The 44,294-nt window shown below is 66.7% G+C and carries 42 protein-coding genes (1 of these 42 running past the window's edge); 17 read left to right on the forward strand and 25 right to left on the reverse strand.

Going from position 1 to position 44,294, the window contains the following annotated elements; genetic code table 11:
* On the forward strand, nucleotides 1-2,202 hold the 3' portion of the coding sequence (locus P5F91_RS19500) for a catalase (protein WP_277907997.1). It extends 15 nt beyond the left edge of the window; the window shows 2,202 of its 2,217 coding nt (coding positions 16-2,217); its start codon lies off the left edge, out of view; it ends in the stop codon at nucleotides 2,200-2,202.
* A gap of 5 nt (nucleotides 2,203-2,207) precedes the next feature.
* Here P5F91_RS19500 and P5F91_RS19505 read toward each other — a convergent pair whose 3' ends face one another.
* The 5 genes from P5F91_RS19505 to P5F91_RS19525 form a co-directional block, all read right to left on the reverse strand.
* Entirely contained in the window at nucleotides 2,208-2,435 is a 228-nt protein-coding gene (locus tag P5F91_RS19505; RefSeq protein ID WP_277907998.1) for a hypothetical protein, read from the reverse strand.
* Nucleotides 2,436-2,471: 36 nt separating this feature from the next.
* Complete coding sequence (locus P5F91_RS19510; RefSeq protein ID WP_277907999.1) at nucleotides 2,472-2,891, reverse strand: SRPBCC family protein; 420 nt, start codon at nucleotides 2,889-2,891, stop codon at nucleotides 2,472-2,474.
* On the reverse strand, nucleotides 2,888-3,211 hold the full coding sequence (locus P5F91_RS19515; RefSeq protein ID WP_145613419.1) for an ArsR/SmtB family transcription factor: 324 nt from the start codon (nucleotides 3,209-3,211) through the stop codon (nucleotides 2,888-2,890). Before P5F91_RS19515 ends, P5F91_RS19510 begins: the two co-directional genes overlap by 4 nt.
* 90 nt (nucleotides 3,212-3,301) lie before the next feature.
* Entirely contained in the window at nucleotides 3,302-3,496 is a 195-nt protein-coding gene (locus P5F91_RS19520; protein WP_088875491.1) for a NepR family anti-sigma factor, read from the reverse strand.
* Nucleotides 3,497-3,664: 168 nt separating this feature from the next.
* On the reverse strand, nucleotides 3,665-4,228 hold the full coding sequence (locus tag P5F91_RS19525; RefSeq protein WP_277908000.1) for a sigma factor-like helix-turn-helix DNA-binding protein: 564 nt from the start codon (nucleotides 4,226-4,228) through the stop codon (nucleotides 3,665-3,667).
* Nucleotides 4,229-4,577: 349 nt separating this feature from the next.
* Here P5F91_RS19525 and P5F91_RS19530 point away from each other — a divergent pair, with 349 nt between their 5' ends.
* The 6 genes from P5F91_RS19530 to P5F91_RS19555 all read left to right on the forward strand — a co-directional run bounded on the left by P5F91_RS19530 (nucleotide 4,578) and on the right by P5F91_RS19555 (nucleotide 10,474).
* Nucleotides 4,578-5,210, forward strand: a complete 633-nt coding sequence (locus P5F91_RS19530) for a sigma-70 family RNA polymerase sigma factor (RefSeq protein WP_277908001.1) — start codon at nucleotides 4,578-4,580, stop codon at nucleotides 5,208-5,210.
* A 103-nt stretch (nucleotides 5,211-5,313) separates the two neighbouring features.
* Nucleotides 5,314-5,940, forward strand: coding sequence for a (2Fe-2S)-binding protein (locus tag P5F91_RS19535; protein WP_277908002.1), 627 nt, complete (start codon nucleotides 5,314-5,316; stop codon nucleotides 5,938-5,940).
* A gap of 4 nt (nucleotides 5,941-5,944) precedes the next feature.
* Nucleotides 5,945-6,973 (forward strand): FAD binding domain-containing protein, encoded by a 1,029-nt coding sequence (locus P5F91_RS19540; protein WP_277908003.1) that lies wholly within the window; start codon nucleotides 5,945-5,947, stop codon nucleotides 6,971-6,973.
* A 55-nt stretch (nucleotides 6,974-7,028) separates the two neighbouring features.
* Entirely contained in the window at nucleotides 7,029-9,293 is a 2,265-nt protein-coding gene (locus P5F91_RS19545; RefSeq protein WP_277908004.1) for a xanthine dehydrogenase family protein molybdopterin-binding subunit, read from the forward strand.
* A gap of 78 nt (nucleotides 9,294-9,371) precedes the next feature.
* Nucleotides 9,372-9,875, forward strand: coding sequence for a YciE/YciF ferroxidase family protein (locus tag P5F91_RS19550; protein WP_277908005.1), 504 nt, complete (start codon nucleotides 9,372-9,374; stop codon nucleotides 9,873-9,875).
* 188 nt (nucleotides 9,876-10,063) lie between these two features.
* A complete protein-coding gene (locus P5F91_RS19555; protein ID WP_145613426.1) occupies nucleotides 10,064-10,474 on the forward strand; it encodes a PRC-barrel domain-containing protein in 411 nt (136 codons plus the stop codon).
* 70 nt (nucleotides 10,475-10,544) lie between these two features.
* Here the strand turns inward: P5F91_RS19555 and P5F91_RS19560 are convergent, their stop codons facing one another.
* Nucleotides 10,545-10,781: a hypothetical protein gene (locus tag P5F91_RS19560; RefSeq protein ID WP_277908006.1), complete on the reverse strand. Its 237-nt coding sequence runs from the start codon at nucleotides 10,779-10,781 to the stop codon at nucleotides 10,545-10,547.
* Between the two features lie 197 nt (nucleotides 10,782-10,978).
* Between P5F91_RS19560 and P5F91_RS19565 the strand changes: the two genes are divergently transcribed.
* The 3 genes from P5F91_RS19565 to P5F91_RS19575 are packed head-to-tail and all read left to right on the forward strand — an operon-like array spanning nucleotide 10,979 to nucleotide 14,977.
* Nucleotides 10,979-11,803 carry a gluconate 2-dehydrogenase subunit 3 family protein gene (locus P5F91_RS19565; RefSeq protein WP_277908007.1) on the forward strand — a complete coding sequence of 275 codons (825 nt, stop codon included), beginning with the start codon at nucleotides 10,979-10,981 and terminating at the stop codon, nucleotides 11,801-11,803.
* Nucleotides 11,796-13,562: a GMC family oxidoreductase gene (locus tag P5F91_RS19570; RefSeq protein ID WP_277908008.1), complete on the forward strand. Its 1,767-nt coding sequence runs from the start codon at nucleotides 11,796-11,798 to the stop codon at nucleotides 13,560-13,562. Before P5F91_RS19565 ends, P5F91_RS19570 begins: the two co-directional genes overlap by 8 nt.
* On the forward strand, nucleotides 13,559-14,977 hold the full coding sequence (locus P5F91_RS19575) for a c-type cytochrome (RefSeq protein WP_277908009.1): 1,419 nt from the start codon (nucleotides 13,559-13,561) through the stop codon (nucleotides 14,975-14,977). Before P5F91_RS19570 ends, P5F91_RS19575 begins: the two co-directional genes overlap by 4 nt.
* Here the strand turns inward: P5F91_RS19575 and P5F91_RS19580 are convergent.
* The 5 genes from P5F91_RS19580 to ubiT all read right to left on the reverse strand — a co-directional run bounded on the left by P5F91_RS19580 (nucleotide 14,974) and on the right by ubiT (nucleotide 18,993).
* On the reverse strand, nucleotides 14,974-15,699 hold the full coding sequence (locus P5F91_RS19580) for a tetratricopeptide repeat protein (protein WP_277908010.1): 726 nt from the start codon (nucleotides 15,697-15,699) through the stop codon (nucleotides 14,974-14,976). The two genes, P5F91_RS19575 and P5F91_RS19580, sit on opposite strands and share 4 nt — an antisense overlap.
* Complete coding sequence (locus P5F91_RS19585; RefSeq protein WP_277908011.1) at nucleotides 15,700-16,338, reverse strand: tetratricopeptide repeat protein; 639 nt, start codon at nucleotides 16,336-16,338, stop codon at nucleotides 15,700-15,702. It lies immediately after the preceding gene.
* A 112-nt stretch (nucleotides 16,339-16,450) separates the two neighbouring features.
* On the reverse strand, nucleotides 16,451-17,374 hold the full coding sequence (gene ubiV, locus P5F91_RS19590) for a ubiquinone anaerobic biosynthesis protein UbiV (protein ID WP_277908012.1): 924 nt from the start codon (nucleotides 17,372-17,374) through the stop codon (nucleotides 16,451-16,453).
* 15 nt (nucleotides 17,375-17,389) lie between these two features.
* Nucleotides 17,390-18,385, reverse strand: coding sequence for a ubiquinone anaerobic biosynthesis protein UbiU (gene ubiU / locus P5F91_RS19595; RefSeq protein WP_277908013.1), 996 nt, complete (start codon nucleotides 18,383-18,385; stop codon nucleotides 17,390-17,392).
* Entirely contained in the window at nucleotides 18,382-18,993 is a 612-nt protein-coding gene (ubiT, locus tag P5F91_RS19600) for a ubiquinone anaerobic biosynthesis accessory factor UbiT (protein ID WP_145613434.1), read from the reverse strand. Before ubiT ends, ubiU begins: the two co-directional genes overlap by 4 nt.
* Before the next feature lie 176 nt (nucleotides 18,994-19,169).
* Here ubiT and P5F91_RS19605 point away from each other — a divergent pair, with 176 nt between their 5' ends.
* Nucleotides 19,170-20,150, forward strand: coding sequence for an MBL fold metallo-hydrolase (locus tag P5F91_RS19605; RefSeq protein WP_277908014.1), 981 nt, complete (start codon nucleotides 19,170-19,172; stop codon nucleotides 20,148-20,150).
* Between the two features lie 238 nt (nucleotides 20,151-20,388).
* Nucleotides 20,389-21,129, forward strand: a complete 741-nt coding sequence (locus P5F91_RS19610) for an FkbM family methyltransferase (protein ID WP_145613436.1) — start codon at nucleotides 20,389-20,391, stop codon at nucleotides 21,127-21,129.
* A 421-nt stretch (nucleotides 21,130-21,550) separates the two neighbouring features.
* Here P5F91_RS19610 and P5F91_RS19615 read toward each other — a convergent pair whose 3' ends face one another.
* Nucleotides 21,551-23,500: a serine hydrolase domain-containing protein gene (locus P5F91_RS19615; RefSeq protein WP_246134604.1), complete on the reverse strand. Its 1,950-nt coding sequence runs from the start codon at nucleotides 23,498-23,500 to the stop codon at nucleotides 21,551-21,553.
* A 47-nt stretch (nucleotides 23,501-23,547) separates the two neighbouring features.
* Complete coding sequence (locus P5F91_RS19620) at nucleotides 23,548-25,758, reverse strand: TonB-dependent receptor (RefSeq protein ID WP_277908015.1); 2,211 nt, start codon at nucleotides 25,756-25,758, stop codon at nucleotides 23,548-23,550.
* 215 nt (nucleotides 25,759-25,973) lie between these two features.
* Between P5F91_RS19620 and P5F91_RS19625 the strand changes: the two genes are divergently transcribed.
* From P5F91_RS19625 to P5F91_RS19640, 4 genes are all read left to right on the forward strand, one after another.
* Nucleotides 25,974-26,633, forward strand: coding sequence for a helix-turn-helix domain-containing protein (locus P5F91_RS19625; protein ID WP_145613438.1), 660 nt, complete (start codon nucleotides 25,974-25,976; stop codon nucleotides 26,631-26,633).
* Between the two features lie 165 nt (nucleotides 26,634-26,798).
* Nucleotides 26,799-28,055, forward strand: a complete 1,257-nt coding sequence (locus P5F91_RS19630; protein ID WP_277908016.1) for an MFS transporter — start codon at nucleotides 26,799-26,801, stop codon at nucleotides 28,053-28,055.
* Complete coding sequence (locus P5F91_RS19635; RefSeq protein ID WP_277908017.1) at nucleotides 28,052-29,044, forward strand: dipeptide epimerase; 993 nt, start codon at nucleotides 28,052-28,054, stop codon at nucleotides 29,042-29,044. The genes P5F91_RS19630 and P5F91_RS19635 overlap by 4 nt, the downstream gene beginning before the upstream one ends.
* A 138-nt stretch (nucleotides 29,045-29,182) precedes the next feature.
* The gene (locus P5F91_RS19640) at nucleotides 29,183-31,222 is read left to right on the forward strand and encodes a hypothetical protein (protein WP_277908018.1); all 2,040 of its coding nucleotides are present in this window, start codon (nucleotides 29,183-29,185) and stop codon (nucleotides 31,220-31,222) included.
* Nucleotides 31,223-31,237: 15 nt separating this feature from the next.
* Here P5F91_RS19640 and P5F91_RS19645 read toward each other — a convergent pair whose 3' ends face one another.
* Nucleotides 31,238-31,648 (reverse strand): group II truncated hemoglobin, encoded by a 411-nt coding sequence (locus tag P5F91_RS19645; RefSeq protein ID WP_145613442.1) that lies wholly within the window; start codon nucleotides 31,646-31,648, stop codon nucleotides 31,238-31,240.
* Nucleotides 31,649-31,930: 282 nt separating this feature from the next.
* On the opposite strand from P5F91_RS19645, the gene P5F91_RS19650 reads away from it, so the two are divergent.
* On the forward strand, nucleotides 31,931-34,198 hold the full coding sequence (locus P5F91_RS19650) for a glycoside hydrolase family 3 C-terminal domain-containing protein (protein ID WP_277908019.1): 2,268 nt from the start codon (nucleotides 31,931-31,933) through the stop codon (nucleotides 34,196-34,198).
* Nucleotides 34,199-34,259: 61 nt separating this feature from the next.
* Here P5F91_RS19650 and P5F91_RS19655 read toward each other — a convergent pair whose 3' ends face one another.
* The 11 genes from P5F91_RS19655 to tssI all read right to left on the reverse strand — a co-directional run.
* Complete coding sequence (locus P5F91_RS19655) at nucleotides 34,260-34,637, reverse strand: hypothetical protein (protein WP_145613444.1); 378 nt, start codon at nucleotides 34,635-34,637, stop codon at nucleotides 34,260-34,262.
* Nucleotides 34,638-34,750: 113 nt separating this feature from the next.
* Nucleotides 34,751-35,071: a hypothetical protein gene (locus P5F91_RS19660; RefSeq protein WP_277908020.1), complete on the reverse strand. Its 321-nt coding sequence runs from the start codon at nucleotides 35,069-35,071 to the stop codon at nucleotides 34,751-34,753.
* Nucleotides 35,072-35,081: 10 nt separating this feature from the next.
* Nucleotides 35,082-35,336, reverse strand: a complete 255-nt coding sequence (locus P5F91_RS19665; RefSeq protein ID WP_277908021.1) for an Imm74 family immunity protein — start codon at nucleotides 35,334-35,336, stop codon at nucleotides 35,082-35,084.
* Between the two features lie 35 nt (nucleotides 35,337-35,371).
* Nucleotides 35,372-35,731 (reverse strand): hypothetical protein, encoded by a 360-nt coding sequence (locus tag P5F91_RS19670; protein ID WP_145613447.1) that lies wholly within the window; start codon nucleotides 35,729-35,731, stop codon nucleotides 35,372-35,374.
* A gap of 14 nt (nucleotides 35,732-35,745) precedes the next feature.
* Nucleotides 35,746-36,009, reverse strand: coding sequence for a hypothetical protein (locus P5F91_RS19675; protein WP_277908022.1), 264 nt, complete (start codon nucleotides 36,007-36,009; stop codon nucleotides 35,746-35,748).
* 222 nt (nucleotides 36,010-36,231) lie between these two features.
* Nucleotides 36,232-36,558 carry a hypothetical protein gene (locus P5F91_RS19680; RefSeq protein ID WP_277908023.1) on the reverse strand — a complete coding sequence of 109 codons (327 nt, stop codon included), beginning with the start codon at nucleotides 36,556-36,558 and terminating at the stop codon, nucleotides 36,232-36,234.
* 775 nt (nucleotides 36,559-37,333) lie between these two features.
* Nucleotides 37,334-37,567, reverse strand: coding sequence for a DUF6966 domain-containing protein (locus P5F91_RS19685; RefSeq protein WP_277908024.1), 234 nt, complete (start codon nucleotides 37,565-37,567; stop codon nucleotides 37,334-37,336).
* Between the two features lie 70 nt (nucleotides 37,568-37,637).
* A complete protein-coding gene (locus P5F91_RS19690; protein ID WP_277908025.1) occupies nucleotides 37,638-42,041 on the reverse strand; it encodes an RHS repeat-associated core domain-containing protein in 4,404 nt (1,467 codons plus the stop codon).
* Nucleotides 42,042-42,043: 2 nt separating this feature from the next.
* The gene (locus P5F91_RS19695; protein WP_277908026.1) at nucleotides 42,044-42,493 is read right to left on the reverse strand and encodes a DcrB-related protein; all 450 of its coding nucleotides are present in this window, start codon (nucleotides 42,491-42,493) and stop codon (nucleotides 42,044-42,046) included.
* A 12-nt stretch (nucleotides 42,494-42,505) separates the two neighbouring features.
* The gene (locus P5F91_RS19700) at nucleotides 42,506-43,369 is read right to left on the reverse strand and encodes a hypothetical protein (protein ID WP_277908027.1); all 864 of its coding nucleotides are present in this window, start codon (nucleotides 43,367-43,369) and stop codon (nucleotides 42,506-42,508) included.
* A gap of 54 nt (nucleotides 43,370-43,423) precedes the next feature.
* A partial coding sequence (tssI, locus tag P5F91_RS19705; RefSeq protein WP_277908028.1) for a type VI secretion system tip protein TssI/VgrG occupies nucleotides 43,424-44,294 on the reverse strand: 871 nt, incomplete at its 5' end.

Raw genomic sequence — 44,294 nt, forward strand, 5'->3', positions numbered from 1 at the left:
TACGACGACACGCCCGTGCGCCCGGTGCCGCCGACGCCCAGCCCCACCCCGGACGCGGTGGCCCAGCCGGCGGCCAAACCCGCGATGCCCAGCGTGCCCTTCGTCGGCGGTGACACGGCCAAGCAGCGTGACTTGGCGGCGGATAACCAGGAGGCGGGGTCGGCGCTGACCACCAACCAGGGACTGAAGGTCAGCGACGACCAGAATTCGTTGCGCGCTGGGGCCCGGGGGCCGACGCTGATGGAAGACTTTCATCTGCGGGAGAAGATCACTCACTTCGACCACGAACGCATCCCGGAGCGGGTGGTGCACGCCCGGGGTGCCGCCGCCCACGGCATCTTCCAGGTCTATGAGCCGCTGACCGACCTCACCACCGCCGCGCCCTTCCAGGACCCGGCCAAGGAAACGCCGGTGTTCGTGCGCTTTTCCACCGTGGCGGGGTCGCGCGGGTCGGCCGACACGGTGCGCGACGTGCGCGGCTTCGCCGTCAAGTTCTATACGGAGGAGGGTGTCTGGGACTTGGTGGGCAACAACATGCCCGTCTTCTTCATCCAGGACGCCGTCAAGTTCCCCGACCTGATCCATGCGGTGAAGCCGGAACCGCATAACGAGATTCCGCAGGCCCAGTCGGCGCATGACACCTTCTGGGACTTCGTGTCGCTGACCCCGGAGTCCGCCCACATGCTAATGTGGGTGATGAGCGACCGGGCCATTCCCCGCAGCTACGCCACCATGGAGGGGTTCGGCGTCCACACCTTCCGCCTGGTGAATGCCGCGGGGAAGGCGCGCTTCGTCAAGTTCCACTGGAAACCGCTGAAGGGCGTTTTCAGCCAGGTGTGGGACGAGGCGCAGAAGACCGCCGGCAAAGATCCCGACTTCCATCGCCGCGACCTGTTCGACGCCATCGAGCGCGGCGATTTTCCGCAATGGGAACTGGGCCTGCAGGTCATCGAGGAGGAGGACGAGTTCAAGTACGGCGTCGACGTCCTGGACCCCACCAAGATCATCCCGGAGGAGGAAGTGCCGGTGCGTCGGGTGGGCCTGATGACCCTGACGGCCAACCCTGGCAACTTCTTCGCCGAAACCGAACAGGTGGCCTTTCACGTCGGCCACGTCGTGCCGGGCATCGACTTCACCAACGATCCGCTGCTGCAGGGGCGCCTGTTCTCCTATCTCGATACCCAGCTGCGCCGTGTGGGCCCGAACTTCGCCGAGTTGCCCATCAACCGGCCGCTGCAGCGGGTGGACAACAACCAGCGCGACGGCATGGGCCGCCGGCAGATCAACCGGGGCCGCGTGGCCTATTTCCCCAATGGCCTTGCCCACGGCTGTCCCATGCATTCGCCGGAGGCCGCCGATGCCTTCCGCAGCTATGCCGAAAAGGTGGACGGCGCCAAGATTCGCGTGCGCAGCGACAGCTTCGGTGACCATTTCAGCCAGGCCACCCTGTTCTGGAACAGCATGACGGGGTGGGAGAAAGACCACATCGTCGCCGCCTTCGCTTTCGAGTTGAACCAGTGCACCGACATGGTGGTGCGCCAGCGGGTGATGGATGTGATCCTGAGCAATATCGCGCTGGAGTTGGCGCAGGGCGTGGCCGCGCGGACGGGCATTCCGTTGCCGGAAGCTCGGACGCATTCGGCGGTCGCGGGCCAGACCGGCGCCGATCTTCCCAATGCCGGTCTTAGGGTCGGCCGGTCACCTGCGCTCAGCATGGACCGGTTGGCGGAAGATATCCGGGGTCGCAAGGTGGCGGTGCTGGTGGACAAGGGCGTCAGCGCCGAACAGCTGACCATCATCCAGGAGACGCTGATGGATGAGGAGGCAATCGTGGAGGTGGTGGCCCCCACCGCCGGCACGGTGCAGGGCGCCGACGGCGTCCTCGTGCCCGTCACGCGCGCCGCGCCCAACGCCCCGTCGGTGGTTTATGACGCGGTGATCGTGCCGGGCGGGGCGGACACCAGCGCCCTTCAGGCCAGTGGCTTGTTCCGCCATTTCCTCAACGAGGCCTTTCTGCATGGCAAGCCCATCGCCGCCATCGGCACAGGCGAACAGGTGCTGGCTGCCGCCAACCTGCCCACCGTGCTGAAGGAGGAAGGGGTCATCACCGGCGAGACACTGGAGGACACGCTGACCCTGTTTGTCGAGGCCATGCGCCGCCACCGTTTTCCCCAGCGAAACGTCGCGCCGGTGCCCGCCTGAGGCGCTTAGCCGCTCACGCGCCGCGCATCGTCGCGACCCCGGCGGATATAAGGCAGCGCGAATAGGTAGAGGCCGGAGGCCAGCAGCAGGATCAGCGGGACCAGGGCCAGCAATCCGACCCAGGCGGCCGGTTGCCGGCCCCCGCCCATGACCGCCATATAGATGATGACGCCACCGGTGAAGGCGATGGAAAGCCAGCGATGAAGCTGGCGGATGCTTGTGGCCCAGTTCATTGGAAAAGCCTCCCTAGTTCCTGTCGGGCTGGGATTTCAGACGGGAATGCCGGCCAGGATCTGCTCCAGCTTGGCCAGGAACTGGGTCCAGCCGTATTGGGCGCCGCGATAGGCTTGGTCCTGGTCTGCACGGAAACCGACCTGTTCCATGCGCAGGTGGGTACCTGTAGGCGACGGTGTCAGGGTCCAGGTGACGACGCTGTCCAGCCCCATGGCCGCCCAGCTGTAGGACAGGGTACGCTGCGGTTCCACCTCCAGCACCGTGCAATCCACGGAACCCCAGTCGCCCCTGAAGTCGAAGCGGTGACCCACCGTGGGCTGGAAATCGTTCTTCATCAGCCATTCCGCCAGTAGGTGCGGCTGGGTCAGGGCGCGCCAGATTTTCTCCGGCGGATACGGCACCTCGCGCTCGATGATGACGGAACGTGTTTCGGCGGCGGTCGCAGGGGCGGTCATTGATCCATCCTTTTCAGCAAATCTTCCAGGGCGTCGAAGCGGGCGTCCCAGAAGCTGGCCATCTGCTGGGTCCAGTCGGCCAGCGGGGCCAGGGCCTTGGGTTGTGCGCTGTAATGGGTTTGGCGGCCTTCCGGCCGGTCACGCACCAGGCCGGCCTGTTTCAGCGCGGCCAGATGCTTGGAGACGGCGGGTTGGGAAACGCCGGCATGTGCCGTCAACGCCGCCACGGTCTGTTCCCCCCGCCGGCACAATTGCTCAAAAATTCCCCGGCGGGTCGGGTCGGCCAGCGTCCGGAACAGGAGGTCGGGGTCTCGGGGCATAGATTCATAACCAACCAGTTATGAATTAATCCATAGCTGATCGGCTATGAATGAGTCAAGAGCGAAACGCGGCTTGGCTTGGCCGCCGTGTCAGTGCTTGCGGTTTTTCTGATGCAGCTTGTCGACCAGGTCCAACAGGTGTTGGGGCACGGGTTCCGCCGCCTCATCCTCGAACATCTCGCGCAGGCCCCGGTCAAGCACGGTTTGCGGGCCGGGCGGCATCGGACGGGTGCTGGCCGTCAGCAGCGATCGCTTGCCATTCGGGGCCTTCGGCTGCTTGGTCATGACGGATCCCCTGGATGCGGCCCTTGTGATCGGGCCTTGTTTGGGCGGGCGCGCCCTGGCGCCCACGTGTCCCCCGACAGCTGGAACAACTCTCTCGATCAAAGCGACGCCGCCGGTCCAGCCAGCTTAATGGAGCCGCCGGTGGCCAACCACCCTCTCGAGCATATTTTATTGCAAGCCGACGCCCGAACTGGGGGGCCGGGCACCGCCGGAGTGGTGGACCGCCATTGGGGCTTGCGACGGCATATCGCCTGATTGGGAAAGCCGGATGGTCATGTCGTCCTCAAGCATCAGCACCCCCGACCGCAGGCCGTCCCGGAAGGCCTGGCGGGCCAACTTGATCTGGTGTTCCACCTCGTCCAGCGGCAGGCCCAGGATCCACGCGGTCTCATCGGTGGTGAAGCCTTCCACCGCCGTCAGCAACAACGCCTCGCGCCGTTCGCACGGCAGGGTGCGCAACAGGGCGCCAGGGCCCATGGTTTCGGGCACGGGGCCTTCGTCCCCCAACTCAAGATGCCCGCCGGCATAGATGCAGTGGAACAGACGGAACAGCGTGCCGCGGTCGGCGTCCGGCCCCAGGATGCCCACGCCGTCCTGCACCAGCGTTTCCAATACCATGCGGACGTAGGCGTCGCCGCTGATGGCGCTGCCGGTCAATGCCCGGGCATAGCGGCGCAAACAGGGTAGCTGTTCGGTGATGAGGTCGGCGGGGGCGCTGCTGTATGCCGGCATGATCTGCGTCGCTCCTCTCTATCTGGCAATCTGGTTTCCGAACCTGCCGACCGGCGCGAAAGTTTCCTCGGCCCTGGAAACTTTCGATGCACGTTTTCGCGCTAGGGCGCTTGCCATAATGAATTCGTTTGGTATAGGCGGTTCCGCCTACGACATATACGTGTTCGTGGCACAATAGAGACGTGTAGCCCCTCCCGGAAAATCCGAACACGACTCAGTTTTATGGATCTATGCTTTCACAGCGTGCCGCAGAAAGCGCCGCGATAATCTCGAATCGACCTGAAGACCTCATCCATCCGATTCTCGAGGATCCCGTTTTCCTTGAGAGAATCTTGATACGGGGCACGTTATGCCATCTGATTTACTATCGACGGATCTGCCGGCGGGTGCGCTGAACGCCGACACGCGAAACACGGATGCGCGACAGCCGGAATTTCGTGACGAGGTGTTGCGCCTGTTGCCCGCGCTGCGCGCCTTCGCCCGGTCGCTGACCAGCAACACCGCCGATACCGATGACTTGGTCCAGGACTGTGTGGTGCGTGCCTGGTCGCATGCCGACCAGTTCACGCCCGGTACGAATCTGCGCGCCTGGCTGTTCACCATCCTGCGTAACCGCCACTATTCCATCGCTAAGCGCCGCCAACGCGAGGTAGCCGATCCGGATGGCTTTCACACGGGCCGCCTGATGATGGAGCCGGCGCAGGAGTGGGGCATCACCGGGCGTGAGCTGAAGGTGGCCCTGGCCGCCCTGCCGGACGATCAACGCGAGGCGCTGATCCTGGTGGGGGGGGCCGGCGTCAGCTATGAAGAGGCGGCGGAGATCTGCGGCTGCGCCCTGGGCACCATCAAAAGCCGCGTGAACCGGGCCCGCACCAAGCTGGCCGGCCTGATGGGTCTGCCCAATCGCGTCGTCGCCCTGGGCGCCACCACGTTGCCGGCCGGTGCCGATGCGACCTCCACGACCCAGTGGACGCGGCATTAGAAACCTGCGGCACCGGTGCCGCGGAACCAGGACGCGCCCGCGCCGTTCCCTAGCCGAAGCCGACCCCATCCGAGCCCTTCCATCCCAGCCGGGACGCCGCGCCATGCCTGACCGCTCCCAATCCGGCACTGTGAACCGCCGCCATTTCCTGGCCGCCGTCGGCGGGGCCGCGGCGGGTGGGGCCGCCACCTTGCCAGGCCCCGGGGACGCGGCAACCGCGCTGGCGGCTGAGGCGGCCGAAGCCCGTGATCCCCGCGCGCTCCACACCGTCACCCTCACAGTCAACGGCCAGGATCACCGGTTGAGCCTGGACGCCCGTGCCAGCTTGCTCGACACATTGCGTGACCGGCTGGGCCTGACGGGCACCAAGAAGGGCTGTGATCACGGCCAGTGTGGCGCCTGCACCGTGCTGGTGGATGGTCGTCGGGAATTGTCCTGTCTGCGGCTGGCGGTCATGGCCCAGGGGCACCAGGTGACCACCATCGAGGGCTTGGCGCCGGCGCCCGATACCCTGCACCCCATGCAACAGGCCTTCATCGACCAGGACGCCTTCCAGTGCGGGTATTGCACGCCGGGACAAATCCTGTCGGCCGTCGCCTGCGTCAAGGAGGGGCATGCCAGCGATGACGACCAGATACGGGAATACATGAGCGGCAACATCTGCCGCTGCGCCGCCTATCCCAACATCATCGCCGCCATTCGCCAGGCGAAGACCGAGATGGAGGCGTAGCGACATGCAGCCTTTCCTGTTTGATCGCGCCGACAGCGTGGCCGAGGCCCTGCGCGCCGCTCCCGACGCCACCGTCGTCGCCGGCGGAACCAACCTGGTCGACTACATGCGCCTGGGCGTCGTGTCGCCCAAGCACCTGGTGGACATCAACGGCCTGAGCCAAGAGACGGCGGCGCTGGGCCGTATCACCCTGGATCATCAGGGCTTGCGCCTCGGGGCCCTGGTCCGTATGGCGGAGGCGGAGGATCAACCCGGCATCCGCGCCCGCTATCCCGTGCTGGCCGACAGCTTGGCCTTGGCCGCCAGCCGGCAGATCCGGACCATGGCCAGCCTCGGCGGCAACCTTCTGCAACGCACCCGCTGCGAGTATTTCCGCGAGGCGTCCTGGCCCTGCAACAAACGCCGGCCCGGGTCCGGCTGCGCCGCGCTGGACGGCCTGAACCGCCAGCACGCCGTGCTGGGCACCAGCGACGCCTGCATCGCGACATATCCGGGTGACATGGCCCAGGCCCTGCTGGTCCTGGATGCCCAGGTGGAGCTGACGGGCCCGCGCGGCGTCCGCCTGGTGCCGGTGGCCAAGGTCCATCGCCAGCCGGGAACCACACCCTATCTTGAAACGACGCTGGCCCCGGATGAGCTGATCACCGCTTTGGTGGTGCCTGCCAGCCCCTGGTCTTGGCGGTCGCGCTACGTCAAGGTGCGCGACCGGCGCTCCTACGCCTTCGCCTTGGCATCGGCGGCCGTGGCGCTGGACCTGGAAGGTGGCCGCGTGAAACAGGCGCGCATCGCGCTGGGCGGTGTCGCCACCGTGCCATGGCGGGCCGAGGCGGCGGAGGCCGCTCTGGTGGGCAAACCCTTGGATGAGGGTGCTGCCCGCGTCGCCGCCGATGCCGCTTTCGCCGGCGCCCGCACCCGTGCGCACAATGCCTTCAAGGTGCCCCTGGGCCAGGAGGTGCTGGTGCAGGCGCTGCTGCAGGCCGGCGCGCTTCAACCGCCACCGCCGACAACGCGAAACGGGGTGACCCATGCCTGACGCCGTGCCGCCGCCCCCTGGGAAGCCGTCCCCCGGGGAACCGTCCCGGGAGAACATGGGGGCACCCGTCGCCCGCATCGATGGCCGGCTGAAGGTGACGGGCCAGGCCCGCTATCCGGCCGACACCCCCCTGCATAACCTGGCCCACGCCGTGATGGTGACCAGCACCATCGCCCGCGGCCGTGTGCGCGGCCTGGACACCACAGCCGCCGCCGCCGTTCCCGGCGTGCTGCTGGTGCTGACGCGGGACCGGGCCAAAGGCCAGCTGACTGCGCCCAAGTTCGGCACCGGCGGCAGCACCTCCATCCAGCCGCTGAATGAGGAGCGGATTTGGCACGATGGCCAGATGCTGGCCATCGTCGTGGCCGAGACGCAGGAGGCTGCGCAGGAGGCGGCGGATCTGGTGGCTGTCACCTACGATCACGACACGCCCAGCGCCGGCTTCGACACCAGCGGCGTGGAGATCGTGGCTGGCGGAGGCGCCAGCCCGATGTATCCGGAGGACCCCAAGGCGGGCGATTTCGATACGGCATTCAAGGCGGCGCCGGTGGTGCTGGACGCGACCTACAACACCGCCGCGCAGCATCACAATCCCATGGAATTGTTCTCGACCACGGCGGAATGGAACAATGGGCGGCTGACGGTGTACGAGCCCAGCCAGTTCGTGGCGGGATGGCGGGCGCAACTGGCCAAGCAGCTGGGCATGGATGCGGCCAACATCCGCGTGGTCAGCGAATACATCGGCGGTGCCTTCGGCTCCAAGGGGCCCATGACGCCGCGCACCGCCGCCGTGGCCCTGGCGGCCAAGCTGGTGCAGCGGCCGGTGCGGTGCGTCTGCACCCGTGCCCAGGGCTACACCACCGCCACCTTCCGGGCGGAGACGCGCCAGCGCATCCGGATGGGTGCCGGCCGCGACGGCAAGATCCGCGCCTTCAGCCATGAGGGCTGGGAGCTGACGTCGCGCCCCGACGATTATGTCGTGGGCGGTACCGAGACCACGGCGCGCCTGTACGCCTATGGCGCCGTGCGCACCAAGGTGCAGTTGGTGAAGGCCGACCGCAACACTCCGGGCTACATGCGTTCCCCGCCGGAGACGCCCTACGTCTTCGGGCTGGAGTGCGCCATGGACGAGATGGCGGAGAAGCTGGGACTGGACCCGGTGGAATTCCGGCGCGTCAACGATACCCAGGCCGACCCGGTCAGCGGCAAGCGCTACACCAGCCGGTCCCTGATGCGGTGCTATGACGAGGCGGCCGCCGCCTTCGGATGGCAGCGCCGCCTGGATGCCGGCGCATGGAAGACGGGCGCGATGCGGGATGGCGATTGGCTGGTGGGCCTGGGTTGCGCCACCGCCGTCTATCCCACCCAGGTGGCGCCCTGCGCCGCGCGGGTGCGCCTGACGGCCGACGGCAAGGCGCTGGTACAAACGTCGGCGCACGAAATCGGCACGGGCGTGCGGACTGTCGCCGCCCAGACCGTCGCGCAGGCGCTGGGCCTGAGCGTCGAGGACGTGACGGTGGAAATGGGCGACAGCGCCCTGCCGGCGGGCCCCGTCGCCGGCGGGTCGGTCAGCACGGCCAGCGTCTGCTCCGCCGTGCTGAAAGCCTGCGGCGCCATTCGCGACAAGCTCTACCGGGCCGCGACCGTCAACAGCGGCCCTCCGGCCACGCCGGAAAGCTTCACCCTGCGCGATGGCATGGCCGTGCTGGACAGCGGCCGGTCGGCACCGCTGAGCGCCCTGCTTCAGAAGCTGGGCACGACACAGCTGGAGGACTATGCCGAGTTCGCGCCCGAAGGCTCAGCCCCCGGGGCGGTTGAACAGCTGCGGCAGGGCAATCCCGGCATCATGGGCGGGGCCAAGGGCCCGGTGCTGATGTACGCCTTCGGGGCGGAGTTCGTGGAGGTGCGGGTGCACGCCCGCACGGGCGAGATCCGGGTGCCGCGCATGGTGGGCGCCTTCGCCGCTGGCCGCATCATGAACCCGCGCACCGCCCGCAGCCAGCTGATGGGCGGCATGATCTGGGGTCTGAGCGCCGCGCTGCATGAGATGACGGAAATCGATCCGCGCCATGCCCGCACCGTCAATCGGGACCTGCAGGATTACCTGGTGCCGGTGAATGCGGATGTGGAGGGGGTGGAGGTCATCCTGGTGCCGGAAACCGATACCGAGGTGAATCCGGCCGGCGTGAAGGGCCTGGGTGAATTGGGCAATGTCGGTACCTCCTCCGCCATCGCCAGCGCGATCTACCATGCCACGGGCCGGCGTTTGCGCGACATCCCCGTGCGCCTGGACAAGCTGCTTCAGTTGCAGCAGGCATGAACTTTCGGAACAAAAACGTGCAGGTCCGTGTTCAAGGCGGTGGACGGGGAATCCCGCCCGCATGCGGAGGATACGGCCATGGGCATGTTCACCAAGGACATCGAAACGCTGCACGATTTGTTCGTGTACCAGTTGAAGGACATTTACTACGCCGAGCGTCGCATCGCGAAGGCGCTGCCCAAGATGGCCGCGCGCGCGGCAGACCTTGAGCTGCGGCACGGTTTCGAGACGCACGCGCGTGAAACCCAGGAGCAGATCGCCAGGCTGGAACAGGTTTTCCAGATGCATGGCGCGGTACCGGAGATCGCCAAGTGTCCCTCCATCGACTGTATCATCGATGAGACCGACGACGTGGTGGGGGAGGTGGCGGACAAGGGTGTCCTGGACGCCGCCCTTGTCGCCGCCGCCCAATCGGTCGAGCATTACGAGATCGCGCGGTATGGCACCTTGGTCGCCTGGGCCCAGATGCTGGGCCGGGCGGACAGCGCCGAGCTGTTGCGCCTCAGCCTGGATGAAGAAAAGGCCACGGACGAGTGGCTGACCATGCTGGCCAAGACGCGGCTGAACCGCGCCGCCGCTTGATGCCCTATCAGTGCTTAGCCGTTAACGCCTGGGGCATTTATGGGGCGGACGATCCCCACCGGGAACCACGGGCAGCTTTCAATTGTTGTTCAAATGGTTAGCAAAACCGCCTTGCAACAACCGGGCGGCCCGCCCAGGCGCCCTGCGCCCTCTGGGAAAAGCGGCCCGCCCCAATTGGAGGAGTTACCATGAAACGCGCCAATCTGTTCCTGGCTGCCGCCCTGGGTGTGTCGGCGCTGGGCACCGCTGTTGTCCTACCCGCCGCCCCGACCCTGGCGCAGGGCACCACCCAGCGCATCGCCACCACCAAGGTGGATGTGGCGACCGTGGCCACCGGCCACCGTTCGTCCAAGATCGTGGGCGCCAAGGTGGTGAACGACCAGAACGACACCGTCGGTACGGTCGATGACCTGATCATCTCGCCCAAGGACAGCGTGCCCTACGCCATCCTGTCAGTGGGCGGTTTCCTGGGTGTGGGCGACCGTCTGGTGGCCATCCCTTACAGCGCCCTGCAGATCACCGATGACAAGATCGAACTGCCGGGCGGCAACAAGGATGCGCTGAAGAACCAGCCGGCGTTCCACTACGCCAAGAGCTGAGGACGCCTGCTGTCCTAGGCCGAGAAGACCCGCGGGGAGGGGGCGTCCCTTCCCGCGGGTCTTTTCCTGTTCAGCGCCGGCGGCTGGCAAAGATGAAGCCCAGCACCACGCCAAAGGCGGTGTAGGCCACGGGCGCGCTGGTCAGCAGATCGGTCAGCCTCGTACCCGACGGGCGCTGGGCCTGCTTGGGTGGGGGTGGGGCCTCGCCCGTGCCGTGATAGGCGCCGTGGGCCAGCTGCTCCAGTTTGGTGCGGGGGCGGGGACGGGGTGGTTCAGGAGAGGGTGGCGGCGGCACAAAAGAAGCCATGGGGTTCCTCCTCGGTCACTGATCGAAGGGCGTTTTCCGCCCGTCTTGAATTAAGGGAACCGCTGCCCCATCCGCCCTGTTCCGTGCCGCCCGCATTTCGACGGGAACCAATACGGGGCTGGAGCATTGGCTTGGCGACCGGCTACAGGCCCGCCCGCCCCGACTTAACGATGCCGGCCAACTGGTGGAGAGAGTTGATGGAAACCAAACTCAGCCGGCGCGGCCTGTTGGGCGCCGGTCTGGCCGCCGGCGCGGCCGGCGCCCTACCGTTGGCCGCGCCCGGCGCCCCGGAGCAGTCCGCCCGGGGCGGTGGCGCAGGTCCCGACATCCGGGGCGACATGCCGTGGCAGGAAGGGGCGGCGAATGCGCCGTTTCCGGCTGACCGCCGGGCCGGCTATATCTATTTCACGGCGGCGGAGGCCGCGTTCATCGAGGCGGCCGTGGGGCGCCTGATCCCCGCCGATGAATTGGGTGGTGGGGCCATCGAGGCGGCTGTGCCGCTGTTCATCGATCGCCAGCTGGATGGCGAATACGGGCATGCCAGCCGCTGGTACATGCAGGGGCCCTGGGCGCCGCCGCTGAAGACCCAGGGTTATCAAAGCCGCATGACGCCGGCGGAGGTGTACCGCTCCGCCATCCGCGCCATCGACGATATGGTGGCCAAGCAGCATGGCGGCACCTCCTTCGCCAAGCTGCCGCCCGACCAGCAGGACGAAGTGCTTAAGGGCCTGGAATCGAACGAGCTGGCCATCGAGGGCGTGGACACCAAGGTGTTCTTCACCCTGCTGCTGCAGAACACCATCGAGGGCTTTTTCAGCGACCCCGTCTATGGCGGGAACAAGGACATGATCGGCTGGCGCCTGATCGGCTTTCCCGGCGCCCGCTACGACCATGGGCCCTTCGTCGACCGTCACAACCAACCCTATCCCCTGCCGCCCGTCGGTATCACCGGCCGGCCCGGCTGGACCCCGCGCGACCAGGACGGCCAGCCCAAGGAAGTGGGGACCAAGACCCATGTCTGAGAAACTGCCCTCCGTCGACGTGCTGGTGGTGGGGTTCGGCTGGACCGGCGCCATCGTGGCCCAGGAACTGACCGATGCCGGCCTGAATGTCCTGGCGTTGGAGCGGGGAAGATGGCGGGACACCCCCACCGATTTCGCCCCCACCTTCGCCCAGGATGAGCTGCGCTACATGTGGCGGCACGCGCTGTTCGAGAACCTGGCGCACAACACGCTGACCATCCGCAACAACATCAGCCAGACGGCGCTGCCCATGCGCGTCATGGGCTCATTTCTGCCGGGCACGGGGGTGGGGGGTTCCGGCGTGCACTGGAACGGGCAGACATGGCGCTTCCTGCCCAGCGACCTGGAGGTGCGCAGCCATGTTACGCGGCGCTATGGCGCCAGGGCCATTCCCGCCGACATGACCATCCAGGACTTCGGCGTCACCTATGACGACCTGGAACCGCACTACGACCGTTTCGAATACCTCTGCGGCACCTCGGGCACGGCGGGCAATCTGAACGGCCAGATCCAGGCAGGCGGCAACCCGTTCGAAGGTGCCCGCAAGCGGGGCTATCCCACCCCCGCCATGCGCCAGGCCTACGCCCCCACGCTGTTCGCGGAGGCCGCCGCCAAGCTGGGCTACCACCCTTTCCCGCAGCCGTCGTCCAATTTGTCGGAAGCCTATACCAACCCGCTGGGCGTGCAGCTGGGGCCCTGCACCTATTGCGGCTTCTGCGAGAAGTTCGGTTGCGGCAACTATTCCAAGGCCTCGGCGCAGACGACCATCTTGCCCGTGCTGATGCGCAAGCCCAACTTCACCCTGCGCACGGAGGCAGAGGCGCTGACGATCAACCGGGACAGCACGGGCAAGCGGGCAGTCAGCGTCACCTATGTCGATGCCCAGGGGCGGGAGTTCGAACAGCCGGCCGACCTGATTTTCCTGGGCACCTACGCCCTCAACAACGTCCGCCTTCTGTTGCTGTCGGGCATCGGCACGCCGTATGTCCCGCGGACCGGGGAGGGGGTGGTGGGACGTAACTACGCCTACCAGCGCACCTCCTTCGTGAACGCCTTCTTCGATGACAAGATCCTGAACCCCTTCATCGGGGCGGGCGCCCATGGGATGCACATCGACGACTTCAACGGCGATAATTTCGACCATGGCGGCCTGGGTTTCCTGGGCGGTGGCTACCTCGGGGTGTTGCAGACGGGCGCCCGGCCCATCGAGACCCACCCGGTGCCGGAGGGCACGCCCACCTGGGGCGGGGCCTGGAAGAAAGCGGTGGCCGCCAACTACCTCAAGACCACCACCATCTCCACCCACGGCGGGGTGATGAGCCATCGCGGCAACTACCTGGACCTGGACCCGACATACCGGGACGTCTACGGCCGGCCGCTGCTGCGCATGACCTTCGACTACACCGACAACGAACAGAAGATGGCCCATTACATCACCGACCGCGCGGCCGACGTCGCCCGCGCCATGGGCCCGCGCGAGATCAAGGTGGTGTATCGCGACGGCTCCTGGGACGTGGTGCCCTACCAGACCACCCACAACACCGGCGGCGCCATCATGGGCGCCGACCCCAAGACCAGCGTGGTCAATCGCTATCTGCAAAGCTGGGACGTCAGCAACCTGTTTGTCATGGGGGCCAGCGCCTTTCCCCAGAACCCGGGCTACAACCCCACCGGCACCGTGGCGGCGCTGGCCTATTGGTCGCTGAAGGCGGTGCGCGAACAGTATCTGAAATCCCCCGGCCCCCTGGTGCACACGTGAGGGCCCCCCTGCAGCGCGCGCTTGTGACCGGGCTGCTGAGCCTGGGCATCCTGGTGGCCACCCTGTCGCTGGTGGCCATCGGCCTCAGCGGCATCGCCAACGGCCAGCCGCCCTCCGGTACGTCCGGGCCTTATCCGCCGGTGAAGGATGCGGATGTGGCGAAGGGGTACTATGTGGCGGTGCAGGGGGATTGCGTCGGCTGCCACACCGTGCCGGGCGGCCTGCCATTCGCCGGCGGGCGCCCCCTGGTGACACCCTTCGGCACCATCTATTCCGCCAACATCACGCCGGACAAGGACGCCGGCATCGGGCGTTGGTCGGCGGACGACTTCTACCGCGCCCTGCACGAGGGCAAGGCACCAGATGGCCATCTTTACCCGGCCTTCCCCTACAACTATTACACCCGCATTGGCCGGGCGGATTCCGACGCGCTGTTCGCCTATCTGCGCAGCCTGCCGCCCTCGCCCAAGCGGTCGCCGCGCAACGATCTGCCGTTTCCGTTCAACGTCCGCGCCCTGATGGTGGGCTGGAACCTTCTGTTCCTGGACAAGGGGGAGTACAGGCCCGATCCCGCCAAGTCCGCGGCCTGGAACCGGGGCGCCTATCTGGTGGAGGGGCCGGGCCACTGCGCCGCCTGCCACACGCCCAAGAACCTCTTCGGCGCCCCGCGCACCAGCCGCGACTATCACGGTGGGGATATCGGCAACGGCTGGTACGCGCCGGACATCACCCCCAACAAGCGCACCGGCATCGGGGGGTGGAGCGACGAGGAGCTGTTCCAATACCTGAAGACGGGCCGTAACGCCCACGCCAACGCGTCCGCCGACATGGGCGAGGTGGTGGCCTACTCCACCTCGCGCATGACCGACGACGACGTGCGCGCCATCATCGCCTATTTGCGTGACCGCCCGGCGCGCGCCGACGACAGCCCTAAAAAGCCAGACCCCGCTGTCATGAAGGCGGGGGAGGCCGTTTATGTCGATACCTGCGCCGCCTGCCACCGCATGGACGGCGCCGGCTCCATGGCCATGTTCCCCCGCCTGCCCGGCAACCCGAACCTGCAGCAACCCAATCCCGGCACGCTCATCCGTGTCCTGCTGGTGGGCAGCCGCAGCCTGCCGACCGACGCGCGGCCGACACCGGCCACCATGCCGGCCTTCAACTGGAAACTCAGGGACGAACAGATCGCCGCCGTGGCCACCTATGTCCGCAACAGCTGGGGCAACGCGGCGGCGCCGGTGGATGTCGACACGGTGACCAAGATGCGCAAGGCCTTGGGCGCCGACCGCCGCACCTTACCGGATGGCTACCCCACCGACATGCATCATCCCAACCCGGAAACCGTGTCCAGCCCCCACACCGACAGCCGGCAGAACGGGACGGACCAGGCGGGGACGGCGGCGGTTCAGCCCTAGGGTGTTATGCCGTACCGGGCGAAATCCTCAGCGGCCCTGTAGTAAAAATGCATCCCTTGAGCTAAGTCGGCTTCGCCGCCCGCCCGGTCACCCATTCGCATTCGGGCCACGCCCCGACCATAGAGTGGCATGCCCGAGATCGGATTGATTTTCAGCGCGTTATCATAGCTGGCGATGGCCTCCTGATAACGTCCAAGGCGCAAAAGGATGAAGCCCCGGCTGTTCCAGGTGACAGACCGCGAGGATTCTAGCCAGGGCATGGTGAAGGACGCGTCACACTCCGCGAGCGCGGTTTCCAGGTCCACGCCGCCCGTGGCCTTGGTCCAGCAGAGATGATTAAGCTGATCCCAGGTGGTGGGCTGGGCGCGAACTGCGGCGAAGTCTCTGGCGGCAAGGTCCGTCTTGCCAAGCTTCATCAGCAGGATGCCGCGTCGCACCAGCGCATCGGGAAGGTCTTTTTGAGATTCCAACGCAGCGGAATAAACGGTGACTGCGGTCTCAAGGTCGCCGGCATCGACCGCTTCTTCGGCGCGCTCCCGGTAGGCCGGATAGAAGCCGGCATCCAGCGACAGCGCCGCCGCCAAATCCGACTCCTTTCCCTTCCTGTCGGATTTGGGCCTGTCATGCGCTCGCATCACATACGTTCGCGCCGATGGCTCCAGCCGCAATTCTGCGGTGAAGGCGCGGACAGCATCATCATAGCGCGACAGTTCCTCATACAACTAGCCGGCAATGTCGTAAGCATCTGACTTATCGGGGAAATTGGCCATAACTCGCGCCGCCGTGGCGGCGATGTCTTCCTTATCGCCCCCCATTTCCTCATGAACGCGAGCGCGCCAGCCGTACCCCTCGATCCAATCCGGTTGCAGGCGCAATGCCGCGTTGATATCCGCCATCGCGTGGTCGAAGTCGTTGATTGACCAGTAGGCTTGGGCGCGATGGGTAAGGGCTGAGTGATTGTCGGCCTCAATTTCCAGGGATCTGGTGAAGTCCTTTATGGCTGCGTCTAATTCCAGATTGTCGAATTCCACCAAAGCCAGTCCGCGCCAAGCCATGGCGTTGCGGGGGTTAATCTTACTCGCCAGGGTGTAATCGGACCTTGCTTCTTGATTTTCTTCCAGACGATAGTGAGCGAAGGCGCGGTAGACGACGGCTTCGTCTGACTGTGCATCCAAGGTAGCCGCCTGAGTAAAATCAGCCAGGGCTTGCCTGTAGTCCTCTTCATCTAGTTCCAGCTTGCCACGTCGAATGTATTCCATCGGTGACATCGGCGACATCCAAGAGCTTAGGAAACCGAGCCCTGATTTGTCGATGGCATGAACCAGTCCAGCGACAACGGCTACAAGGAGGATCAGTTCCATTCCTCGCGCTTGCCACCACCGCATTCATGCCCCCTTAGCCCAAGCTGCGCGCGGGAGACTAGCAGCCCGAGAAATATTTGCAATTCATCGCCAGAAGGGCGATGCCAGAGCATCAAGCGATGTTGCCCGCCGCCCGGTAGGCCATGCCCTCCACCCCGTGCAGGAAACCGTTGCTGAAGCGCCGGCCGGGGCAGAGGTCGCGCAGGCGGTCGCGGGCCGGGGCCATTGGAAGGATGCCGTCCAGCACCGCGCGGAACGTTTCCGCCACCGCCACCATGTCGCAATCCTGCGGTGACAGGCGGAAGCGGCTGACACCCAGGGCGCGCAGTCGGCCCAAATCACCCAGCAGGTCCAGATAGCTGCCCGACAGGGTCTGCACCCCGTTCACCGTCAGGAAGGGGGCGCCGTCCAGGGTGTCCAGGTCCATGCCGTCGGGGTGCTTCTCGCACACGTAACGGCAGCCGTCCTTGTGCAGGCCATGGGCGCGGGCGTGGTAGCAGCGGGCGGAGATGGCCAGCGGCAGGCGGCCGAAGGCCTGCACCTCAAGCTGGGTGCCCGTCGCCATGGCGGCCCCCGCCAACGCCCCGATGGCGTCGGCCGTCAGCTCCCCCGGCAGGCACATCCGCGTGGCGCCCTGGCGGGCCATCAGTTCCAGGGTGCTGGGGTTGTAGACGGCGACCAGAGGGCCGATGGCGTGCGGCTGGCCGGCGCAGGCGGCCACGGCGGTCAGGTCGTTGGCCTCAACCAGGAAGTCGTCGCTAGCGGCCAGATCCATGACGCTCTGGCGCTCCCGTGCCTGCATGACCAGCGCCAGGCTGCCCAGCACCACTTCCTTGCCGCCCCGCCGCAGGCGTTCCGCCACCTCGGGGATATGGCTGTCGAAGAAAGGTGCGCGCTTGGAGCACACCACCTCACCCAGGACCACGGTGTCCACCGGCGCCTCATCGGCGACGCGGGCGTAAAAGTCGCGCCGCCGTGCAGCCGGCCAGTGGAAGTGCAAGGGGCCCAGGGTCAGCTTGGGATGTTCGAGGGTCATGATCATCCTCCCCGCTCAGCGCCAGCGCCGGTCGTAGGCGCCGGCGGTGGCGCGGCCGCCTTCCATCTCGCTGGTCAAATCCGGCACAGTGAAGCCGCCGGTCACGGCCGCGTCGATGGCGCGGCGGAACTCACCCACCACACGGGCGACGTAGGCGCGGCCCCGCTGCCGCCCTTCGATCTTCAACGCCCGCACCCCGGCCCTGATCAGGCCGGGAATGTGCTCGGCGGCGTTCAGCGACGTCGGCTCCTCGAACAGATAGCCGGTGGTGGCGTTGGCGCGGAACCGGCCCTTGCACAGGGTGGGATAGCCGGCGGGCGCACCTGCCGGGTGGCGGTCGATGGTGACATCCCCCAGCCGGGCGGTGACGTCGCCGCCGGGCTCGCGTCGGAACTGCACCGCGCCGGCGGGCGAACAGACGCCGTGGGTGTTGGGCGACTGGCCGGTGACATAGCTGGACAGCTGGCAGCGCCCTTCCGCCATCACGCACATGCCGCCGAAGGCGAACACCTCCGTTTCCACCGGCGCCACCGCCGCCGTCAGTTCCGTCACCTCCGCCAGGGTCAGCACGCGGGGCAGCACCACGCGCTGCACGCCGAAGGTCTGGGCCAGATAGCGAATGGCCTCGGGCGTGGAGGCGGCGGCCTGGACCGACAGGTGCAGGCGCAGGGAGGGGTGCGTCGCCTGCGCATAGGCCAGTAGACCCAGGTCGGCCAGGATGACCGCGTCGGCCCCGGCCTCGGCCGCGCTGTCCACGGCGCGGTGCCAGGTGGCCTCCTCCCCCGCCCGGGGGAAGGTGTTGATGGCGATGTAGAGCGACCGGCCGGCTCTGTGGGTGCGGGCGACGGCGGCGCGCATCTCCACCGGGCTGAAATTCAGGCCGGGGAAGTTGCGGGCGTTGGTGGCGTCGGCGAAACCGCAATAGACGGCATCGGCGCCAGCCTCCACGGCCGCGTCCAATGCCGCCGGCGTTCCGGCGGGGCAGACGAGGGAAAGGGAGGCGGTCGTCATGGCTGAACCTCCGCCACCGCCAGGGCGGCGGGCTGCCACGCGGCACGCGCCACCAGGTGCAGCAGGCCGTCGATATCGCCGTACCAACGCCGCGCCATGGTGAGAACGCGCCGGGGCAGGCGGGCCGCCAAATCGCGCTCCAGGGTGATGTCCGCGCCGTCCACGGCATTGCGCAGGACCAGCACCGCCTCCATGTCGCCCTCGATCATCAGCTGCCGGCTGAAGAACAGGGAGTCGCCGTCGGCACGACCCTCCAGCAAGGCCAGCAGTGCCGCCAGGGGCGCCCGCAGCGTGGCAGCCGCCGGGGGCGGGGCGTCCCCATCGGCGATGGGCCACAGGCCGGGCCGCACGCCCGCCGGCCGCAGCAGGAAGCGCACCGGCAGGTCACTCGGATCAACCAGGAAGGCCCGCTCCCCCAATACCGCCAAGCGCTGGAACAGTGCTTCATGGCGCCGTTGCAGGCGATCAAAGGCCATCTGTGACAGGCGCGCAGCCACGGGCCCGGCCAGCGGACGGCCCAAAAGCGGCAGAGGTGGCAGGACACGCGCCGCCAGCCCGGCCAGCAGCACGGGCGACAAGGGGGGCGGATCGGTCGGGTCGAGACTCACGGGAGGCACATCCAGTTAGGGCGGCGGCCAGTAGGCGGCTTGTCGCGTGACTGTGGGCGTCGCGGGCCAGGGATGTCGTTGACATGGCACAATAATGAAAGGGCGCCGCCTTGAAACGGTGCCTTCCCGTGCCGATACAAGGGAAGGTTCTTGCCACGCAACGATGCGGACGCCGAATGCCTACGAATCCCTATTATGCCGGTCCTGTGACGGACCATTTCGACGGTGTCCGCTTCTTCAATCCCGGCCAAGCCCCGACCGACCGTAGCCTGGGGGAGATTCTGCGTTGGCGCTGGGGCGGGAAGCGGCCGGTGTGGCCGGCGGCAGTGGCGGGGCGGCAGGTGCGCCCGGCGGCGCGTGTGCATGGCCTGGCGGTCACCATGATCGGTCACGCCAGCGTGCTGATCCAGGTGGCGGGGCTGAACCTGCTGGTGGATCCGGTCTGGTCGGAACGGGTCAGCCCCTTTCAATGGCTGGGGCCGCGCCGCGTCAACCGCCCGGGTGTCGCCTTCGAAGACCTGCCGCCTATCGACGCGGTGCTATTGACCCACAACCATTACGACCATCTGGACGTGGGCACCCTGCGGCGGCTGTGGGCCACCCACCGTCCCCGCATCGTAGCCCCCCTGGGCAATGATCGTGTGGTGGCGCGCGAGGTGGGGCCACTGCCGGTGGAAACCGGCGATTGGGGCGACACGGTCGCGCTGGGCCCTGCCGTCACCGCCCATTTCCATCCCGCCTACCACTGGTCGGCGCGCCGGCTGGGCGACCGGCGCATGGCGCTGTGGTGCGGCTTCGTGCTGCGCACACCGGCCGGCCCGGTCTATGTGGCGGGCGACACCGGCTATGGCGGCGGCGCCATCTTTCACCAGGTGAGACAGCACCATGGCGAGCCCACCGTCGCCATCCTGCCCATCGGCGCCTACGCCCCCCGCTGGTTCATGAAGCAGCAGCACTGCGATCCGGCGGAGGCCGTGCGCATCCTGGCCGACTGCGGCGCCCGCCAGGGACTGGCGGTGCATTGGGGCACCTTTCCCCTGTCGGATGAGGAACGGCTGGCCCCGCCGCAGGAACTGGCCCAGGCGCTGGCACGCGAGGGCATCGCGGCTGACCGCTTCCGCGCCCTTGAACCGGGCGACAGCTGGACCAGTTTCTAACCGAGTTAGGGTTCACCGGTGGCGCCCGGCCGGCACATGGAAATTAATATTGGCTGATTGGCCGCTCCCGTGCTCATCAGCGCGCGGGAAACGACCTATTGTCGGCAAATGCTCGGGGCGAATGTGCCTTGCCTGCCACCGTCAAAGCGGGCACATTAGTGCTTGTGCAGTACTTTACCATGTTTCGAAATATTTCATCAGGCGATAACCCGCGCTGCGGGCAATTCGAGGGTCTGCAATGGTTTCTTATTCCATTATTCTCCCCACAATTTATGGGGATCTGATCGTAAATCGCCACGATATTAACCAAACCAACGCCCTGCTGAAGACGGGGGCGGCTCACGACGCGGAAAAGATCGCCTTCGCGCAGAATATTCTTCGGCATGCGCCCAAGCCGGCCACCTTCCTGGATATTGGCGGCAATTTTGGTGTCTATGGCATCGGCTGCGCCCCTATCCTGGCGGACGGCGGCGGCCAGGTCCATATCTTCGAGGCGCAGAAGGTCCTGGCCTACATGATTTGCGGCTCCCTGGCCCTGAACAGCATCGAGAACGCCACCGTCCACCATGTCTGCGTCGGCGATACGGTGACCGAGGTCGAGATTCCTGGCTTCGACTATCATCGCGAAATGAACTTCGGCAGCGTCGAGTTCGGCAACGTCCAGCGCGAACGCCTGCACCAGGATCGCCAGCCCGCCCGCGAAATGGTGAAGCAGGTGAGGATCGACGATTTCGGCTTCGACCATGTCCGCTTCATCAAGGTGGACGTGGAAGGCATGGAGATGAACGTTCTGAACGGGGCGCAGAAGACCATCGAAAAGTGCCGGCCCATCTGCCAGGTCGAATATCTGAAGTCCGACGTGGGGGCCATCCACCGGTTCTTCACCGAGCGGGGATACAAGCTGGCGCAGTGGAAAGAGGACGCGCTCTGCATCCCGGAGGAAGAGGCGGCCACCCTGCTGCCGCCGGAACTCCGCTAAGGAGTGGCCCCAACCGCATCACGGGGCTCAAAACAAAGAAGCCGGCCGGGGTCCCGATTCCGGCCGGCTTCTTTGTTTGTTTGATAAAAGCGGTGACTGCGGCTGCGCGCCGATACGCGCTATAGCCAAGTCGCCGGATGATGATCTAGCCTTAGTGTGATTCCAGGCTCAGGTGGTGTCACCTGAGCCTGGAGTTACATGAAAAACCAGAGGCTTAGAGCCGATCGCGGAATCGCTTTGGAGCGTGAACCTGCTCGTTGAACAAGCATTTAGAGCGGAGTGCGTCTCAGGTTAAACGCACTCCGCTCTAGTGTGTTTCTGACGATTCTATTTAAGTCAGAAACACCTTCGGTCGAAATCACCACAGCCAGCTCGGTATTGAGCGGTCCACTCCAGAGGCCCCGACGACGGATGCTCCGCTTCAGAAGTCCAGCGTGGGCGTCAGCAGCTTGACGTTGATCGCGGCCCAGACGAAGAAGACCAGCGACAGAGCCACCAGCACCGCCCAGGCGGTGGCCCAGGGCCGGCGGCCGCCCCGGGTGGCGATGTCGTAGGCGTTCCAGATGGCGGCCACCGTACCGGCGATGGTGGCCAGCAGCACCAGCTGCATCAGGCGCATCCAGATATCCAGCCGGCCGTCCAGGGCGTCCACGCCGTGGTTGATGACCGATAGCATGATCCCCCAGCCCAGGACGAAGACCAGGACCAGCCAGGCTGCGGCCCGCGTGGCGCGATGCAGGATCAGCGTCCGGCCGGTGATGCCGGGGTTGTAGCGGTAGCGGCGGCGCACCAGGGCGACGACGGGCCAGGACAGGGCGGTCAGGACCAGCACGCCCAGGGACACCGCCATCACCGGCGTGATCCAGCCGGCGTTCAGCGAGCCCGGCGCAGGCACGAACTCGATGATGGGGGCGTAGGCACCGATGGAGAACATGACCACCTTGCCGTCCTTCACCACGGCCGCCAGGCGCTCCTTGCCTTCGGCGTCCTGCCACAGCCAGGGGCCGACTTCGCGCCAGCGCTTCGGTACCCGGGCGGCGTCCAGCAGGGCGGAGACGGTGATGGTGTCGTCATCGTTCGCCACGATCTGGGCCTCGCCCAGCAGGCTGAACAGGCGCATGAAGTTGGTCTCGGAGCCGCGGCTGCTGACATAGTGCCCGGCCATGACCTGGGCATGCTCCTTGGCGGTGGGGGCCGTCGGCAGCGCCGGCTTGGCCTGCGGAAAATAGCGGTCCGTGAAGTCGACGAAGACATGCTCCCGCAGCACATGGGCCGCAGCTTCGCGCCCGGCGCTGTTGAAGGACATGTAGAGGCCGACGCCGTCGTCGATGAACAGGTGCAGGTCGGAATGGAAGACGTCGGTGTCGCCGCCATGGCCCACGATGCGGTGGCCGTTGCGGTCCTCATGATAGAAGCCCAGCCCCATGGCGGGCAGGCCGGGGTAGGGGGTGTTGGCGTTGGCGTACATCTGCTCCGCCGTCGCCTTGTCCAGCAGCGGTCCACCGTGGGCCAGGTGCGCGATCATGAACTGCGCCATGTCCGCCCCGGTGGCGGACAGGGCGCCCGCCGGTGACATGTCGATGATCTCGAACGGCTGCGGGTCTTTGGACGCCTGCTCATAACCCTTGGACATCCCTCCCGCCAGGTTGGCCGGCAGCGGCTGGACAAAGGTGGAGTGCTGCATGCCCAGGGGCGTGAAGATATGGTTCTGGATGTATTGGGCGAAGGGCTCGCCCGACACCCGCTCCACGATATAGCCCGCCATCGAGGCGCCGTAGTTGGAATAGGCCGGGATTTGGCCCGGGGCGTAGATGCGCGTGGGCACCCAGCGCTTCATGGCCTCACCCAGCGGCTTGGCCAGCTTGGGGTCGGTCAGCAGCAGGTACTTGGCCGTCTCCTCGAACCCGGGGGTATGCGTCATGATGTGGCGCAGCGTGATGGGTTTGCCGAAGGCCGGCGGGATCTTGTAGTCCAGGTAGTCGTTCACATCCCGGTCCAGGTCCAGCTTGCCGGCCTGCACCTGCTGCATCACCGCCGTCCAGGTGAACAGCTTGGAGATGGAGCCGGGGCGGAACAGGGTGCCGGCGGGGTCCACCGGCTTCTTCTCCTTCACGTCGGCATAGCCGAAGCCGCGCTGGGTCAGCACTTGGCCGTCCTTCACCACCACCACCACCGCGCCGGCGATGTCGCCGGTCTGCAGGGCGTAGGGCATGTAGCCGTCCAGCCAGGTGTCCACGTCCGCCTTGGTCAGCGTGGACGCGGGCACCGGGGTCGAGGTCGGCGCCTCGCTGGCCGCCGGCACCTGCGTCGGCGGGGTCGGCTTGAGGTCGGCGGGCGATTGCGCCGCGGCCGGCAAGGCCAGGGCGGTCATGAGAAGCGCTAAGAGGCGAACCTTCCACATCGTGTTCTGTCCTTGCCTTAGAAACGATAGCCGAGCGTGGCCCCGAAGGAGCGGGGGCGCACGATGGCCGCGGTGACATTGCCATCCAGGGCCGACCCGGCCGCGCCCACATCCAGGATGCCGCGGCTGTCGGTCAGGTTGCGCACGAAGGCATCGATCCGGTACCCGCCGAAGGTGACGCCGGCATGGGCGTCCACTTGGCTGTAGGCGCTGAGGTGCCGCTGGCCGTAGCTGGTGTCGAAGGCCGACAGCCGGTCGCCGGTGTAGCGCCAGCTGAACCCGGCGATGCCGTCCACCGTCTCGCTCAGCGGCCGCTGGTATTCCACCGCCAGGGTGGAGGAGAAGCGGGCGGTGTAGGGCAGGCGGTCGCCCTTCAGCCCCCCCACCAGGGGTGGCGCGTCGCTGGTCAGGGTGGCATCGACGAAGGCGCCGTTCAGCGACACGGTCAGGCCGGTCAGAGGCCGCATCGTGACCGAGGCCTCGATGCCCTGGCTGCGCGCGGTGCCGCCGTTGATGTTGACGCCGTAGTCATCGACCGAGCTGAACAGCTGGATGTTGTCCCAGTCGATGTAGAAGCCGGTCAGTTCCAGCGACAGTTTGCGGTTCAGCAGTTCCGACTTCACTCCGATCTCATAGTTGGTGGTGGTGTCGGCGCCGAACTGGTGGGGGACGGCGTCCGGCGCCCCAGGCGGCAGCACGTTGGGGCCGCCGGGACGATAGCCCTTGGCCACCCGCACATAAATCGTGGTGTCCTCATTGGGCTTGAACGATGGCGCCACGGAATAGGTGAACACCCCGTCGGAGGAGTGGGCGGTGTAGTCTGAGTCGCCGGCCAGCGGGCCGCTACTGATCTGCACCGCGTCCTGTTCATTATGGCTGTAGCGGCCGCCAAAGGTCAGGTCGAACTGGTCGTTCAGGTGGACGGTGCCGCTGGCGAAGCCGGCGTATTCCTCATACCGCGAGGCCAGGTTAGCCAGGGCCAGGCCGGAGAAGTCGGCGATGTGGGCGCCGCTGGCGCCGTCCACGCCGTCGATGATCTGGTTGATGGCATTGCGCTCACGCGTATAGAAGCCGCCCACCGTCCATTCCAGCCAGCCGGTGTCGGTGGAGGCCAGGCGCACCTCTTCCGTCAGGCGGCGCTGCTGCACCTGCTGCACCTGCGAGGCGCCCAGCGGCACGCCGAAGGCGCCGGTCAGCAGGTCGCCATAGAGGCCGCTCGCGTCCTCCAGCGCATTTTGATAAAGCGAGCTGTAGCTGGTGGAGGACAACAGCTGCACCGGCCCGAAATCATAGCTGCCGGTCAGGTTGTAGACCCGGTACTGCATGTCGCTGGGTTGGGCGACCACGCGGGCCTGCCTATAGTCGCCCAGCACTGGTTTCAGGGTGAGGGGATCGACGTCGACCTGATTGGTGCCGTTGCTGTCCAGGTTCTGCAGCACCACCGAAGCCCGAAGGCTCAGCGCGTCGGTGGGCTTGAACAGGGCGGAGACGCGGCCGCCATAGGTGCGGCCGTCATTGATGTCCTTTTCATGCTGGTCGTCGATGAAGCCCGGATCGCGGCGGTAGAAGCCGCTGGCCCGCACGGCCAGGGTATCGGCCAGCGGCACGTTGACTGAGGCACGGCCGGACCAGCCGGTGTCGCCGTGGGCCACGTCCTCGGTGCTCAGCTCCGCGGCCGCATGCACCGCGTCCGTGCTGGGCGCGACCGTCACGTACTTGACCAGGCCGCCCAAGGAATTGGCGCCGTAGAGGGTGCCCTGGGGACCGCGCAACACTTCCACCCGTTCCAGGTCCGACGGGTCCAGGTCGGGGGTCAGGATGGCGCCGTTGGCCAGGGAGGTAGCGGAGCCGTAGGGCGTTTCGTCCACGTATGTGGCCACGGTGGCGCCCACACCGCCGGTATTGATGCCGCGCAGGATCAGTCGCGCCTGTCCCGCCTGGGTTTCCACCAGGGCCGCGCTGGGTACCCGGGTGAAAAAGTCGTCCAGCCGTTCGGCATGGGCCTGCTGCAGCGCCTCCGCCGACACGGCGGAGACCGACTGCGGCACGTCGATCAGACGTTCCGTCCGCTTCTGCGCCGTGACGACGATCTCCGCCAGCATGTCGGCCGCGTCCGCCGGCGCCGCCGTTGGCGACCCCGCGTCCGGTGCCTGCTGCGCCCGCGCGCCGGCACTGATGGCCAAGGCCGCCACGCCCGCGCAGAGGAATGCCCTGGTTCCCCGCTTCATTTCCCGATCTCCCTGATCGTTATGTTGGGCCCATGATGGCATGTGTTTCAGATTTGGCAACAGCGTTTCTGCAACACGAATGCTTCTGTGCGGCGACGCTGGTTTTCTCAAGGCGGCTGGTGCACTTTGGATGATGAAACGCTCGGAAACGCCTATGGGGAACGTGAAACGTGGGGCTGGGTCTGCCGAGCTTGCAGAATGAGGGAGGGGAAGGCATGGCCAAATCCGCACCGGACCGGGCGCATCCGGCGCTGGCCCTGCGGGCGGCGCGGATCAAGCAGGGGCTGACGCTTCGTGCCCTGGCGGCCCGCATCGGCATGCCCTTCTCCACTTTGTCCAAGCTCGAGAACGGCAAGATGGAGATGACCTACGACAAGCTGCTGCGCCTGGCGCAGGGGCTGGGCGTGGACATCGGCACCCTGGTCAGCAGCCCGGGGCCGGAGGCCGAGCCGCCGCCGGCCGGCGGCCGCCGTAGCGTTTCCCGTGCCGGCCGGTCGCCAGGCGCCACCTCGGACGTGCATGCTCATCAGTACCCGGCGGCGGATCTGCTGGGCAAGCTGATGGTCCCCATCATCATCGAAGTGCGGGCCCGCAGCGTGGCGGAGATGGGCGGCATGGTGCGCCATTCGGGGGAGGAATACCTTTACGTCCTATCCGGCGCCATGGAACTGCACACCGACCTGTACGCGCCGTTGCGGCTGGAGGCGGGCGATTCGGTCTATTTCGACAGCGGCATGAGCCACGTCTATGTGCGGGTGAGCGAGGAGACATGCCGCGTGCTGTCGGTCTGCGCCGGGCCGGGGATTCAGCGTCTGGCCCAATCCGCGGCCAAGGCGTGGAAGCTGTCGCCGGCCACGGACGAGGAAACGGTTTGACACGCTGTTTCCGATATTGAAACACCCGCCGGCCTGTGTGATGCTGATCCCATCATGCAGATCGCACCCCCCGACAACGAAATTCCCAATGGGGAAATCCTCAGCGGGAAAATAACGAACAGGGACCTTCAGCCGTGGCCGCGCCCTGTCGCGGCGTGGTCGGCAGTGGCCCTGTTCTGCGTGGCGGCCGTCCTGTCCTACACGGACCGGCAGATCCTCAGCCTGCTGGTGGACCCCATCCGGGCCGACCTGGGCATCAGCGACACCCAGGTGGGGGTGTTGCAGGGGGTGGCCTTCGCCCTGATTTACTCCATCGCCGGATTGCCGCTGGGCCGCCTGGCCGACATGCTGCCGCGCCGCGCCGTCATTTGCGCCGGCGTCGGGCTGTGGAGCATCGGCACGCTGCTGTGCGGCTACGCCCCGTCCTTCTGGGTGCTGTTCGCCGGCCGCCTGATCGTGGGGGTGGGGGAGGCGGCGCTGGCCCCCGCCGCCATGTCCATGATCGCCGACATGTTCCCGGCTGAGCGCCGGGGCCTGGCCACCGGCGTCTTCGTCATGGGCATGACCATCGGCGGCGGTGTCGCCATCGCCATCGGCGGGGCCGTGCTGGGCTTGGCGGCCGCCGGCGGCTTCCAGGGCATACCCCTGCTGGATGGCTTGGCCGCCTGGCGCGCCGTCCTGGTCCTGCTGGGCCTGGCCGGCCTGCCGCTGCTGCTGGCCCTGCTGCCCATCCGTGAGCCGGCGCGCCGCAGCGAGGCGCTGGCGGGTGAGAAGGAGGCGACGTCGTTGCGCGAGATCTTCGCCCAGCTGGCGGCCGTGCGCACCGTGCTGATCCCGGTCATCGTCTGCTGCGCCTTCATGTCGGTGGGCGATTTCGCCCTGATCGCCTGGGCCCCGGCCCTGCTCAGCCGCCGCTACGCCATGACGCCGGACGCGGTGGGCCTGGCGCTGGGTTCCCTGGTCGTCGTCGCCGGCGTGGTGGCGACGGTGGCGGGCGGCGTCCTCAGCGATGTGGCGGTCAAGCGCTACGGCCCCTCCGGCCGCATCTGGGTCGCCACCCTGTGCGCCGTCCTGGCCTTTCCCTTCGCCCTGGTGGCGCTGGCGTCCTCCCCGAACCAGGTGCTGGCCGCCGTCACCCTGTGGACCCTGTTCTCCAGCGCCGCCGGCACCATCGGCATCACGGCGGTGCAGGAGATCGTGCCCAACCGGGCGCGGGGCCTCAGCGTTTCCTTCGTCGCGTTTGGCAACATCATGCTGGGTCTGGGTGGCGGCGCCACCCTGACCGGCTATGTCACCGACCATGTCTTCGCCGACCCCCTGGCCATCGGGCAGTCGCTGACGCTGGTCATCGCCCCCCTGGCCGGGGCCGCCATCCTGCTTTTCCTCCATGCCGCCCGAACCGCTCGGAGTGTCAGTCGGTGAGCCTGTCCGTCACCTATCGCCGGGACGCCATGCGCATGCGTGAGCCGTTCCGCATCTCTGGCTATTTGCTGCATGCCATGCCCGCCACGGTGGTTACCGTGGGTGACGGCACCCACTTCGGCCGGGGCGAGGCGGCGGGCGTCTATTACCTGAACGACGACCCGCCGCACATGGAGCGGGAGATCGAGCGGGTGCGCGACGCCCTTGAGGCCGGGGTGGACCGCCAGGGACTGCAATCCCTGCTGCCGCCCGGCGGCGCCCGCAACGCGCTGGACTGCGCCTTGTGGGAACTGGAGTCCCTTCAAAAGGCCACGCCCGTGTGGCGGCTGGCCGGGGTGCCGGAGCCCAAGCCCCAGGTCACCACCTTCACCCTGCCAGCCGACGACCCAGCGGAGATTTTGCGTCGCCTGGAAGCCTTCACCAGCGCCACCTCCATCAAGCTGAAGCTGGAGGGCAACCTGGCGGCGGACACGGAACGGGTGCGTGCCGTGCGCCGCGCCCGGCCGGACGTCTGGCTGTCGGTCGACGCCAACCAGGGCTTTGGGCCCGGGGATCTGGAACCGTTGGCCGCCATGCTGGTGGACCAGGACGTGGCGCTGCTGGAACAGCCGGTGCGCCGGGGTGCGGAGCATCTGCTGGACGGCTGGGACGCGCCCCTGCCCGTGGCGGCGGACGAGAGCATCCTGGACCTGAAGGAACTGCGCGAACAGTACCGACGCTTCGACATCGTCAACATCAAGCTGGACAAGTGCGGCGGCCTGACAGAGGCGCTGGCCATGGCGGCGGAGGCCCGGCGCCTAGGCCTGGGCGTCATGGTGGGCAATATGGCGGGATCGGTCCTGGCTGCCGCGCCCGGCTTCGTCCTGGCGCAACTGTGCGACGTGGTCGACCTGGACGGCCCGTATTTCCTGGCTGAGCCGGGGGCCGACCGGGGCATTTTCAACGCGGGGAAAGTGATGATTCCCGCTGACCTCTGGGGTTGGGGGTAACCCTTCCTCCGCCTGAGGCGGCTGCGCGGGGTATGTCGCCTGCGGCCTTCCCTGCCAGGGCGCGCATCCTCGACGGAACCGGTTCCCGGACTATCTCCCTTCCGCCGCTGTTCCCGCCGCCTGAAGGTGCCGCCCGCCATGCCGCGTTTCGCCCGACTGTTCGCCCCCATTGTCCTGGCTCTGTCCCTGGCGGGGGCGCCCGCCGCGTTCGCCGACGCGGGCGCGCTGTCCTACGGCCGCATCGAAGGGCGCAACATCAACCACTTCGTGCGTGACGGCGATGTGGCGGCCCATCTGCTGCTGCGCTCCGGCGCCGACCCGCGCATCGTCGTGGCCTTTCCTGCCGGCAACAGCGGCGCCGGCCTGTGGCTGGGTATCCCGCAGGGCCAGGGCTCCGGTGACTGGACCCTGACCACCCCGCCCATCCCGGTGACGGAGAGCGACGGCCAGGGACGGCCGCTGCATGGCATCACCTTCCAGGCCAGCCTGGCGGCCGGCACCGTCGGTATCCGCCAGGCGGTGCTGTCCAGCGTTCGCGTCCTGCGCGATTACGATGCCCTCCGCACCGTGCCCGACAGCATCAGCCCGGACCTGATGCGCGACGGCGCGCGCTTCGTCTGGGCGCGTGACCGGCTGGACGGCAAGGCCGGCTATCGCCTGACGGTGGAGGTGGTGCACGGGCAGGCGACGGAGACGGGCCTGAAGGCCGACCCCGACGGCACCATCGGCCTGCGCGTCACGGCCCTGACGGGAGAGACGCCGCTGACTCCCTTGCCGGCGGACGCCCTGCTGAATTCCCAGGCGGCGAATGACGTGGCGACCCGCGACACCCTGACCTTCCTGAGCTACCGCGAGAAGTTCCTGGCCGGCTCCTGGCGCTTCGACACCTATTTCGGCCGCGACACCATGATGTCCCTCATGCTGCTGATGCCGGTCCTGCAGGGGGATGCGGTGGAGGCGGGCCTGCGCTCCGTCTTCGCCCGCCTGTCCCTGATCGGCGAGGTGGCTCATGAGGAGGATGTGGGCGAATTCGCCATCCTGGATCACCTGAAGCGGGAGGCCACCGCGTCGGATGACCCCGTCTACGATTACAAGATGGTGGACGGCGACTTCATGCTGCCGGCGGTGACGCGGGCCTGGCTGCTGGACGATGCCCAGGGCCGGGCGCGGGCGGCGGCCTTCCTGGCCAGCGGCGACGGCCGCGCCGACCAGGTGGGCCCGGTGGGGCGCGACCTGGTGCAGAACCTGCGCTATGTCGTCTTGCACGCCGCCGCCTTCGCGCGCGAGCCGCGCTATTCCAACATGATCCGGCTGAAGCACGGTTTGCCCGTGGGCCAGTGGCGCGACAGCAATGACGGCCTCGGCGGCGGCCTCTATGCCTATGACGTCAACGCCATCCTGGTGCCGGCCGCGCTGGAGGCCTGCGCCGCGTTGCTGAAAAGCGGGTTGCTGGATCCTTATATGGACCCGGGCGACCGGCCGCTGCTGTCGCGCGCCGCCGGCATGGCGGCGGTATGGCGGGCCAAGGCGCCGCCGCTGTTCACCGTCACCATCCCCGAACGCCGGGCCAAGGCGGAGGTGGCGGCCTATGCCCACGACCTGGGTGTGCCGGACACCGCCGCCGCGCTGGGACCGGGGCCGGTGCGCTTCCATGCCCTGTCGCTGAACCGCGATGGCACGCCGGTGCGGGTGATGCAGTCCGACGAGGGCTTCGGCCTGCTGTTCGGCCGGCCCGACGCCCGCACCCTGGACCAGGTGGTGCAGGGCCTGCTGCGCCCTTTCCCGGCGGGGCTGATGACCGACGCCGGCATGGTGGTGGCCAACCCCGTCTTCTCCCCGCCTGAGGTTCAGGCCCGCTTCACCCGCAACGCCTATCATGGCAGCGTGGTCTGGTCCTGGCAGCAGGCAATGATGGCGACAGGCTTGGAGCGGCAGGCGCGCCGTCCGGATCTGCCGCGCGCCACCAAGGCGCGGTTGCGCCAGGCCCAGGCGTCGCTGTGGCGCGCCATTGAGGCCACGCGCGGTCTTCAGAATTCGGAACTCTGGTCGTGGACCTACCAGGATGGCCACTACCAGCCGGTGGCCTTCGGCGCCAGTGGCGCCGACGCCGACGAGGCCAACGCCGCCCAGCTGTGGAGCACCGTCTACCTGGCCGTGCGGCCGCCTGCGGACCGCTGAGCCTCAGCCCGTCGGTTACTGGCCCGCCGGCTGCTGGTTGCGCATCCAGTCGGCCAGCGGGGCCAGGGCGCCCAGGATGGCCTGGCGGCCGCGCGGATCGGGGATGGTTTCATCCAGCGCCCGCTTCATGCACAACAGCCAAGCGTCCCGTTCCGCTTCACCAACCGAAAAGCCCATGTGGCGGGCGCGCAAGCGGGGGTGGCCGCGCTCGGCGGAATAGTCACCGGGACCGCCCATCCACTGTGCCAGGTACAGCGTCAGCACGCGTTTGGTCTCAGTCAGGTCCGGCGGATGGATGGCGCGCAGGTCGCGCGCCTCCGGAAGGGTGTCCATGTTGGCGTAGAAGGCTTCCACCAGCCGGGCGACGGGGCCCATCCCGCCGATCAGCTGGTAAAGGGTGGTCTTCTGCTCGCTGTCGCCGGTCATGCATCGGGCCTTGGTGGGAACGCTATTCCCTTTGCGGGATGCCGGGCGTTCTACCCCAAAGCGGGCACCATCGGAAGCGCGGCCCGGCAAGGGCAGGGGCGCGTTGCGGTGGCGCAATAGTCATGGGATATCCAATATCCCGGAATTATCGCCTTCGCCCATCCGCGCGGGGCTGGTATGAAGGGAGGCGCGCACCCGCCCGGGTACGCCAGGGAGGTCCGCGCCAGCGGTGTCGCCATCGGCGATGTCGCCTTGACGACTAAACGAAAATTGGAAACGTCCATGTCGGTTAAACATCACCTGCTGCTCTCGACTGCGTTGCTTATGACAACGCTTACCCATGCCGTTTCCGCCGCCGATGCGCCGGCCGCCACGGCCCCGGTCGCTCCGGTCACGGGCGCCTGGCAGGATGCCGCGCAGTCGCCGGACGCGCGCACCAATGCCCTGCTGAAGGTGATGACGCGGGAAGAGAAGCTGCAGCTGGTGTTCGGTTACTTCTCCACCGACTTCAAGCCAAAGGCGTATACGCGCGTCGAGGGCGGCATGGCCGATTCCGCCGGCTACATTCCCGGCATCGCCCGGCTGGGCATTCCCGCCCAGTCGCAGACCGACGCCGGCGTGGGCGTGGCCACGCAGGCCAGCCCCACCCCGCGCCTGCGCACGGCACTGCCGTCCGGCCTGGCCACCGCCGCCACCTGGAACCCGGAAATGGCTTTCGCCGGCGGCGCCATGATCGGTGACGAGGCCCGGCGGTCCGGTTTCAACGTGCAGCTGGCCGGCGGCACCAACCTGATGCGGGAGCCCCGCAACGGCCGCAACTTCGAGTACGGCGGCGAGGATCCCTTGCTGGCCGGCACCATCGTCGGCCATGCCATCAAGGGCATCCAGTCCAACAACATCATCTCCACGCTGAAGCACTATGCCTTCAATGATCAGGAGACCAGCCGCAACTTCATCGACGTGAAGGTCGATGAGGCGGCCGGCCGTCAGTCCGACCTGCTGGCCTTCGAGATCGCGCTGGAGACGGGCAAGCCCGGCTCCGTCATGTGCTCCTACAATCGCGTCAATGGCGCCTATGCCTGTGAGAATGACTGGCTGCTGAACCAGGTCCTGAAGAAGGACTGGGGCTTCAAGGGCTTCGTCATGTCCGACTGGGGCGCCACCCACTCCACCGCGCCGGCCGCCAACGCCGGCCTGGACCAGCAGTCGGGATATCCCTTCGACAAGTCGCCCTACTTCAAGGACGCCCTGGATGAGGCGGTGAACAACGGCCATGTCAGCGCCGCCCGCCTGGACGACATGGCCGGCCGCGTGCTGCACGCCATGTTCGCCAACGGCCTGTTCGAGCATCCGCTGAACGGCGACCAGGCGGCCACCATCGACTACGCCGCCCACGCCAAGGTCACCCAGGCCGACGCGGAGGAGGCCATCGTCCTGCTGAAGAACCAGGGCGACGTGCTGCCCCTGGCCAAGACCGTCAAGACCATCGCCATCATCGGCGGCCATGCCGACGCGGGTGTGCTGTCGGGCGGCGGTTCGGCCCAGGTCTACCCCTACGGCGCCCCGACCAACGGCCTGATCATCCCCAACGAGGGTCCCGCTTCCTTCCCCGGCCCCATGGTCTATGACCCGTCGTCACCCCTGAAGGCGCTGCAAGGCCTGACCCAGGCCAAGATCACCTACATCGACGGCAAGGACGCCAAGGCCGCCGCCAAGCTGGCCGCCGGCAGCGACGTCGCCATCGTCTTCGCCACCCAATGGACGGGTGAGAGCCAGGACGCCATCGACCTGAACCTGCCCAATGACCAGGATGCCCTGATCAAGGCCGTGGCTGGCGCCAACAGGAAGACGGTAGTGGTGCTGGAGAGCGGCGGCCCCGTTGTCATGCCCTGGCTGGACCAGGTGGCGGGCGTGGTCGATGCCTGGTACCCCGGCACCAGTGGTGGCGAGGCCATCGCCCGCGTGCTGGCCGGGGAGGTCAATCCCTCCGGCCACCTGCCGGTCAGCTTCCCGGCCTCGGTCGATCAGCTGCCGCGCAAGGTGGTGGACGGCGACCGCAAGGACAAGGCTGAGCACCCGCACGTCGATTACACCATCGACGGCGCCGCCATCGGCTACAAATGGTATGAGAAGAAGGGCCTGAAGCCGCTGTTCCCCTTTGGCTACGGCCTTAGCTACACGACCTTCGCCACGTCCGACTTGGCGGCCGCGCCCGAGGGCAAGGGCCTGAAGGTCAGCCTGGCCCTGCGCAACACTGGCAGCCGCGATGGCAAGGCCGTGGCCCAGGTCTACGTGGCGCCGGCCGACGGCGGCTGGGAAGCGCCGAAGCGCCTCGGCGCCTTCCACAAGGTGGCGCTGAAGGCCGGTGAAAGCCAGAGCGTGACCTTGACCGTGGACCCGCGCCTGCTGGCGACCTACGACGTCGCGGCGCATGCCTGGAAGATCAAGGGCGGCGACTACACGGTGATGACCGGTACTTCGTACCAGGACATCACGTCCAAGGTGACCGTGCACCTGCCCGACGCCACCCTGCCGGCGGCCGTGCAGTAATAGTGTTCGGCGTTTGAAGTACGGGGGGGCGTCCTGCGGGGCGCCTCCTTTTCTTTTGGGCTCAGCCGGCCAGGCCGGCCTCGGCGCGGCAGGCGGCGGCAATGGGCTTGGCCTTGTCCATCAGCAGGGCCGGCGGGGCGGTCACGCCCTTGCGCTCCTGCTCCGCCAGCGTTTGGACATCGGCATCGCTCAGGGCCGTGTTCACCCGGGTGGCGGTGCAGTCACAGAAGCTGTGCAACTTGGCGTCGGCCACCCCGGCGGGCGATGAGGTCCGCGCCGCCTGGAAGCATTGCGCGGCGAAGTTGGCCGCCATGGTGGCGCGGAACTCCGCCACCTCGGAAGGCGGCTGCGGCGACACGCGCATGACGGCGACCCCGAAACCGGCCGCGCCACAAACGGCGACGATGGCGGCGGTCACCCAGGTCTTGTTCATCGGCATCGGCGGCTCTCCGTACTAAGTATCCCAAGTGTACAGGGATTCTGGACGGATGGGGCGGGTTTGTCGGGTGGGCGTGAGCTAAATGTTTTGAATCAAATAGGGTTCCGTTGCCATTACGCTTCGCGGATCCGAAAATTACTGGGACTATTCCAGGATATTACCCTGAACCGTTGGCGGATATGCCCGGCTTCCCGATAGTGGGCGACCAGTTCCGCCGGACACCAGTCGCGCCCATCTGCGAACAGCGCGCCGATGTCGATCAGCACCCGGATAAGCGCAATCCTGTCTTCTTCCGTCGGCACGGCGCGGGCCAGTCGGCCATCCTGCGGCAGGAAGCCCAATCGGGCCAGGTCCACCTCATCGGTGGGCGTCATGGCTCGCGCCACCGCGCGTCTCCCGGCCAGTTCGGTGACGATGATTCCCTCGTCCGGCATGGCTGGCGCTTCATTCGAAGTCAACGAGCGTCCCCCGAGTGTCGAAATGGCTCTGGATGGCCCTCACTATGTTTTCCTTCTCGACCCCGGTGGCCGGCCGCCGCGCACCGGCCGCGTCCAGCATGAAGATGGCGTTCAGGTAGACGACATAGCCGGGCAGGAGCTGGTCGCCGGGCGCGAGGCCCTCGCCCTCGGCCACCGCCTTTCCGGCGCGGCTTTCCAGATAAATGCCCTCGCGGGAGACGGTGGTCACGGTGTAGTCCATCTTCGGCCTCGCAGGACGATCAGCTGCCTGCCGCATTAATAGGCCGGCCCCAACCGGACCAAGGCGCGCTTCTTGGGGTCGTAACCGAAATGCCAGTCCGGCCATTGTTCCGCCGGCATTTCCGCCGCGCAGACCACGGACATTCCGGCCTCGATGTGATGGGAGAGGTATTGGAAAGCGTGGCCCGGTGGCGAGGGCAGTTCCACCACCGGCGTGCCATCGCGGCCGAAGACCGTCAGCCTATGCGGCAGGGCGGGTGGGTTGGCGATCAGGACGAACAGCAGGTCACCCTGCGCATGGGCTGAATCGGCGCCGGGAACAGTGAGGATGAGGGGGCCGTCCTCTCGCATCCAGCAAACGTTCTCGCCGTTCCGCACCGTCATCAGTCCATCCATGGCGCCCTCCGCCCTTACATCGCGATGCCTCGGTCTTTGCCTGGTGGCGTCATCAGCCGGTCGTCGGCTTGGCGGCGTCGGCACAGGCTCACCAGGGGCAGCGCTGCCGAAAGGTCCTGTCGATAAAGCTCGAATTCCGCCGGGCTGATCTCGTAGCGCTCTTCGTAATCGACCAGACGGTTACTGACCGGGATTGACAGATAGAACCGGCCGCCATCGCGTTCCACCCCGATGCTGAAGCGATGGTCGCAACTGACGGCGATGTCTGTGCTCTTCATGGTCCGGTTCCTTCTGATGGGCCCTTATGTCCAAGTCATGATGATGGAGCTGCTGCCGCCCTTGAGGTCGTAACAAGAAGCTAGGGTGCACTTAGGAGAAAGGTAGCATCTAAATGCCACTTCAATGCAGTTTCTTGAATTAGATCCAAGAAACAGAGATCGCGCAGTCGCCCCCTCTGGGGTCATAATAAGATATAATTTCGCCCCAAGAATATTTGTATATCATATGATATTTATCAATTTCTGCCGGGACCCCAAGAATATTTCCCAGGAATTATCGTGCTCTGGCTTCATTTGTTGCGAATCGGTCGCATTTATATCGCTAATATATATATTGAAGCCCATTAATTTTTTTGCAAAGAACTTCATTGAAGTGATTATTTTTCTCCCATAAAAAATGTGAGGGCCTGAGTTTCTGTGAACCCAGCCATTGCCAATATCGAATTCCCTGAAGAACGATATTCCGCTAACCGTGATACTGGCTAAATCTTGGCCCTTATGAAGGGAAATTCCCTCAACTATGACTTCTCCGGTTTTGATGTCGAACATCTTCTCCTCATTCTGGTGGCGTTGGACATCCTTCGTAAATTTCGGTAAAAACCTAAATTGCGCCACCGTATCCTAAATGATGTTTGGAGATTGTTTCGATTGATCGCTTTGGTTTGTCAAATATACAACATTATGCTATTCAATATAGATATATCTTATCGCGCTTTTATTTTACCTCGAATATCTTCATTTTGCTTGGATCTCTAATTATTGCCCTGCCGGCGGTTCTATCAACCTCAATATTGCTGCATGTGCATTCTGAGAAATGAAGTGGGATGGATTCTGCTACACTATCGCAAATAAGACATTCGTAGAATATCTTCTTTCCGGCTGGATAACCTTGCGACGGGTTAAACCCTATATATTTCCGCTCTTTAGTCATAGCCCGCTATCTGTGACCGGTCAAATTTTTGCTGCGCCCAGCAGGCCGTCAACACTACTTGCCGATTTTGGTAACAAGTACTGGGCGGCCTGCCTCGCTATTCGAACCATAGACATCAGTCCAACCGGCAATAGCGGTCGATTTCTTTTAGCAAGCCATTATAGAAACCAATACATTATTCTATACCATTGCTTTCTTGAGTGGCCTATTCTCATTCTGAGTTTTAACGATAACGGAATATGCATCCTTTTCACTGTTCAGGAACGATTCGTCCTAGGTCATAACGGGCATACAGCGTATTGTTTTCCCTGATAATTTCGACGCCGTGGGCGTTGGTGATGGTTGTTTTAATCAATACTAGCTGCCTAGCTTTCATGTAGGGAAATATCTTCTTCATTCACATAATAAATGCCATAGCATATCATTGAGATCCGACAAATGTTTGTTAATTCTCTTCTGTTCTTCCCTATTGTTTTTTGCGATATAGAAGTCGGAGTAACTTCCTGCGCCGCCATATATGTGCTTCAATATCGATGCAGCTTCTTCGGTGGAGGCATTTTTCCCCTCGAGCGCATTAAGCATTTGCGAAAACGCTCTTATCCAGTTTCTCTCGTCGTTCTCCTTCATTAATATAATTACTTCCTGCACGATATTCTTCGCGGAGTCGATCTTTTCTTGAGGTGTCAATATTGGGCTCCTATTTTAAGGGCGTGGTTCCAAGAACTTCAACGCCATCAATCTTCCAAGGTTCTGGTATGAAGGTTTGCTGAATATTTTGACCGCCAAGATAGACACCATCCTGATAGCCTACAGGTCCCTCATATACCGTTGTTCCAGCCGGTATCTTCACCGCGTGCACCGCGTTGATGGGGGAATCCCCTTCCAAGACCCCTGTCTTCGGATTAATCCACTGCGGTTTGACAGCTGTGTCTATCCGGACTTGGGCTACAGATTGCGGGGGCTCCGTAGTGAACCATTGGCCCAATGGCTTTGAGGCGTCGCCACCTCGATAGTAGACAGTATCTTCAGTCAGAGTCCTCGCATTATATTTTCCACCCGCAAAGTTCGCAGCTGGCGTTCCTCTCATTTCAGCGAGAGGGCCGGGGTTTTCAATGGCATTGAACTCGTAAGCGCACGCCAATCCCATCGGGTCCACCCACTGTACCGGGTTGGGCGCGTAGGCGGCGATGTTGCTGCCGCCCCTGAGCCGGATGGGGTCCTGGGTGATGAAGCAGCCTTGGGCCGGGGCGTAGTAGCGGTAGCGGTTGTAGTGCAGGCCGGTTTCGGTGTCGTGGTACTGGCCCTGGAAGCGCAGGGGGTTGGGAATGGTGGCGACGGTCTGGCGGGCGAGCGCCCCCCAGGCCTTGTAGTCGGCGGCCCATACCACCTCGCCATTGTCGTTGGTCAGTTCCTGGGGCGTGCCCAGATGGTCCAGGTGGTAGTGGTAGGCCTGGGCGCGTTGTCCCGGTTCCGCCCGGCGCAGCTGGGCCAGGGGGCGGAAGGTGCCGGGCTCATAGACATAGACGGTGGCCAGGGGGTCGACGGGTGTTGATGCCGCTTCCGCCGGCTTCACCTCCACCGGGGCGCTTTCGGCCAGCAGCGTGTCGCCGTCCCAAAGGAAGGTGGTGCGCTGAATGGCGACGGACGCGGCGGGGCCGGCATCGTTGGCCGGGACGGGGCCCGCATGGGCGCTTTCCTTCCACACGCGGCGGCCGAAGGCGTCGTAGCCGAAGCGGGTGAGGGTGGTGCCCCGGCGGCCGCTTTCCTCCACCGCCGTGAGGCGGTTGCCGGCGTCGTAGCGGTAGTCCACGGTCACGGCGCCGCCGGCGGCGCGCCATTCCTTCACCCGGTTGCCCCAGGCGTCATACTCGAACTTGGCATCGCCATGGACCAGCAGGCGGTCGCCCCGGGCCTCGCCGCCCCAGAAGGCGGCATCCGGGCCGGAGGCCAGGATGTTGCCGGCGGGGTCGGTGACGAAGCTTTCGGGGTTCGTGCCCTCCACCGACAGCAGGCGGTCGCAGGCGTCGTAGTGATAGCGCTTCACGCCCCGCCGTGCGTCCTCGATGGCGGTCAGGGTGTCGGCGCCGTCATAGCCATAGGCGCGGGCGTAGACGGCCTCACCTAGGCTCCCGCCACCGGCGCGCCGCCGGCCCTCCTGGCGGATCAGGCGGCCCTGAGGGTCGAAGGCCTGGATTTGGTGGACGTTGCCGGCCAGACGCTCCACCTCCCGCCCCGCCGCGTCGCGGGCGAAGCGGGCCAGGGCCTTGCCGTCCAGCCCCACGGCCGCCGGCAGGTTGTCCGGCCCCCAGGCCACCTCCAGCCGGCGCCCATCCGGCAGGATGGTGGCGATACGCCGGCCCCGGGCATCGCGTTGGAAGCGGATCTCCTGGTCGCCCTGCCGCTCCGCTGTCGGCCGTCCGGCGGCGTCATAGGTGAAGGCCACCCGGGTATCGGGCGTCTCGGCGGACAGCAGCCGCCCCTGCGGGTCGTAGCCGAAGCGATGGCTGTTCCCGTCGGCGTAGAGCGTCTCCAGCAGGCGCCCGGCGGGGTCGCGGTTGAAGCGCGTCGCGCGGCCCTGGTCCACGGCGGCGGTGACCAGGCCGGCCGGGTCGCGGTGGTACTCCAGCCGCCGGCCGTCAAAGCCGGTCTCCCCCACCAGCCGGCCCGCCAGGTCATAGTCCAGCCGATATTGCTCCCCCTTCTGGTTGCGCAGGGCCACCAGGTTCAGTTCGCTGTCGTAATGATAGCGGAAGACCGAGCCGTCGGCGGCAATACGCTCTACCGGATAGGGCAGGCCGTCATAGCGCCAGCGGGTCACGCGGCCCAGCGGGTCGCGGTGCAGGGTGACGTGGTCCTCGGCGTCGTACTCCAGCGTCACCGTGCCGCCGTCGGGGCGGTGGACGGTGGTGATGTTGCCGTTGGCGTCGCGCTCCAGCCGCACGGGGGCGTCCTCGCCCCGGCGCATCTCCACCACCCGGCCCAGCGCGTCATGGGCATAGCGGCGGCGGTCGGCGCGCGCCGTGCCCTGCGCCAGCAGATCGCCGGTGGGGGACCAGGTGAAGCGCGCCAGCAGGCCCAGCGCATCCTGGATGGCCAATGGCAGGCCACGGGTATCGCGCGTATAGCGGGTGGTATGGCCCAGGGGGTCGGTATGGGTCGCCAGGTTGCCGCGCCGGTCGTAGGTGAAGCTGTCTTCGGTGCCGTCGGCCCGTGTCACCCGCACGGGTTGGCCGAAGCCGGGCCGTGTGAGATCGGCGGGGACGTTGCCGCCCTCATACGCCAGGTGGGTGACGGCGCCGTCGACCTCGGTCCGCTGCGCCAGGCGGCCCAGGGCGTCGTAGGTCAGCCGCAGCGTGCGACCATCCGGCCCCGTCAAGGCCAGCAGATTGCCGGCTTGGTCGTAGCGGTGGCGGGTGACGCCGCCTACCGGGTTCACCTCCTCCTCCACCAGGCCCAGGCTGTTCCAGCGATAGCGGGTGACGGCACCCAGGCCGTTGGTCACCACCGTGGTGTGCGCCTGGACGTCGTAGGCCATGCGGGCGCGGTACAGGCCGGCCTCGCCGGACAGGTGCACGCCCCAGGTATCGACGCAGCGGGCGCGGCGGCCCAGCGCGACGTCGTCCCAGACGAACTGGAAGCGCAGGCCGCCGCGCCGCGTCTCTTCCACCAGCAGGTGGTTGTCGTAGCGGTAATGCCAGGCGTTGCCCCGGGCGTCGCGCGCCTCCACCAGGTCGCCGGCCGCGTCATAGGTGTAGCTGACCAGGCGCAAGGGCTGGTCACCACCGGCGGGATCGGGACCGTCCACCGCGGTGATGCGGCCGGCCTCGTCGGTGGTGACGGTGAAGGCGCGGCCGGCGCTGTCCTGGATGCCGGTCAGGCGGCCGCCGGGGCCGCGATGCAGCAGGATGGCGTTGTCGTTGGGGTCGACGACATGCGCCAGGTGGCGCAGGCCGCTCTGTTCGTCCCGGTCGCCGAAGACGTAGACCAGGCCGCCGTAGGTGGCCAGCCAGTAGCGCTGGCCGTCGGTGTGCAGCACCAGCCGTTCCACCACGTTCAGGCTGGGGCGGCCGGGGGCTGGGTCGAGGAAGAAGGCCAGGCGCCCGTCGGCCAGGCGCGCGGCCCAGCCGCCGCCGTTGATCCAGCGGTACAGCACCATGTCGTGCGGGTGGTGCCAGCCGGACCCCAGCTCGCCCACCAGGGTGGAGCTGGACATCCAGGTGCGCGACCAGACCAGGGGCAGAGGGCCCGCCACCTCGAAATCCGCGGCCTGGGTGAACAGCTCGCCGGTGGCCACGTCCACCGGATGGCCGGCGGTGTAGCGGGTGGCCAGCTTGCCGCCGGCGAAGCCTCCTGCGGCCCCGCCCAGGGCCTCGCCGATGATGCGTCCCCGCTCTCCGCCCACCGCCTGGCCGATGGCGCCGCCCACCTTGGAGCCGGCGTAGCCGCCCGCCATGCTGATGACCGTGGTCTCGCCGAAGGTCGCCAGGCCGCACAGCCCTTCCGCCATGAAGGCGCCGGCGGCACCGGCGCCCAGCGCCAGAAGCGAGCCGCCGATCATCAGGTATTCGGCCGCCGTGTTGGCCCAGTCCGGCACCTCGCCATGAATGGACATGTAGGTGCCGGGCTCGCGGCCGATGAAGACGTCGTGCGAACCGTCCATGATGGACCCGTCGCACTCCAGCTTGTCGGCGATGCGGGCGGCGGGCTTGCCGTTGATGAAGACCGTCTTGCTGCCCTGGGCGATATGTTGGTCAGGCGGCCCGTCGCGCGAACAGGCGGCCGCGTCCTGGATGGCGCGGGCGGCGGGCTTGTCGTTGATCAGCACGTTGTCGGAGCAGTCGGGCGAGATCACGCCGGTCTGGTCGGTGAAGGTGCTGCCCAGCGCCTCCCCCAGCAGGGCGCCGCCGCCGGTCGCCGCCATGGCGCCGCCCACCGCCGCGATGACGCCCAGCGCTGCACCGCCCGTGCCCACCACGGCGATGACCGCCAGGGCGGCACCCAGGCCGATGGCCGCGCCGGCGATGAAGCCGGACAGGGCACTGGTGTGCTGGATGGGATCCCCCAGCCGGGCGGCCCCATATTGCGGCGCGCCGCCGTCCATGGTCAGGCCCCGGTGCCGGCCGGGCTCGGCCAGGCGAAGCTGTTCAGGATCTGCATGAACTGGGCGTTGGCGTCCGCGAACTCCGTCAGGCGGGCGGTGTTGACGATGGTGATGCAGCGGCCGTCGGGCAGCAGGCTGTAGATCTGGCGCTGCTTGATGGGGCCGGCGCCGCCGTCCCACTGGAACAGCAGTTCCACCGCCGGGCGGCCGGCCAGCATGACGTCCTGCCGGGTGATCAGCTGGAAGCTGCGCGCCCGGGCGATCAGATCCTTCAGCTGCCGGTTGACGTACGCGCCCAGGCCTTCCTCCGCCTGTGGCCGGTCATAGGCGATCATGATGTTGGGCACCACGGGGCTGCCGCTCGGCGGGGCGGACCAGGCCACCATGGAGCGGTCGATCCAGCTGTCCGGCAGCTGGATGCTGAAGTCTAGCGTGCGGCAGGTCTGCGGCATGGTGGGTTTCCTTTAGATCTGGCCCAGGATGCGGGCGACCGCGACGGCGCTGTCGGCGTCCGCGTTGCCGGTGCTGGGCAAGGCCGAGGCGGTCTGGCCCAGGGTCGGCGTCTGGCTCGGCAGGGGAGATTGCCCCGCGCCCGATGTCTGGAAGGCCGGTGCCTGATAACTTGGCGCCTGGTAACTGGGCGCTTGGTAACCGGGCACCTGGTAACCGGGTGTCTGATAGCTGGAGGCCTGGACACCGGGCAGAGTGCCGCCCTGGTTCCACGATCCAGCCTGCGGCCCGGCGGTGTAGGGCGAGAGGGGCGGCGTTGCGGAAGAGGTCGCGACCACCGGCGGCGGGGCGTAGGACGGCTGCGTCAGGCCCGTGGGCGACAAGGTCGGGGAGGTGAACCCAGGCGTGACCCCAGGTGCGGCCATCGAGGGCGTGCCCACGGTAGGCGCGGCCATGGTGGGGGCCGAGAGCGAGGGGGCGGCAACCGAGGGCGCCTGGGGCAAGGATGGCAGCCCGGTGTTCACGCCGGCGGCCGACGCCAGGTTGGACAGGCCTGACGCCGTCGACGCCCCCGGAATGCTGGAGGCGCCGGGGATGGCCGGGCTGGCCAGGGAAGGGGCGCCGAGAGCGGGCGCGCCCAAGGAGGGGGTGGCCAAGCCAGAGCCGCCGCCGAGCAGCTGGGCCGCCTGCGCCGCGCTGCCCAGGGGGGCGCCGACGGAAGAGGGCAGGGCTGGCGCGGCGGCGTTGGCCAGCGCCCCGAGGTCGCCGGCGGAACCGAAGCCGGCCGGGGCCGCCGATAGTGACAGGGGCGTGTAGGGCTGGATGCCGAGGCTGGCGCCGATGGCGCCGGGCTGGATCAGGGCGGGAAGGTCAAACATCCGGAAATCTCCCGGGAAATGAAGGGGTCTGGCCTGGGATTGCGCGCGTCGGCGTCAGCCGCTGCAGTTCAGCCAGATTTTCTGGCCGTCCTGGCTGATGCCGTCCTTGTCCAGAACCACGGTGCTGCCGTTGCTGGTCAGGATGATGTGGTCGGTGGTCATCTGCAGGGAGCTTTTGCCCACCTGCAGCACGACCATCTCGCCCGCCACGTTCACCATGGACTTGCCCACGGTTTCGAACATGTTGTTCTGGACGACCATGGAGAGGTCTTTTTGGGAGTGGAAGGCGATCTCCTCGGCGCCGGCCTTGTCCTCCAGAGTGAAGAGGTTGAAGCCGCCGCCGCCGGGACTGCTGGCGGTGCGGAAGGTGGTCTGGGTTTTCTGAGCGGGCAGGCCGAGGGGGGCGGTGGTCTCGGAATTGGGGACGGAGCCCAGGATGACGGGGCGGTCCGGGTTGCCCTCCAGGAAGGCGACGACGACCTCCATGCCCATGCGGGGGATGGTCTGGGCACCGAAGCCGCGGCCGGCCCAGCCCTGGGCGACGCGGACCCAGCAAGAACTGCCCTCGTTGGACTGGCCGCGCCGGTCCCAGAAGAACTGCACCTTCACCCGGCCATGCTTGTCGGTGTGGATCTCCTGGCCCTTGGGGCCGACCACGACGGCGGTCTGCAGGCCGGAGATGCTGGGTCGGGGGGTGACGCGGCGGGGCACGAAGGGGGTGGCGGCCGGCAGGCAGGTGAAGTGGTTGGCGTAGCCTGAGTGGCTGGCGCCGCCGCCCTCATAGCTGAGGTCGCTGGCCCGGTGGCTGGCGGAGAGCACGACATAGGCGCCGTTCTCGGCGGCGACGGGATGGTCGGTCAGCTGGAAGCGGCCGCAGGGGGTCATGGAGCGGCAGTCGCTGGCGCCCTGCACCGTCTCGCGCTCC

Source organism: Nitrospirillum amazonense (genome assembly GCF_029594735.1).
In the GTDB taxonomy this organism is placed as follows: Bacteria; Pseudomonadota; Alphaproteobacteria; order Azospirillales; family Azospirillaceae; genus Nitrospirillum; species Nitrospirillum amazonense.

Bases quoted from the DNA above. Each gene is read 5' to 3' on its own strand.
- ubiV (WP_277908012.1), bottom strand. From the start codon at position 17,374: ATGACCCTCGAACATCCCAAGCTGACCCTGGGCCCCTTGCACTTCCAC.
- P5F91_RS19650 (WP_277908019.1), top strand. From the start codon at position 31,931: ATGTCGGTTAAACATCACCTGCTGCTCTCGACTGCGTTGCTTATGACA.
- P5F91_RS19525 (WP_277908000.1), bottom strand. From the start codon at position 4,228: ATGCCGGCATACAGCAGCGCCCCCGCCGACCTCATCACCGAACAGCTA.
- P5F91_RS19515 (WP_145613419.1), bottom strand. From the start codon at position 3,211: ATGCCCCGAGACCCCGACCTCCTGTTCCGGACGCTGGCCGACCCGACC.
- P5F91_RS19560 (WP_277908006.1), bottom strand. From the start codon at position 10,781: ATGGCTTCTTTTGTGCCGCCGCCACCCTCTCCTGAACCACCCCGTCCC.
- P5F91_RS19615 (WP_246134604.1), bottom strand. From the start codon at position 23,500: ATGACCGCCCTGGCCTTGCCGGCCGCGGCGCAATCGCCCGCCGACCTC.
- P5F91_RS19565 (WP_277908007.1), top strand. From the start codon at position 10,979: ATGGAAACCAAACTCAGCCGGCGCGGCCTGTTGGGCGCCGGTCTGGCC.
- P5F91_RS19645 (WP_145613442.1), bottom strand. From the start codon at position 31,648: ATGACCGGCGACAGCGAGCAGAAGACCACCCTTTACCAGCTGATCGGC.
- P5F91_RS19700 (WP_277908027.1), bottom strand. From the start codon at position 43,369: ATGTTTGACCTTCCCGCCCTGATCCAGCCCGGCGCCATCGGCGCCAGC.
- P5F91_RS19530 (WP_277908001.1), top strand. From the start codon at position 4,578: ATGCCATCTGATTTACTATCGACGGATCTGCCGGCGGGTGCGCTGAAC.
- P5F91_RS19535 (WP_277908002.1), top strand. From the start codon at position 5,314: ATGCCTGACCGCTCCCAATCCGGCACTGTGAACCGCCGCCATTTCCTG.
- P5F91_RS19690 (WP_277908025.1), bottom strand. From the start codon at position 42,041: ATGGACGGCGGCGCGCCGCAATATGGGGCCGCCCGGCTGGGGGATCCC.
- P5F91_RS19505 (WP_277907998.1), bottom strand. From the start codon at position 2,435: ATGAACTGGGCCACAAGCATCCGCCAGCTTCATCGCTGGCTTTCCATC.
- P5F91_RS19540 (WP_277908003.1), top strand. From the start codon at position 5,945: ATGCAGCCTTTCCTGTTTGATCGCGCCGACAGCGTGGCCGAGGCCCTG.
- P5F91_RS19605 (WP_277908014.1), top strand. From the start codon at position 19,170: ATGCCTACGAATCCCTATTATGCCGGTCCTGTGACGGACCATTTCGAC.
- P5F91_RS19585 (WP_277908011.1), bottom strand. From the start codon at position 16,338: ATGGAACTGATCCTCCTTGTAGCCGTTGTCGCTGGACTGGTTCATGCC.
- P5F91_RS19555 (WP_145613426.1), top strand. From the start codon at position 10,064: ATGAAACGCGCCAATCTGTTCCTGGCTGCCGCCCTGGGTGTGTCGGCG.
- P5F91_RS19680 (WP_277908023.1), bottom strand. From the start codon at position 36,558: ATGTTCGACATCAAAACCGGAGAAGTCATAGTTGAGGGAATTTCCCTT.
- P5F91_RS19670 (WP_145613447.1), bottom strand. From the start codon at position 35,731: ATGGATGGACTGATGACGGTGCGGAACGGCGAGAACGTTTGCTGGATG.
- P5F91_RS19685 (WP_277908024.1), bottom strand. From the start codon at position 37,567: ATGAAGGAGAACGACGAGAGAAACTGGATAAGAGCGTTTTCGCAAATG.
- P5F91_RS19570 (WP_277908008.1), top strand. From the start codon at position 11,796: ATGTCTGAGAAACTGCCCTCCGTCGACGTGCTGGTGGTGGGGTTCGGC.
- P5F91_RS19520 (WP_088875491.1), bottom strand. From the start codon at position 3,496: ATGACCAAGCAGCCGAAGGCCCCGAATGGCAAGCGATCGCTGCTGACG.
- P5F91_RS19610 (WP_145613436.1), top strand. From the start codon at position 20,389: ATGGTTTCTTATTCCATTATTCTCCCCACAATTTATGGGGATCTGATC.
- P5F91_RS19660 (WP_277908020.1), bottom strand. From the start codon at position 35,071: ATGCCGGACGAGGGAATCATCGTCACCGAACTGGCCGGGAGACGCGCG.
- P5F91_RS19665 (WP_277908021.1), bottom strand. From the start codon at position 35,336: ATGGACTACACCGTGACCACCGTCTCCCGCGAGGGCATTTATCTGGAA.
- P5F91_RS19620 (WP_277908015.1), bottom strand. From the start codon at position 25,758: ATGAAGCGGGGAACCAGGGCATTCCTCTGCGCGGGCGTGGCGGCCTTG.
- P5F91_RS19545 (WP_277908004.1), top strand. From the start codon at position 7,029: ATGGGGGCACCCGTCGCCCGCATCGATGGCCGGCTGAAGGTGACGGGC.
- P5F91_RS19625 (WP_145613438.1), top strand. From the start codon at position 25,974: ATGGCCAAATCCGCACCGGACCGGGCGCATCCGGCGCTGGCCCTGCGG.
- P5F91_RS19655 (WP_145613444.1), bottom strand. From the start codon at position 34,637: ATGCCGATGAACAAGACCTGGGTGACCGCCGCCATCGTCGCCGTTTGT.
- P5F91_RS19550 (WP_277908005.1), top strand. From the start codon at position 9,372: ATGGGCATGTTCACCAAGGACATCGAAACGCTGCACGATTTGTTCGTG.
- ubiU (WP_277908013.1), bottom strand. From the start codon at position 18,385: ATGACGACCGCCTCCCTTTCCCTCGTCTGCCCCGCCGGAACGCCGGCG.
- P5F91_RS19510 (WP_277907999.1), bottom strand. From the start codon at position 2,891: ATGACCGCCCCTGCGACCGCCGCCGAAACACGTTCCGTCATCATCGAG.
- P5F91_RS19695 (WP_277908026.1), bottom strand. From the start codon at position 42,493: ATGCCGCAGACCTGCCGCACGCTAGACTTCAGCATCCAGCTGCCGGAC.
- P5F91_RS19640 (WP_277908018.1), top strand. From the start codon at position 29,183: ATGCCGCGTTTCGCCCGACTGTTCGCCCCCATTGTCCTGGCTCTGTCC.
- P5F91_RS19675 (WP_277908022.1), bottom strand. From the start codon at position 36,009: ATGAAGAGCACAGACATCGCCGTCAGTTGCGACCATCGCTTCAGCATC.